46 protein-coding genes (1 of these 46 running past the window's edge) are annotated in these 57,671 nt (G+C 70.6%); 33 read left to right on the top strand and 13 right to left on the bottom strand.

Annotated elements, in window-relative coordinates:
* Window positions 1-150, bottom strand: partial view of an FGGY-family carbohydrate kinase gene (locus tag ACFWVC_RS07660; protein WP_384280089.1) — the 5' end (the start) only. Its footprint begins 1,368 nt before the window's first position; only the first 150 of its 1,518 coding nucleotides appear in the window; it begins with the start codon at window positions 148-150; its stop codon lies off the left edge, out of view.
* A gap of 294 nt (window positions 151-444) precedes the next feature.
* Between ACFWVC_RS07660 and ACFWVC_RS07655 the strand changes: the two genes are divergently transcribed.
* A complete protein-coding gene (locus tag ACFWVC_RS07655) occupies window positions 445-3,270 on the top strand; it encodes an AAA family ATPase (protein WP_384280087.1) in 2,826 nt (941 codons plus the stop codon).
* Window positions 3,271-3,414: 144 nt separating this feature from the next.
* Window positions 3,415-4,383 (top strand): AraC family transcriptional regulator, encoded by a 969-nt coding sequence (locus ACFWVC_RS07650; RefSeq protein ID WP_384280085.1) that lies wholly within the window; start codon window positions 3,415-3,417, stop codon window positions 4,381-4,383.
* Here ACFWVC_RS07650 and ACFWVC_RS07645 read toward each other — a convergent pair.
* Window positions 4,367-4,888, bottom strand: a complete 522-nt coding sequence (locus tag ACFWVC_RS07645; RefSeq protein WP_384280083.1) for a universal stress protein — start codon at window positions 4,886-4,888, stop codon at window positions 4,367-4,369. The genes ACFWVC_RS07650 and ACFWVC_RS07645 overlap by 17 nt on opposite strands.
* A gap of 161 nt (window positions 4,889-5,049) precedes the next feature.
* Between ACFWVC_RS07645 and ACFWVC_RS07640 the strand changes: the two genes are divergently transcribed.
* The 11 genes from ACFWVC_RS07640 to ACFWVC_RS07590 all read left to right on the top strand — a co-directional run bounded on the left by ACFWVC_RS07640 (window position 5,050) and on the right by ACFWVC_RS07590 (window position 15,030).
* Window positions 5,050-5,490, top strand: a complete 441-nt coding sequence (locus ACFWVC_RS07640) for a MarR family winged helix-turn-helix transcriptional regulator (RefSeq protein WP_384280080.1) — start codon at window positions 5,050-5,052, stop codon at window positions 5,488-5,490.
* A 126-nt stretch (window positions 5,491-5,616) separates the two neighbouring features.
* Window positions 5,617-7,293: an MFS transporter gene (locus tag ACFWVC_RS07635; RefSeq protein ID WP_384280131.1), complete on the top strand. Its 1,677-nt coding sequence runs from the start codon at window positions 5,617-5,619 to the stop codon at window positions 7,291-7,293.
* Between the two features lie 58 nt (window positions 7,294-7,351).
* Window positions 7,352-7,936, top strand: coding sequence for an isochorismatase family protein (locus ACFWVC_RS07630; protein WP_384280076.1), 585 nt, complete (start codon window positions 7,352-7,354; stop codon window positions 7,934-7,936).
* A complete protein-coding gene (locus ACFWVC_RS07625) occupies window positions 7,933-8,505 on the top strand; it encodes a YbhB/YbcL family Raf kinase inhibitor-like protein (RefSeq protein ID WP_384280072.1) in 573 nt (190 codons plus the stop codon). The genes ACFWVC_RS07630 and ACFWVC_RS07625 overlap by 4 nt, the downstream gene beginning before the upstream one ends.
* Window positions 8,506-8,666: 161 nt before the next feature.
* On the top strand, window positions 8,667-8,942 hold the full coding sequence (locus tag ACFWVC_RS07620) for a hypothetical protein (protein ID WP_384280069.1): 276 nt from the start codon (window positions 8,667-8,669) through the stop codon (window positions 8,940-8,942).
* Between the two features lie 389 nt (window positions 8,943-9,331).
* Window positions 9,332-10,060, top strand: a complete 729-nt coding sequence (locus ACFWVC_RS07615; RefSeq protein ID WP_384280067.1) for a DUF1684 domain-containing protein — start codon at window positions 9,332-9,334, stop codon at window positions 10,058-10,060.
* Window positions 10,061-10,105: 45 nt separating this feature from the next.
* The gene (locus ACFWVC_RS07610) at window positions 10,106-11,632 is read left to right on the top strand and encodes an ABC transporter substrate-binding protein (protein WP_384280064.1); all 1,527 of its coding nucleotides are present in this window, start codon (window positions 10,106-10,108) and stop codon (window positions 11,630-11,632) included.
* Window positions 11,632-12,597: an ABC transporter permease gene (locus ACFWVC_RS07605; protein ID WP_384280060.1), complete on the top strand. Its 966-nt coding sequence runs from the start codon at window positions 11,632-11,634 to the stop codon at window positions 12,595-12,597. The genes ACFWVC_RS07610 and ACFWVC_RS07605 overlap by 1 nt, the downstream gene beginning before the upstream one ends.
* The gene (locus ACFWVC_RS07600) at window positions 12,594-13,472 is read left to right on the top strand and encodes an ABC transporter permease (RefSeq protein ID WP_384280057.1); all 879 of its coding nucleotides are present in this window, start codon (window positions 12,594-12,596) and stop codon (window positions 13,470-13,472) included. Before ACFWVC_RS07605 ends, ACFWVC_RS07600 begins: the two co-directional genes overlap by 4 nt.
* A complete protein-coding gene (locus ACFWVC_RS07595) occupies window positions 13,469-14,269 on the top strand; it encodes an ATP-binding cassette domain-containing protein (protein WP_384280053.1) in 801 nt (266 codons plus the stop codon). Before ACFWVC_RS07600 ends, ACFWVC_RS07595 begins: the two co-directional genes overlap by 4 nt.
* On the top strand, window positions 14,266-15,030 hold the full coding sequence (locus ACFWVC_RS07590) for an ABC transporter ATP-binding protein (RefSeq protein WP_384280050.1): 765 nt from the start codon (window positions 14,266-14,268) through the stop codon (window positions 15,028-15,030). Before ACFWVC_RS07595 ends, ACFWVC_RS07590 begins: the two co-directional genes overlap by 4 nt.
* Window positions 15,031-15,271: 241 nt before the next feature.
* Here the strand turns inward: ACFWVC_RS07590 and ACFWVC_RS07585 are convergent, their stop codons facing one another.
* Window positions 15,272-15,673 (bottom strand): tautomerase family protein, encoded by a 402-nt coding sequence (locus tag ACFWVC_RS07585; RefSeq protein WP_384280046.1) that lies wholly within the window; start codon window positions 15,671-15,673, stop codon window positions 15,272-15,274.
* A gap of 44 nt (window positions 15,674-15,717) precedes the next feature.
* The gene (locus ACFWVC_RS07580) at window positions 15,718-16,542 is read right to left on the bottom strand and encodes an enoyl-CoA hydratase/isomerase family protein (protein WP_384280041.1); all 825 of its coding nucleotides are present in this window, start codon (window positions 16,540-16,542) and stop codon (window positions 15,718-15,720) included.
* A 161-nt stretch (window positions 16,543-16,703) separates the two neighbouring features.
* Here ACFWVC_RS07580 and ACFWVC_RS07575 point away from each other — a divergent pair, with 161 nt between their 5' ends.
* The 3 genes from ACFWVC_RS07575 to ACFWVC_RS07565 all read left to right on the top strand — a co-directional run bounded on the left by ACFWVC_RS07575 (window position 16,704) and on the right by ACFWVC_RS07565 (window position 19,354).
* A complete protein-coding gene (locus ACFWVC_RS07575; protein WP_384280037.1) occupies window positions 16,704-17,606 on the top strand; it encodes an alpha/beta hydrolase in 903 nt (300 codons plus the stop codon).
* 130 nt (window positions 17,607-17,736) lie between these two features.
* Entirely contained in the window at window positions 17,737-18,732 is a 996-nt protein-coding gene (locus tag ACFWVC_RS07570) for a pyridoxal-phosphate dependent enzyme (RefSeq protein WP_384280033.1), read from the top strand.
* Window positions 18,733-18,859: 127 nt separating this feature from the next.
* Window positions 18,860-19,354, top strand: a complete 495-nt coding sequence (locus ACFWVC_RS07565) for a hypothetical protein (RefSeq protein WP_384280029.1) — start codon at window positions 18,860-18,862, stop codon at window positions 19,352-19,354.
* A 235-nt stretch (window positions 19,355-19,589) separates the two neighbouring features.
* On the opposite strand, the gene ACFWVC_RS07560 is transcribed toward ACFWVC_RS07565, so the two are convergent.
* The 3 genes from ACFWVC_RS07560 to ACFWVC_RS07550 form a co-directional block, all read right to left on the bottom strand.
* Window positions 19,590-20,072 carry a hypothetical protein gene (locus ACFWVC_RS07560; protein WP_384280027.1) on the bottom strand — a complete coding sequence of 161 codons (483 nt, stop codon included), beginning with the start codon at window positions 20,070-20,072 and terminating at the stop codon, window positions 19,590-19,592.
* 220 nt (window positions 20,073-20,292) lie between these two features.
* Window positions 20,293-24,006 carry a S8 family serine peptidase gene (locus tag ACFWVC_RS07555; RefSeq protein ID WP_384280024.1) on the bottom strand — a complete coding sequence of 1,238 codons (3,714 nt, stop codon included), beginning with the start codon at window positions 24,004-24,006 and terminating at the stop codon, window positions 20,293-20,295.
* Window positions 24,007-24,477: 471 nt separating this feature from the next.
* A complete protein-coding gene (locus tag ACFWVC_RS07550) occupies window positions 24,478-24,852 on the bottom strand; it encodes a DUF488 domain-containing protein (protein ID WP_384280020.1) in 375 nt (124 codons plus the stop codon).
* 181 nt (window positions 24,853-25,033) lie between these two features.
* On the opposite strand from ACFWVC_RS07550, the gene ACFWVC_RS07545 reads away from it, so the two are divergent.
* The 13 genes from ACFWVC_RS07545 to ACFWVC_RS07485 all read left to right on the top strand — a co-directional run bounded on the left by ACFWVC_RS07545 (window position 25,034) and on the right by ACFWVC_RS07485 (window position 39,207).
* On the top strand, window positions 25,034-25,228 hold the full coding sequence (locus tag ACFWVC_RS07545; RefSeq protein WP_384280016.1) for a hypothetical protein: 195 nt from the start codon (window positions 25,034-25,036) through the stop codon (window positions 25,226-25,228).
* A gap of 232 nt (window positions 25,229-25,460) precedes the next feature.
* The gene (locus ACFWVC_RS07540; protein ID WP_384280012.1) at window positions 25,461-27,416 is read left to right on the top strand and encodes a SpoIIE family protein phosphatase; all 1,956 of its coding nucleotides are present in this window, start codon (window positions 25,461-25,463) and stop codon (window positions 27,414-27,416) included.
* Window positions 27,417-27,569: 153 nt separating this feature from the next.
* Window positions 27,570-28,223, top strand: coding sequence for a hypothetical protein (locus ACFWVC_RS07535; protein WP_384280007.1), 654 nt, complete (start codon window positions 27,570-27,572; stop codon window positions 28,221-28,223).
* 224 nt (window positions 28,224-28,447) lie between these two features.
* On the top strand, window positions 28,448-29,809 hold the full coding sequence (locus tag ACFWVC_RS07530) for an FAD-dependent oxidoreductase (RefSeq protein WP_384280004.1): 1,362 nt from the start codon (window positions 28,448-28,450) through the stop codon (window positions 29,807-29,809).
* A 96-nt stretch (window positions 29,810-29,905) separates the two neighbouring features.
* Window positions 29,906-30,397 (top strand): hypothetical protein, encoded by a 492-nt coding sequence (locus tag ACFWVC_RS07525; protein WP_384280001.1) that lies wholly within the window; start codon window positions 29,906-29,908, stop codon window positions 30,395-30,397.
* Between the two features lie 176 nt (window positions 30,398-30,573).
* On the top strand, window positions 30,574-31,143 hold the full coding sequence (locus ACFWVC_RS07520; protein WP_384279996.1) for a hypothetical protein: 570 nt from the start codon (window positions 30,574-30,576) through the stop codon (window positions 31,141-31,143).
* A gap of 302 nt (window positions 31,144-31,445) precedes the next feature.
* Window positions 31,446-32,627, top strand: coding sequence for an alanine racemase (gene alr / locus ACFWVC_RS07515; protein WP_384279992.1), 1,182 nt, complete (start codon window positions 31,446-31,448; stop codon window positions 32,625-32,627).
* On the top strand, window positions 32,624-33,652 hold the full coding sequence (locus ACFWVC_RS07510) for a D-alanine--D-alanine ligase (protein WP_384279987.1): 1,029 nt from the start codon (window positions 32,624-32,626) through the stop codon (window positions 33,650-33,652). The genes alr and ACFWVC_RS07510 overlap by 4 nt, the downstream gene beginning before the upstream one ends.
* Before the next feature lie 68 nt (window positions 33,653-33,720).
* On the top strand, window positions 33,721-33,957 hold the full coding sequence (locus ACFWVC_RS07505) for a hypothetical protein (RefSeq protein ID WP_384279979.1): 237 nt from the start codon (window positions 33,721-33,723) through the stop codon (window positions 33,955-33,957).
* Window positions 33,958-34,034: 77 nt separating this feature from the next.
* The gene (locus tag ACFWVC_RS07500) at window positions 34,035-35,183 is read left to right on the top strand and encodes a sensor histidine kinase (protein WP_384279974.1); all 1,149 of its coding nucleotides are present in this window, start codon (window positions 34,035-34,037) and stop codon (window positions 35,181-35,183) included.
* Window positions 35,180-35,824, top strand: coding sequence for a response regulator (locus ACFWVC_RS07495; protein ID WP_384279969.1), 645 nt, complete (start codon window positions 35,180-35,182; stop codon window positions 35,822-35,824). The genes ACFWVC_RS07500 and ACFWVC_RS07495 overlap by 4 nt, the downstream gene beginning before the upstream one ends.
* Before the next feature lie 350 nt (window positions 35,825-36,174).
* Window positions 36,175-38,463 carry an LLM class flavin-dependent oxidoreductase gene (locus ACFWVC_RS07490; protein WP_384279965.1) on the top strand — a complete coding sequence of 763 codons (2,289 nt, stop codon included), beginning with the start codon at window positions 36,175-36,177 and terminating at the stop codon, window positions 38,461-38,463.
* A gap of 84 nt (window positions 38,464-38,547) precedes the next feature.
* Window positions 38,548-39,207, top strand: coding sequence for a class I SAM-dependent DNA methyltransferase (locus ACFWVC_RS07485; protein ID WP_384280129.1), 660 nt, complete (start codon window positions 38,548-38,550; stop codon window positions 39,205-39,207).
* 15 nt (window positions 39,208-39,222) lie between these two features.
* Here the strand turns inward: ACFWVC_RS07485 and ACFWVC_RS07480 are convergent, their stop codons facing one another.
* A complete protein-coding gene (locus ACFWVC_RS07480) occupies window positions 39,223-41,655 on the bottom strand; it encodes a SpoIIE family protein phosphatase (protein WP_384279961.1) in 2,433 nt (810 codons plus the stop codon).
* 415 nt (window positions 41,656-42,070) lie between these two features.
* On the opposite strand from ACFWVC_RS07480, the gene ACFWVC_RS07475 reads away from it, so the two are divergent.
* Window positions 42,071-42,658 (top strand): hypothetical protein, encoded by a 588-nt coding sequence (locus ACFWVC_RS07475; protein ID WP_384279959.1) that lies wholly within the window; start codon window positions 42,071-42,073, stop codon window positions 42,656-42,658.
* Window positions 42,659-42,902: 244 nt separating this feature from the next.
* Window positions 42,903-43,703 (top strand): SDR family NAD(P)-dependent oxidoreductase, encoded by an 801-nt coding sequence (locus ACFWVC_RS07470; RefSeq protein WP_384279955.1) that lies wholly within the window; start codon window positions 42,903-42,905, stop codon window positions 43,701-43,703.
* A 74-nt stretch (window positions 43,704-43,777) separates the two neighbouring features.
* On the opposite strand, the gene ACFWVC_RS07465 is transcribed toward ACFWVC_RS07470, so the two are convergent.
* On the bottom strand, window positions 43,778-44,863 hold the full coding sequence (locus ACFWVC_RS07465) for a TDT family transporter (RefSeq protein ID WP_384279953.1): 1,086 nt from the start codon (window positions 44,861-44,863) through the stop codon (window positions 43,778-43,780).
* Window positions 44,864-45,365: 502 nt separating this feature from the next.
* Between ACFWVC_RS07465 and ACFWVC_RS07460 the strand changes: the two genes are divergently transcribed.
* Window positions 45,366-48,125: a multifunctional oxoglutarate decarboxylase/oxoglutarate dehydrogenase thiamine pyrophosphate-binding subunit/dihydrolipoyllysine-residue succinyltransferase subunit gene (locus ACFWVC_RS07460; RefSeq protein ID WP_384279950.1), complete on the top strand. Its 2,760-nt coding sequence runs from the start codon at window positions 45,366-45,368 to the stop codon at window positions 48,123-48,125.
* Between the two features lie 159 nt (window positions 48,126-48,284).
* Here the strand turns inward: ACFWVC_RS07460 and ACFWVC_RS07455 are convergent, their stop codons facing one another.
* The 4 genes from ACFWVC_RS07455 to ACFWVC_RS07440 all read right to left on the bottom strand — a co-directional run bounded on the left by ACFWVC_RS07455 (window position 48,285) and on the right by ACFWVC_RS07440 (window position 54,046).
* Window positions 48,285-48,803, bottom strand: a complete 519-nt coding sequence (locus ACFWVC_RS07455; protein ID WP_384279946.1) for a hypothetical protein — start codon at window positions 48,801-48,803, stop codon at window positions 48,285-48,287.
* A gap of 60 nt (window positions 48,804-48,863) precedes the next feature.
* Entirely contained in the window at window positions 48,864-50,327 is a 1,464-nt protein-coding gene (locus ACFWVC_RS07450) for an MFS transporter (protein WP_384279942.1), read from the bottom strand.
* Window positions 50,328-50,609: 282 nt separating this feature from the next.
* A complete protein-coding gene (locus ACFWVC_RS07445; protein WP_384279937.1) occupies window positions 50,610-51,605 on the bottom strand; it encodes a GlxA family transcriptional regulator in 996 nt (331 codons plus the stop codon).
* 464 nt (window positions 51,606-52,069) lie between these two features.
* Window positions 52,070-54,046, bottom strand: coding sequence for a discoidin domain-containing protein (locus tag ACFWVC_RS07440; protein WP_384279933.1), 1,977 nt, complete (start codon window positions 54,044-54,046; stop codon window positions 52,070-52,072).
* 334 nt (window positions 54,047-54,380) lie between these two features.
* Here ACFWVC_RS07440 and ACFWVC_RS07435 point away from each other — a divergent pair, with 334 nt between their 5' ends.
* A complete protein-coding gene (locus tag ACFWVC_RS07435) occupies window positions 54,381-57,512 on the top strand; it encodes a LamG-like jellyroll fold domain-containing protein (RefSeq protein WP_384279930.1) in 3,132 nt (1,043 codons plus the stop codon).
* Window positions 57,513-57,671: the final 159 nt, after the last annotated feature.

The raw sequence follows: 57,671 nt of genomic DNA, 5'->3' as shown, positions 1-57,671 counted from the left end.
CATCTCGACATGTCCCGGTTCCGGACGGGAAACGGTGTGGGTGCGCACCGCGGTCGCGATCACCTCACCGGAGGCGTCGACCAGGACGCCCTTGCTGCTGGACGTGCCGATGTCGACACCGAGAAAGGTCCTGCCCGCATCTCCCCGCACAGGTGCACCGTAACGCCGGGAGCACCGCCCCCTGTGCCGACGCGCGCGCGTCAACCGGCCGCCCTGCGGCGGGATCCGGCGGGATCCGGCCGGCCGACGGGATCCGCGGCACCTCCGGCCGGTCGTGCGCCTGACGCCGCAAGTACCGTCCCTGCCTGGGCGTTCCGCCGCACCCGGTCGCCGTGGCCGCCGCGGACGCCGGGTTATGGTGGGCCTCGCCAGCAACGGGGAGAGCAGGCACCGGAGGGCCCATTGTCATCAGTTCGGTCAGGGCTGCTCGGCCGGGAGCAGACCTTGGATGCCATCGGCACCCTCATCGAGCGGTTACGCGGAGAGCTGGCGACCGATACCTCGGGCCCCGAAGCCGGGGCGAGTGAACGCACCCTGCTCCTGCTGGGCGAGCCGGGCATCGGCAAGACCTCGCTCCTGGAGGTCGCGGCCAAGCAGCTCAAGGGCCAGGGTGGGCAGGCACGTTGGGTGGTGGGCCGCCCCGAGGAGGCCGGTCTCGCCTTCAGCGGCCTCGCCACGCTCCTGCACCCGTGGCGCGACATCTCGGCCTCCCTCGACGCCGAGGACCGGGCACTCCTCGAAACCGCCCTGCGCGGGGAGGGCGCACCGGCAGGCGGCACCCTCGCTCTGGCCGGAGCCCTGCTGCGGGTCCTGTCCCAATGGGCGGACGCGGGACCGGTCCTGGTGGTCGTCGACGACCTCCAGTGGCTCGACCAGTCGACCCAGGACCTGCTGAGCCTGTGCGCCCGTCGCCTCCAGGGCGAGCCTGTGGGCTTCCTCCTCGCTTCCCGCCCCGATGGGCTGCCGCCCGGCTGGACGCGTCAGAGCACACTCCACCGGCTGGAAGACCTCGACGACGTCCACGCGGCACACCTGCTCGACTCTCTCGCGGTGCCGCCGCAGGGCCGGACCCGCCGGCAGGTGATGCGGCAGGCCGGTGGCAACCCGCTCGCCCTGGTCGAGCTCGCACGCGCGGCGGCCACCCGCTCGCCGGACGAGGAACGAAGCGGCCTGGAACTCCCCCTCACCGAGCGCCTGGAGCAGATCTTCGCCGCGGACCTCGATGCCCTGCCACCGGCCACACGACGCCTCCTGCTGCTCGCCGCCATCGCCGACCTGCCGGACATGGGGGCCCTGGCAGAGGTACTCGGCGACGTCCTCCTGCCCCACCCTCACGATCCGGCCGGCGACGATCCAGCAGGGGCGGCCCCGCCCGTCCGAAGCGGAGCCGACGCCGACCGCCGGGCACAGGGAACACGGGCCGCGGAGGAGGCCTGGGCCCTCGCGGAGAAAGCCGGACTGCTCGCCCTGCGCCAGGGAGTGATCCAGTTCAGGCACCCCCTGGTCCGCTCGGCCGTCCTGTCCGCCGCCCCGTTCGATCAGCGGTCCCAGGCACACCGGCTGATCGCGTCCGTACCCGCCCTCGACGAGGACCGCCGGGCCTGGCACCGTGCCGCCGCCACCGTCACCGCGGACCAGGACGTCGCCGACGCGCTCGAAGGCACCGCGGAACGCGCGCGCCGCCGAGGCGGTTACGCGGCAGCGGCCATGACTCTGGAACGGGCCGCCCAGCTCAGCCCCCTTGCCGACGACCGTGTCCGCCGCCTCAACGCCGCCGCCGTGTTCGCGAGTTTCGCCGGCCATCCGCGCTGGGTGGCCGAACTCACCTCCGCCGTCGCCGCCGAAGCGGGCACCGCCGACGCCCGTGCCGAGGCCGACCTGTACGCCGGCTGGGCCCTGGCCCTGACCAGCCGTCACGAAGAGGCGATGAACCGCCTGATGGCAGCGGCGGACGGCTGGGCAGCAACCCGTCCCGATAGGGCCTTGGACGCGCTCGGCACCGCGTCCACGGTTGCCTACACCAGTGGTGAGGCACGCTTCCGCGAAGCCATCCTGCGGCGCTATCGGGCACTTCCGTCCCATGGCGCCGACTGCAACACGGCGTGGATCCTCGCCGGCTGCGACCCGCTGGGTTCGCGCGCCGAAGCGCTCGCCCACCTCCGGCACGCGGTCGCCGCCCGGGACGACAAGCCGATCATGGCCTGGGCCCTCCTCGGCGCCGCCGCCTGGTCGCTGGACGAGACCGACACGGCCGTACGGCTGCTGGGCACCATGCTCGAGATGTACCGCCAGGCTCCCACCGCGGGGGCGAACGCCACCGTCGCCTCCGCTCACGCCCTGGCCTTGTTCGAGGCCGGCCGCTGGCCCGCGTCGCTCGCGGGAGTGGGCGAGGCGGATCGTGCCGCCGCCGCCGGCGGGCTGGAGCTGGCCACGACCAGCACGAACATCCTGGCCGCCGCGCTTGCCGCGGTTCGCGGCGACAGCCGGCGCGCCACGCGGACCCTCGCCGATGTCACCCGTGACTTCGATCTGCGAGGGACGCGCACCTTCGCGATGCGCGCCCGCCAGACGCACGCACTGGCATCGCTCGCGGAAGGGGATCATCGGGCGGCGTATTTCCACCTCAGCCGGCTCTTCCACCGCGACGGCAGCCCCTTGCACTTCCACAGCTCCTTCCATGGGCTCGCGGACCTGGCGGCCTGCGCCGTGCGTGTCGACCGCGCCGACGAGGCGCGGGCCACACTCGAGGCGGCCATGGACCAGTTGCCCGCCACGACGTCGCCGAGACTGCACCTGATCCTGTGCAGAGCCCAGGGCCTGCTCTCCGGCGACGCCGCCCGCTCCGAAGAACTGCTCCGTGAGGCGGCGTTCACCCCGGGCAGCGATCAGTGGCCCTTCGAACGCGCCCTCGCCCTCGCCGACCTGGGAGAGTGGCTGCGCCGCCGTCAACGGCCGGCTGACGCACGAGCTCCCCTGGGGGAGGCACTGGACGTCTTCCGGACCCTGGGGGCGGCCCCCTGGGTCACACGCACCGTCGCGGAGCTGCGGGCCACCGGCGTGGACCCCGGTCAGGAGCTCCGCCCGGACCCGACCATGGAACTCACCCCCCAGCAGCTGGCCATCGTGGAACTCGCCGCCCAGGGGCTGTCGAACAAGGAGATCGCCGCCCGGCTGTTCCTGTCGCCCCGCACCGTGGGCTTCCACCTCAACCGTGCGTTCCCCAAGCTCGGTGTCACCTCGCGCTTCCAACTGCGGGACGTCTTCGCCTGATCCATCGGCCGACGGCCGCGGCAGGCGGGTCAGGTCGTGTGACAGAAGCGGCCGAGGACGACCTCGCCGCAGACTGAGCACGTTCCGTCCGCCCAAGGCAGGGATCAGCCGGCCGCCGGCGTACGGATGAGCGGAGGATCGCGCGTGCACCACTGGACCCCGGCCGACCCCACATCCCCGGTGGAAGCCGGGAACGACGCGTTCCCCGGTACGCACGCCACGAGCCGCGTCCCCGCGATGGACCGCACCGCCTCGTGGACGGGACGCCCCGACCGCCGGCGGGCGCAGACGTACGGCATCGCTCTGTGCACCGGTGGCCGGGAGGCGGTGACGACCCGGGATGCCCGGCGCGTCAAGGCCGATCCCCGCGGAACCTACGAACTCCTCGTCCCCCTGGCCGGGACCGCCCGGGTGGAGCAGGGTTCGTCGTCGGGCGAGATCCGGCCCGGTGACGTGGCCCTGTACGACGTCGACCGTCCCCTGACCTTCGTGCACACCGCGGATTTCCGGTCGATCGCCGTGATCGTGCCGGGCAGGGGGCCCGCGGGCCGCAGCCTGGCCGCGGCACGCGTGCCGCAGGTGCTCAGCGGGGCCGGGGGCCTCGGCCGGGTGATCCGCACGATGGTGACCACGCTGCACGAGGAGCGTGGGCAACTCTCGGAGACGATGTTCGACCTCGCCTGCGAGCGGCTGCTCGACCTCGTGTGCCTGGCAGCGGAGAGTACCGGCGACGCGACGCCGGCCGGACAGAGGGTCTCGGTGGAGGCGGAGATCCTCCGGTACGTCCGCCGCCACGTATGCGACGACGACCTCGACATCGCCCGCATAGCGCGGGCCCTCGGCTGGTCGCCGCGCCGTATCCAGCAGGTGCTGCAGGCGGCCGGCACGACCGCTCGCGGCCTCATCCGCCGAGAGCGCCTGCTGCTCGCCCGGACACGGCTGGCCGCCGCGAGCTGGGCCGGGCATTCGATCACGCAGATCGCCTATTCCTGTGGATTCGGCAGTCACGCGTCGTTCAGCACCGCCTTCCGGCAGGAGTTCGGCATGACGCCCCGGCAGGCCAGGTACGGCGTCCTCCCCGCTCCCACCTCGCCGGTCAGGGAACGACGATGACCGGCTGCTGAGCGCGGCGCGCCAGCCTGTGGGAGATCGAGCGGAAGAGCCTGCCGCCGGCTCCGCGCGACCGGCCCACGATGATGACGTTCGCCCTGTACCTGCGGCCGGCCCTCTCCAGCTCGTCCGCCACGACACCGCTACGCCGGACGAGGATCCAGTGCAGTCCTGACAGGTGCGCCTCGTGGGCGAGTTGGCTCATCAGCGCGTGCGTGCCGCCGTACCGGCCCGGTGCGACGAGCGGCGGCTCGAAGCCGAAGAACGACGCGACCGCGTTCTGTCTCGCGACGTGGACGATGATGAGCGCGGCACCGGTACGGCGCGCCATCCCCGCCGCGTAGGACAGCGCCCTTCTGCTGGGCGCGGAGCCGCTGTATCCGACGAGCACACCGTACTTGTCGACGGTCGTGTGAACGCTCTCGAAGCCGAAGGCCGGCTCTCCGGCGGTGGACGACCGCGAATAGGGGCTGTCGCCGAAAGGTTCGGGAGAGCCATGGCCTGCCATGAGGAACCTTTCCGGGGAGAGCGGCACGGGCGGCGTGGATGCCGACCTGCGCGCGGGCCGAGTTGTATCACCGTCCTCAGGCATGACCGGCGACTCCCGTGAAATGTGACAACGGCCCGAGGTGAATTCACTAAGGTGGATTGATAAGGTAGCCTTAGCATATGAACGACGACCTGGACCCCGGTGGAGTCGCGTCAGCCCTGCTGGCGAGTCTCAGCGTGCTGCTGCGACGGGTACGCCAAGTACCCGTCGACGGCGGGCTCACGATGCCGGAGCGGACCGCTCTGTCCCACCTGGAACGCTCGGGCCCCACCACGTCCTCGGCGCTGGCCCGGGAAGTGCAGATCACCGCACAGGCCATGGGGGCCACGCTCAGCGCGCTGCAAGCCCGTGGCCTGGTCGAGCGCCGTCCGGATCCGAAGGACGGCAGGCGCGTGGTGCTGACGGTGACCGAGTCCGGTCTTCAGGCGCTGAAGGACAAGCGCAACGCGCGGACCGAACTCATCGCCCGGGCCCTGACCAGCGGCGCGTTCACTCCGGCCGAACGGGAGCAACTCGCGGCGGCGGCCGCGCTGCTGGACCGGCTGGCCCGGAACATCTGACGCCGACGGAACCGACCAAGAGGAAGCACGTTGCCGACCGACCTTCCCGAGGCGCACGCCGCCCGCCGACCGGCCGGCGACCGGTACAAGTGGACGGCGCTGACGAACACGACGGCAGCCGTCTTCATGTCCGCGCTGGACGGCTCGATCGTGCTGATCGCGCTGCCGGCCATCTTCCGCGGCGTGCACCTCGACCCGCTGGCGCCGGGCAACATCGCCTACCTGCTGTGGATGATCATGGGGTACCGGCTGGTCCAGGCCGTCCTGGTGGTCACGGTGGGCCGCCTGGGGGACATGTACGGCCGGGTCCGGATCTACAACTCCGGGTTCGCGGTCTTCTCCTTCGCCTCGATCCTGCTGTCCTTCGACCCCTTCGACGGCGGCCACGGAGCGATGTGGCTGATCGCCTGGCGAGTGGTGCAGGCCGTCGGCGGCTCGATGCTGACGGCGAACTCGGCGGCGATCCTGACCGACGCCTTCCCCAAGGAGCAACGCGGCTTCGCCCTGGGCATCAACCAGGTCGCCGGCCTGGCCGGGATGTTCATCGGCCTGGTCGCCGGTGGCCTGCTGTCGGCCTGGGACTGGCGGGCGGTGTTCTGGGTGAACGTGCCCGTCGGCGTGTTCTTCACGGTGTGGGCCTACCGCACCCTGCGCGACACCGGCAGGCGCGGCGGCGGCCGGATCGACTGGTGGGGCAACATCACCTTCGGGGTAGGCCTCAGCGCGACCCTGATCGCGGTCACCTTCGGCCTCCAGCCCTACGACGGACACACCATGGGCTGGACCAACCCACTGGCCGACGGGCTGATAGCCGGCGGACTGGTCCTCCTGGCAGCCTTCGTCGCCATCGAGAACCGCGTCTCCGCACCGATGATCCGGCTGGGGCTCTTCCGCCAACGGGCCTTCACGTTCGGCAATCTGGCGGGCCTGGCCATCTCGATCGGCCGCGGCGGGATGCAGTTCGTGCTGATCATCTGGCTGCAGGGCATCTGGCTTCCGCTGCACGGCTACGACTACAGCGACACGCCGCTGTGGGCGGGCATCTTCATGCTGCCGCTGACCGCCGGATTCCTCGCCGCGGGCCCCGTCTCCGGCTATCTGTCCGACCGGCTCGGCTCCCGGGGCCTGGCCACCGGCGGCGCGCTGCTGTTCGGCGCCAGCTTCCTGGGTCTGATGCTGCTGCCCATCGACTTCAGCTACTGGATCTTCGCCCTGCTGATCGCGGTCAACGGGATCGCCAACGGCATGTTCGCCTCCCCCAACTCCTCCTCGATCATGGGGAGCGTGCCCGCGGACCTGCGCGGAGTCGCCTCCGGCATGCGCGCCACCTTCCAGAACTCCGGCACCGCCGTCTCGATCGGCGTGTTCTTCTCCCTCATGATCGCCGGGCTGGCCGGCAGCCTCCCGCACACCCTCACCGCCGGGTTGCAGGCGCAGGGCGTACCGGCTCACGTCGCCACCCAGGTCGGCAACCTGCCGCCGGTGTCGTCCCTGTTCGCCGCCCAACTGGGCGTCAACCCGATCCAGCACCTGCTCCAGCCCAGCGGTTCGCTGGCCCACCTGACCGCGGCGCAGCAACAGAGCCTGACCGGACGCGAGTTCTTCCCAAGCCTGATCGCCGGCCCCTTCCACTCCGGCCTGGTGATCGTGTTCGCCTTCGGCGCCGTCCTCGCCCTTCTCGCCGCGATCGCCTCCCTCCTCCGCGGCGCCGGCCCCGCCGCCAGGACCCCCGGACCGCGAAGGGCCACCGGCGACGCCCTCACCCCTGTCACCGACGGCCTGACCGGGACGCCGCGCGACTGAGTCCGCCACGCTCCCGGCCCCGCCGACCAGCCGATCTCTCACAGGAGAAACAGCGCGCATGACACTGACAACCATCGATCCCCGGCCCGCGCTGGTCGTGATCGACCTCCAGAAGGGCATCGTCTCCGCCCTCGGCGATCCCGCGGTCACCGACGTCGTCAAGCACGCGACCCGGCTGGCCACGGCCTTCCGCCGGCACAGCCTGCCCGTGGTCCTGGTCAACGTCACCGGACGCGCGCCGGGACGCACCGAGAGCGGACAGGCCGGGGGCGGACGGCCCGGGAGCGGGACGGCCGCGCTGCCCACCGGCTGGGCCGACCTCGTCGACGAACTCGACGTCCAGCCGGCCGATCACCTGATCACCAAGCGGCGGCGCAGCGCGTTCCACGACACCGGACTCGACACCCTCCTGCGGGATCTGGGCGTCACCCAGATCGTGCTCGCCGGGATCTCGACCGGTTCGGGTGTCGAGTCGACCGCACGCTCGGGCTCCGACCACGGCTACCACGTCGTCCTGGCCACCGACGCCATGACCGACCCCGACGCCGAGGCCCACCGCCACAGCGTCGAGCGCGTCTTCCCCAAGATCGGCGAAACCGCCACGACCGCCGAGGTCATCGACAAGGTGGAGGCCACACGATGACCCTGCTCGGCCGGCTCCTGTACAACCGCAGGGCGGGCGACACCCACACCGCCTGGAACCTGCCCAACCTGCGCGGCCCCGAGCTGCCGGCTCTCACCAGCCGGCACTTCGGCGACGGCGACTCCATGCCGCTGGAGCACTGCGCGAAGCACATCGGCGGCGACGACCTGTCGCCGCACCTGGCCTGGACCCCGCTCCCGCCCGGCACCGCGCAGCTCCTGCTGGTCGTCGAGGACATCGACGTCCCCATGGCCAAGCCCGCCGTGCACTGCGTGGCCCTGATCGACCCGGCGGCCGGACACCTGGAGCCCGGTGCCCTGGCCGGGCGGCGGCCCGGCCCCGGAGTGCGTGTGCTGCGTTCCACGATCGGACGGGGCTACCACGGTCCCGCGCCCATCAAGGGCCACGGGCCGCACCGCTACGTCTTCCAGTTGTTCGCCCTCGCGACCTCCGTGGACGGCGCCCCCGGCACCACGCCGGTGGACCGGGCGCGGCCGCGCGTCCTCCTGCCCGCCATCACCGCCCCCGTCCTCGGCCGCGCCCGGCTGATCGGCGTCTTCGAACGCTGACCCCGGGCCCGGGGCTGTGCGTTCTCCGCCCCGGCAGGGAACCGCACAGCCGCCGGTCGCCAAAGAGCCGTCAGCTTCCCGTCAAATGGACATGCATGGAGCGGTCGTGTTCTCCCCCGGCCCATAGCGTCGCTGTGTCCGGGCGAAGTGGAGGTGGGGCAGTGCGCGGGTTCGCGGGAGCGTCCTTGGTGGCGGTCCTGGCCGTCGGCGTGATGGTCGGGCTCGGCTGCTGCCTGATGGTGATCCCCGCACGGACGACCCGCTTCCTCAACGAGGCGTTCGTCGTCGTCCCCGTGGTCGGCGGCAGGCACTACTGGCTGAAGCGGGCGATCGCGACGGTGGCCGGCGCGACTCTGATCCTGTACGGCGTGTACTTCGGCGACCATGTCCTCATGGGCGGTCGGCTTCTGTGGGGTCACGTCAACACGAGCAACTGAACCGCGCGGCCGGCGTGGCGAAGGTCACGCTGAGCAGTCGGCCGGCGGCCACCGTGGTGGTCATGGCGACGCCGCGACACCGCCGGCCGGCTTGCGCACCCCGGATCATCGTCTCGAATATTGGACACCAGCCGGCGCGGTCACCCGTAACCGGAAAGTCCACCGCAAGTCCTCATCACCACACGTCACAGGCTTGCAAGCGCAACTCTTCGAAAGCCGTCCAGGCCGCAGCCGGACTTCCCTTCGGGCGCACTTTGTCTCACCATATGGGACCTCGTTGACTTTGGATCTCGGCCTGACGGATAAAGAACACCCTCAGGCCATTTCTTCGCGCAGCGTGACCATCGCGGCGTGAACGCCGGCGATCCCTCTACGCGAATGAGTCCAACGTGTCCCACCCCACCGCCATCGGGCCCGCGTCCGTCCCCGTCGGGCTGTGGCACGCATGGCGCGCCGAGCGCCACCGCGGCCTCACCTCACCGACCGGGAACCTCGCCCTCGTCGAGACCCGCTGGCTCCCGGCGGGTGAACACCCCGACGCGGAGCAGGCAGGCGCCGGGCAGCCGGAAACCGTGACCGTCACCGCGCTCCAGCGCACCGACATCGTCACCGGCGAGCCCGAGCACGGCCTGCGCTTCTGGGACGCCGACTCACCCGCCATCCGGCACTTCGACCGGGTCGACGCCTTCGCCTACGATCCGGCCTGGGTGCTGCACGCGACCTACACTCCCGCGCCCGGTGCCCGCCGGATCCCCTTCGAGCACCTTCGGGACAACGGCGGCACGCGGGACCTCGTCGTCCCCGGGGACATCACCCTCACCGTCGACGGCCGCGACTACACCCTCAGTGCCTTCGACGACGACGGCACACTGCTGCTGGTCTTCGGTGACCCCACCAACGGGGCCGCCACCTACGGCGCCGGCCGCTTCCTCTTCGTGCAGCGCACCGAGGACGAGAGCCGCGTCCTGCTCGACTTCAACCGCGCCTTCGTACCGCCCTGCGGATTCTCCGATCAGTACAACTGTCCGATGCCGCCGCGGCAGAACCGCTTCCACCTGCCCGTCGAGGCCGGCGAGAAGCTCCCCGTCTTCCGCGACGGCTTCCTCGCTCAGTACTGAACTCCCGCAGTCTCCGCGTCACCGAAGCACGAAAGCGCCTTCACCATGAACCTCAAGAAGACCTCCCTGTACGGCACCGCGACGGCCGCCACGCTCGCCCTGACCCTGACGGCCTGCGGTGGCTCCGGCTCCGGCTCCGGTGGAAGCAACGCCGGCGGCACGTACGACAAGAACGCGACCGTCAACATCGGCTCGCTCTACGAGCCGCAGAACCTCGACAACACCGCCGGGGGCGGCCAGGGCGTGACCGAGGCCCTCAACGGCAACGTCTACGAGGGCCTCTTCAAGCTCTCCGACGACGGCAAGGTGCAAAGCCTCCTCGCCCAGGACTACAAGGTCAGCGGCGACGGGCTCACCTACACCTTCACCCTGCGCAGCGGCGTGAAGTTCCACAGCGGCAAGGAACTCAGCAGCCAGGACGTCAAGTACAGCCTGGAGAAGGTCATCGCCGACGACTCCCAGTCGGCGCGGAAGAGCAACCTCGCGGTCATCAAGGACATCGCCACCCCCGACGCGCGGACGGTCAAGGTCACGCTGTCGCAGAAGTCGATCTCCTTCATCTACAACCTCTCCTACGTCTGGATCATCAACTCCCAGGCACAGAACCTGAAGACGACGGAGGACGGCACCGGCCCGTACAAGCTGGACAAGTGGACCCGCGGCTCGGCCCTGAGCCTGGACCGCTTCCCGGGCTACTGGGGCCACGCCGCCGCCAACGAGAAGGCCGTCTTCCACTACTACAAGGACGCGACGGCCCTCAACAACGCGCTGCTGACCAACGCCGTCGACGTGGTCACCAGCGAGCAGTCGCCGGACGCCCTGGACCAGTTCAAGAGCAACCAGAACTACAAGGTCAGCGACGGCAACTCCACCACCAAGCTGCTGCTCGCCTTCAACGACAAGGCCAAGCCCTTCACGGACGTCAAGGTGCGCCAGGCCGTGTCCTCCGCCATCGACGACAAGAAGCTGCTGGAGTCGATCTGGGGCGGCTACGGCAAGCTCATCGGCTCGATGGTGCCGCCCACCGACCCCTGGTACGAGGACCTCACCAAGGTCAACGCCTACGACCCGGCACGCGCCAAGCAGCTGCTCTCCGAGGCCGGGTACGCCAAGGGCTTCGCCTTCACCCTCGACACCCCGAACTACGACCCGCACCCCACCGCCGCCACGTTCATCAAGTCCGAACTGGCCAAGGTCGGCATCACCGTCAACATCAACACGATCACCCCGGACGAGTGGTACACGAAGGTCTACAAGAACCACGACTTCACGGCGACGCTCCAGGAGCACGTCAACGACCGCGACCTCGTCTGGTACGGAAACCCCGACTTCTACTGGGGCTACGACAACAAGCAGGTCACGCAGTGGGTCCAGCAGGCCGAGGAGGCCGCCACCACCGATGAGCAGACCGCGCTGCTGAAGAAGGTCAACGAGAAGACCGCCGAGGACGCGGCAAGCGACTGGCTGTACCTGTACCCGCAGATCGTCGTCGCGAGCAGCAAGCTGTCGGGCTACCCGCTCAACGGCCTCAACTCGCAGTTCTACGTCTACGACATCAAGAAGAAGGGCTGATGGCGCGCTACCTCCTGCGCCGACTGGTCTTCCTGCTGGTGTCGTTGGCCCTGGCGAGCGTGGTCCTGTTCGCGCTGCTCCGGCTGCTCCCCGGCGACCCGGCCAACGCGCTCACCGCGGTCGGCGCCAGTCCGGAGCAGATCGCCGCGGCACGGCACTCCATCGGGTCCGACAGGCCGCTGCCCGAGCAGTTCACCCACTGGCTCGGGCAACTGGCCCGGGGCGACCTCGGCACGTCGTTCGTCAGCTCGCTGCCCGTCGGACCCGAGGTCGCGTCCCGGCTGAACGTCACCGTCCCGCTGACCCTGGCCTCCTTCGTGCTCGCCGTTCTCGTCGCCGTCCCCGCGGGGTTCGTCGCCGCGCACAAGCGGCACACCTGGTACGGCGCCCTGCTCAGCGGTGTGTCGCAACTGGGCATCGCGATACCGGTGTTCTGGCTCGGCATGATCCTCATCGCCGTGTTCGCGCTGAACGCGGGCTGGCTGCCGTCGGGCGGCTTCCCGCCGGACGGCTGGTCCGAGCCGGCCGAGGCGGTCCGCTCCCTCGTGCTGCCGGTCGTGACCATCGCCCTGGTGATGAGCGCGTCCCTGATCCGCTACGTGCGCTCCGCGGCCCTCGACGTCCTGGGCAGCGACTACCTGCGGACCGCCCGCGCCCTGGGTTCCTCCTTCGGCCGGGCGATGTGGCGGCACGGCCTGCGCAACGCCTCGGTACCGGTGATCTCCGTCCTCGGCATCGAACTCGCCACGACCCTGCTCGGCGCGGTGGTCGTCGAGTCGGTGTACGCGCTGCCGGGCCTCGGATCGATGCTCGCCACCGGCATCTCCCAGCACGACTACCCGGTCATCCAGGGCGTGCTGTTCGTGTCCACGCTCGCCGTGCTGCTCATCGGCTTCGTCGCGGACCTGGTCCAGCGGATCATCGACCCGCGGCTGCGCGGACGGCTGTCGGGAGGAACCCGATGACCGCGCCCGGCGTGCTCGAACCGGCCCGGCCCAAGGAGGCGGCGCGAGCCCGGCGCCGGTTCCGGGGCTCCCCCACACTCGTCGTCGGCTGTGCGCTGGCCGGCCTGATCGTGCTGCTCGCGCTGGTCTCCCTCTTCTGGCTGCCCTACCCCGCCGACGACACCTCCGGCGGACGGCTGGCGGGACCCGGCGGAGGGCATCTGCTGGGCACCGACAAGCTCGGCCGCGACCTGTTCACCCAGGTGATGGCGGGGTCGCGCATCGCCGTCCAGGCGGGGCTGGGGTCGGTGCTCATCGCCGCCGCCCTCGGGGTCACCCTCGGCATGCTCGCCGCGTTCGCGCAGGGCTGGCTCGACGACACGCTCTCGGCGTTCCTCGACATCCTGATCGCCTTCCCGACACTGCTGCTCGCGATGCTCATCGTCGCGGCACGCTCGGCGACCCTCGGCTCCGCGGTCCTCGCGATCGGCCTGGCGCAGAGCGCCGTCGTCGCCCGGCTGGTCCGCATCCTGGTCAAACGGGTGCTGGCGCAGGACTACATCACCGCCGCGCGCACGTCCGGCACGTCCTGGCCCCGCACGGTGCTCGGCCACGTCCTGCCGAACATCTGGCCCACCCTCGTGGTGAACCTGGCCCTGCAGTTCGGCCTCGCCGTCCTGGCCGAGGCGGGCCTGTCCTACCTCGGCCTGGGCGCCCCGCCGCCCAACGCCTCGTGGGGCCGCATGCTCCAGGAGGCGCAGGCCACCTTCACCACCGCCCCCGCCGGGGCACTCGCCCCCGGCATCCTGCTCGTCCTGCTCGTGATCGGCGTCAATCTGATCGCCGACGGACTGCGGGACACCCTCGACCCCGCGACCCGCCGGAGGCGCACATGAGCCTCCTCGACGTACGCGGCCTGACCGTCCGGACCGCCGACGGCCGGGTGCTGATCGACGACCTCTCCTTCACCGTGGGGAGCGGTGAACGCCTCGGTCTCATCGGCGAGTCCGGCTCCGGCAAGTCGCTCAGCACACTCGCCGTCCTCGGGCTCCTGCCCGACGGCATGACCGCCACCGGCAGCATCGAACTGGCCGGCACCCAGATCGTCGGCGCCCCCGAAAGGCAGCTCACCCCGGTACGCGGCCGCGACGCGGCCATCGTCTTCCAGGAACCGCTCACCGCGCTCGACCCGCTGATGCGCGTGGGCCGGCAGATCGCCGAACCGCTGGCCCGGCGCACCGGCCTCAAGGGTGCCGCGCTGCGCGACGCCGTGCGCGACGCGCTGACACAAGTACGCCTGCCGGAGCCGGAACGGGTCACCCGGGCGTTCCCGCACGAGATCTCCGGCGGACAACGGCAACGCGTCGCCCTGGCCATGGCCCTGGCCTGCGACCCCGCTCTGCTGATCGCGGACGAGCCCACGACCGCGCTGGACGTGTCCGTGCAGGCGGAGATGCTGGACCTCATCGACGCCCTGGTACGGGAGCGGAGGATGGCCGTGCTCTTCGTCAGCCACGACCTCGCCGTCGTGGCCCGGGTGACCGACCGCGCCATGGTGATGAAGGACGGCCGCGCCGTCGAGGAGGGCCCGGTCCACGACCTGATCCGCTCCCCTCGCCAGGAGTACACCAGGGCCCTCGTGGCCAGCGCGCGGCAGCTGGAGTCCGCTTTGGACCTGAGGAGCGCACCGTGACGCCCGTACTGGAACTGAGGGACGTGACCCTGCGCCACCGGGGGAACAGCGCCGACGCGGTGCGGGACGTCTCCCTCTCGGTCGAGGCGGGGCAAAGCCTCGCCCTCGTGGGTGAGTCCGGGGCGGGCAAGACGACGCTGCTGCGCCTGCTGCTGGGGCTGTCCCGCCCCACCGCCGGAGGTGTCCACTTCGACGGCGCCGGCCTCTCACTCCGCGACCGCGGGCAGATGCGCCGTTTCCGGCGCAGCGTGCAGTGCGTCTTCCAGGACCCCTACTCCTCGCTCGACCCGCGCCGGCGCGTGGGAGCCATCGTGGCGGAGCCGCTGCGCTCCCTGGGCATCGACAGCCGGTCCACCGCCATGCCGAAGGCGGCCGCCGCCCTGGAACGCGTCGGCCTGCCCGCCGACGCGTTGCAGCGCTATCCGCACGAGTTCTCCGGAGGGCAGCGCCAGCGGATCGCCATCGCGCGGGCCGTGGTGTGCCACCCGCGGGTGCTGCTCGCCGACGAACCCGTCAGCGCGCTCGACGTCACCACCCGGGTCAAGGTCGTGGACCTGCTCGCGGAGCTCAAGCAGGAACAGGGGCTCACCCTCGTGATGGTCTCCCACGACCTGTCGGTCGTGGCGTCCCTGTGCGAGCGCACCGCCGTACTGGAACGCGGCCGCGTCGTCGAACAGGGCGACACCGGCCAGGTGCTGGGCCGCCCCGCACACGCCTACACGCGCCGCCTCATCGACAGCGTCCCGCGACTGCCCGCCTGAATCCGGCGGAGCCCGGCGGCGGCAAAGGAAGCACCCCGCTCCCGACCACGACGACGGAGCGGGGTGCTGTTGTCCCGGCACTGCCGGAACACATCCGGGATCCGGTCGAATCCGTACACCCACTTCAAAGGACGCAACCGTCGGACCCTGACGCACCAAGCATCGCCGGTCTCCGGCGGCGAACGGAATCATCGGTTCGCTCATATCCGTGTGACCGCGGCGGTCACGCCGGCCGGGGAGTTCACCAGCGAGGTGCGACGTCGGCGAGCTGGAGTTCGCCCCTGCCGAACGAGAAGTTCTCGTTCGGGACCGGGATCAGTGCGATGAAGATGTCGTCGGGTGAGACATGAAGCGCCTCGACGACCAGTCTGTTGATGGCCGCGGCGACCGCCCGCTTGTCTTCGAGGGGCCGGTGTGCGCCCAGCATGAGGGTGATGATCATGGCATCGCCGCTGCGCCGCATGTCCATGAACGTCGGATCCAGGAACAACTCGTTCTCACCGTGTTCCCCGATCATGATGAACCGGTCGCCCTCGGGGATTCCGAGCGCCTGCACCAGTGACTGGTTGAGCGCGTCGGCCAGTGCTCGCTTCTGTTCCGGCGAGTAGCGGCCCGCGGGGATGTGGGCATGGAAGACGGGCATGACAGCCCCTTTCAGTAGTGCGGTGTCAAGGTGGCGTCGACGTCTCAGAGCTCGCCGAGCGCCGCGCCGAGGTCGAGTTCGGTTCGGGAGCGTTCCTGCAGGCCACGCTGCATGAGGGCGCCGATCCGGGCGCCGCTGGACGGGTCGCGTGCCAGGATCTGGAACAGGCTGGAGTCGACCTGGACGTCCTCCTTGAGCGGGAGGGCGGCGGCGTTGATACGGCGCTTGGCGAGCCGCACCGCGGCCTCCGGGAATCCCGCGACGCGTGCGGCGAGGCGCCCGACGTAGGGGATCAACTCCTCGTCCGGCAGTGCCTTGTTGACCAGGCCTATCCGCTCGGCCTCGCGTCCGTCGAGGTCGTCGGATCCGAGGATCACCTGCATGGCCTGGCCTCGTCCGGCGAGCCGGACGAGCTGCTGAATGGCGCCCGCGCCGGGGACGAGGCCGGTGCCCACTTCGAGCTGGCCGATCACGGCGCGTTCCAGGGACGCGAACCGCATGTCGCACGCGTAGAGCAGCTCCGCCCCCGCGCCGCGCGCCCTGCCCTCCAGGACCGCGACGGTGACGGGGCGGGCCTCGCTGAGGCGCCGGTACAGCGCCCCGAGGCTGATGTCGTCCGGGCCACCGGACGTCGCCGCCACCGTGGTGTACTCGGCGATCCGCCGAACGTCCACATGCGGGATGAAGAAGTCGGGATCGGCACTGCGGAAGACCACGACCCGTACGTCGCCGTCGGCCTGCGTGTCGTCGAGCAGTGCGATCAGATCCCCGACGAACCGCTCGTCGATCAGGTTGAGGGGCGGGTTGTCGATCGTGGCCCACAGGACACCGCCGTTCAGTTCCGTCCTTATCGTCTCGTATTTCCGCATCAGCCGGACTCCTCAGTGAATGTCTGTTGCAATTTGCAAGCGATACGTTCTACCCTGACACCGGCGCTTGTGTTTTGCAAGTAACTTCATCAGGGCGTTCGACGGCCTCGGGCCCGCCGCCATCCATCCCGCAAGGTCATCACCTCGTAAGGAGATTCCTCATGGTTCAGCGCACCGACGAGCACATTCACCTCCCCGACGGAACCGTGCTGCACGCATGGCTGTACCTGCCGGACGGCACCGGACCCCACCCCGCCATCACCATGTCGCACGGCTTCGGAGGCACCAAGTACCACGGGATCGAGCCCATCGCCCGCGAGCTGGCGGAAGCCGGGTTCGCGGTGTCACTCCACGACCACCGCGGTTTCGGCGACAGCGGCGGCGAACCGCGCCACGACATCGACCCCTACCAGCAGATCGAGGACTGGCGACGCGTCATCTCCCACCTGCAGACCCTCGACACCGTCGACGCCGGCCGCATCGGCCTCTGGGGCTCCAGCTACTCCGGCGGGCACGCCCTCGTCCTGGCCGCCACCGACCGGCGCATCAAGGCCGTCTACTCCCAGGTCCCCACGGTCAGCGGCTCCGAGACCGGCCGGCGGCGCGTTCCGCCGCACCTGACACGCCGGCTCGAGGAGTCCTTCGCCGCCGACCAACTCGCCCAGGCCCAGGGCGAACCGCCGGCCACTCAGGCATTCGTCAGCGACGACCAGTCCACGACTGCGTCCTACCGCGCCACCGACGCCATCGACTTCTACCTGGGACACAGCGCGCCCGAGGGACTGTGGGAGAACCGCGTCACCGTCCAGTCCAACCGGCGCTTCCGGTCCTACGACCCCGGCCACTGGATCGACCAGATCTCCCCCACCCCCCTGATGATGCTGGTGGGCACGCACGACACCGTCGCCCCCACCGACCTGGCCCTGCGGGCCTACGAACGCGCCCTGGAGCCCAAGGAACTCGTCCTCGTACCCGGCGGCCACTTCGACCCGTACCTCGCCGGATTCGAGGCGAGCACCAGTGCCGCCATCCGCTTCTTCCGCACCCACCTCCACGCGCGGTAGCGCGGCCGGGGTGCCGTGCGGGGGGGCGTGCCGGGTGCGCTTCCGGCAAGAGCACCGGCGGGCACCCCACGGGGGCGTCTCCGGACCACCGCGGTGGCAAGATGACTCGCAGCAGCCGCGAGAGACGAGGATGGCGATGAGCTCGGAAAGTCAGCCTGCGCGGCGGGTCGCCCTCGGGACGTGGCCCACTCCACTGGAACCGATGCCGCGACTGGCCCTCGCACTCGGTCTGGGCGCTGACGACCTGTGGGTGAAACGAGACGACCTCACCGGGCTGGGCGGCGGTGGGAACAAGGTGCGCAAGCTCGAGTGGACCTGCGGAGAAGCACTCGCCGACGGCGCGAGCGTCCTGGTCACCATGGGGGCCCCGCAAAGCAACCACGCACGCCTGACCGCCGCCGCGGGGGCGCGGCTGGGACTTGAGGTCGTCCTCGTGCTGTCCGGGGCACCCGGATCCTCGACGTCCGGCAACCTCGCGCTCGACAGTCTCTTCGGCGCCACGGTCGTCTGGGCCGGCGATGCCGACGATCAGGAACTCGCCTCCGTCGCCGGGGACGTGGTCGAACGGCTGCGGCGACAGGGCGCTGTGCCGTCGCTGATCCCCTTCGGGGGTTCGAGCGTTTCCGGCGCCCGCGGATACGAAGTGTGCGGGCGGGAACTCCTCGCGCAAGCACCCGATCTGGCGACGGTCGTCGTCGCGGTCGGCTCCGGAGGCACGATGGCGGGCCTACTCGGTCCGCTGGGCACGTCACGCGTGTTGGGAGTCCATTGCGGAGCCGTCACCGATCCCGGACGTGCGGTGGCCGACCTGGCCTCCGGCCTGTCCGGCGGCGACTGTCCGCCCGAAGCACTGCGGCTCAGGCTTGACCAGGTCGGCACGGGGTACGCGGCACTGACCGAGGCGACCTTGGCGGCTCTCACGCTGACCGCCCGCACCGAGGGCATCGTGCTGGACCCGATCTACACCGGGCGCGCGATGGCGGGCCTCCTCGCGGCGATCGAGGAAGGCGAGGTGCGCCCCGGACAGCGCACGGTCTTCCTGCACTCGGGGGGAATGGCCGGCCTCTTCGGTCATGGGGCGACGCTTGCGAAGCTGGAGGAGACACTGTCGGTCTCGACACCGTAGGTCGCACCTGTGCACGCGCCGGCCGCCCGCGGGCCGTGGGCCGTGGGCGGGCATGACAAGGCACTCTCCGTTTGTTGACGTCTCCGAAGGGTTCACACCGCATCGAAGCGAACCAACGGGAGACACCATGCCTGTCTGCGGGGAATGCAAGCACCCCGTACACGCCGCGCAGGCCGACACGGGGCCGGGCGACGCCGCCCTCACGCGCCTCGACTGCCACGACAGCTGCGGCACCTGCCGGTTCGAGACGGTCCAGACGGCACCGACGCACGCCCGGGTGGTCCTGATCACGCCGCACGGCGTCTCCACGGTCGAGTTCGCCGTAGTGCCCTCGGTCAGCCTGCGATGCACCGCGGACGAGGGGACCGCGGCCCTGGCACTGGGCTCGTGGCTGTCCACGACGGATCACGCCAGATACGACGAGCTGGAGATCGCGCTGCTGCAGTTCGCCTACAACCCCGGTCAGGAATCCTTCGCCGCCGACGAGATCCTGGCCCTTCGCACCTTCCTCGCCGAGCAGCAAGGCACCGCACGCTGGAACGACTCCCTGACCACCCTGCTCGCCAGGCTCAAGGCCACCGAGGCAACGCTGCGCCACACCGCCGACCGGACACCCGACTGACGCCATCCGAGGCCGCGGCCCTCGTCGGCTGCACCGCCGTGGTCGTCGAATCACCCGTCAGCGCTGAGGTCAGAGTCCCCGGCGACGCACACCCCATCGCCCTCTCGAAGCCCGGTCTGCAGCCGTGTGACGGGCTCATCGAGGTCACCACGTTCGGAACCCGGTTGACCACCCACCAGTAGGGTTCCGTGCTCCCGGCGGATGTCACGGGGCGCGGAGCGTCCCAGTGGTGGGTTCAACTGCCCTTCGCCGTCTCGACGGCATGCCGCAGGTGCTCCCGGAACGAGGCCCCGGCGGGGTCGTCGCCGAGGGCGAGGTGGATCGATCCGGCCTCCGGCTGGTCCGACCAGCGGGCGAACAGCGACACCCCACTGTCGATCGCCAGTCGCGGATCGACTTCGGCGACCGTCATCTCGGCCAGTCGCCCGGAAAGCGCTGTGACACCGCCGGTGTTCGCGTCGGAGACCGCGACCAGGAGATGCCGGGGCAGCAACACGGCCGCTGCCAGCGTTTCGGGCAGTGCCTTTCCGCCGAGCAGGCGCGCGAAGCCGGTTCGGCGTCGGGGCACGCTGCGGGTCTCCACGCAGCACACGACGGTTGCCGCGACGTCACCGAGCAGCCGGCTCTCGGCCTCGGCGAGAACCGCCGTCCGCAACCGGGCATCCAGATGCCCGACCGCGCACTCGCGGCTGGACCGGTCGTACAACTGCTCCGCCATGGGCGCATCGTAGCCGCGCCACAACTCCCGATCCGCCACAACGCCTTGGCCTCCCTGTGCACGTGGACGCCGCGGCCCGGTTGTCCCAGGCCGCGCCGGAAGCCTGAGATCCCGTACGCCGGAGGCCGGGGTCTTCGGCCGCCGGGAGGCGGGCCGCGATCCGGACGAGCGGCCGGTGCCCGACGCCGTCACCGGCGTGGGCGCCGACCGCTCGCGAGGGTCACTTGAGGCCGAAGGCCCGGGTGACGGTCTGCGTGATGCCGCCGCCGTTGCGCTGCTCGGCGGTGACACGGATCGACACGTAGGCGGCCCGGGCCGGCGCGTGGAGCAGCGCCTGCCAGGTGCCCTTGTCCTCCTTCAGGGCCTGCGTCCGCCACGATGCCCCGTCGTCGTAGGACACCTCGAGCTCGACCGAGGAGACAGCGTCCCTTGCGGCGTCACTGCCGACGACGACGGGCTGCACGGAGAGGGCCGACGTGCGCTCCGCCCGCCCCGCGAGGTCCAGGTCCGTGCCGTAGTCGAGTTGGGCCAGTGGGATGGCCTGATCTTCCGCGGTGCCGGAGAGGAACCTCCACTCGGTGTGCGTGGTGGTGGAATAGGGGGTGAACTCGGCGTTCCCTTGCGTGTCGGCGACGAGCCGGTAGGGGAGCTTTTGCGCTGCAAGGCCGCCCACCCCGAAATCGGGCCGTGGCCCGTTCTGCGTCAGCAGTGTGTCTCCCTGGTAGAGCGCGAAGCTCCGCGACATCATGCCGGTGTCGCCGCTGTGCGCGGACCCTCCGTCGCCGAAGCCCGCGATCATTCCGCCCATGGCGTCGCCGACGCGGTGCGGGACCTCGAAACTCACCATCCGCGGCCGGATGACGGGGCCGAACCAGTGCTCACTGTGCACACTGCGCGGCCGGAAGCCCACGATGTCGGTGAAGGTCGACCAGCCGTCGACGACCGCGTACTGCTGCCACTTGACGCCGTTCCCGGCGGAGACCCAGTCGGTGCGGTGCCCGGGGGCGGCCGGTTCCTTCGGGAACGAGGGAACCCGCACCGACCCGAACACCGCGTAGGGGTATGCGGCCGGCCAGTACTCGTATGACGGGCTGTCCTCCCGGCTCTCGACGACCTGCTTGCCGGCGGGCGGGGCGAAGTCGTTCTCGATGCGGGCGAGGCTGCCGGGGTCGGTTGCGGCAGAGGGGTCGTCCGGGACGCCTCCCTGGTGGTAATCGGCCAGGTCGTACAGGTACTTCGGCGCGGGATGGGCCTCGACCGCCAGTGCTGTCCGGCTCTTTCCCGCGGCCCTGATCTTCTTGATCAGCGCTTCGCCCTCGTCCATGGTGAGCGAGGCCACCGGGATCCGCCCGGTCGTCGTGCCGTCCGGGGCGCCGTACCAGTCGCTCTTGCGGCCGTCGCCGTCGTTGACCACCAGGAGCATCGCCGCGCCCGCGGTGCGGGCCGCGGCCGCCTGGTTCGTGGGGGCCACGGCGGCGCTGCTGCGGACGACCACGGCCTTGCCGCGGGCGGTCAGGCCGGCGTACTCGGCGGGCGTGCCGCCGCCGGCGAAGACCGCGTCCACGTGTACGGTGCCGTCCCGGAACCGAGGGGATCCCGGCTGCAGCAGCAGTGTGTCGTCGAGACGGCGTCCGCCGTAGGTGATCTTCAGTGGGGTCTGCTTGGCCCGGATCCGGGTGGTGAAGACGAAACTGCCCTTCTTCACCTTGCCCTTGGTCGGCAGGGCCCACAGGCTGTCGTAGGCGGCGGATGGCATGAGGATCTCGTGCAGAGCCTGCCGGTCGTCGGGCGTGGGCTTGCCTGAGGTGAAGGAGCGGAACAGGTCGATCCTGCTGGTGGTGACGACCGTGGGCTTGGGTGTCGCCACCTTGACCTGGCGTATGCGCGAGGCGTCGAGCTCGACGGTCCGGTCGGCCGTCAGGTCCAGCTCGGGAACGGTCAGTACCGCGTATCCGAGGGAGTGCGGGCCGTGGCGGCCTTCCACGTCGAGCGTGGAGACGACGGTGTACGAGCCGGGGGCCCAGCGGCTGGTGAGCGTGCCGTCCGGGACCCACATGACGGTGGTCCTGCCGTCGGCGCCGGTGATCTCGACCTCGCCGCTGACGGGCTTGCCGGCCCGGTCCTTCAGGTGGACGGTCAGTCCGTACTTCTCGGACTCGACGGACAGCCCCAGGGCCGTGTGCACGGCACCGGCCGCGGAACGGGCGGTGACCTGGGCGGCGTACTGGCCGGGAGCCAGGCCCTTCGGGTCCGCCACGAGACCGACCGCCGCGGATCCGCGCGCCGGGACCGTGACGTGGTCGACGGCCGGGACGAACACGCCGGCGGGAGAGTCGCCGCGGTCCACCGAGAGCCGCAACGTGATCGGGCGGTCGGTGGTGTTGGTGTAGGTGATCTTTCGCTCGACCGGCTTCGGCTGCTTGCCGGACGACCAGGGGACGAGTCCCGCGTCCACCGACCCGGTCGCGACGACCTGGTCCCGCAGATACGCCGCGGCCACGTCCAGCCGCCCGGAACCGGCCTGGTACGGACTGTAGGCGGGGGTCGGGGCGCTGGTGCTCATCAGCGCGTCCTTGATCTGCCGCCCGGTCCACGCCGGGTGCTTCCGGGCCAGGAGGACCGCAGCCCCCGCTGCATGGGGCGCCGCCATGGAAGTGCCGCTGTCGGAGCGGTAGTAGCCCTCGCCCCCGTCGTTCATGTACTGCGAGCGCGCCGCCAGTACGTCCACACCGGGAGCGGTCAGGTCGGGCTTGAGGGCATCGTCGCCGAGGCGTGGCCCGGCGCTGGAGAAGTCGGCGAGGTGGTCGGATCCGTCCACCGCGCCCACGGTGAGGGCGGCGTCCGCGGTTCCCGGCGCGCTCACACTGTAGGGACTGTTCCCACTGTTGCCCGCGGCGATGACGAAGAGCGCGCCCGTCTCTGCACTGAGCCGGTTGACCGCCTGGCTCAGCGGATCGTCCTGGGTGTGCCACGCCGGCGTGCCCAGACTCATGTTGATCACCTTGGCGTGCTCGGTCCGCACCGCCCACTCCATGCCCGCGATGATCCCCGATATCGCGCCCGAGCCGCTGTCGCCGAGCACCTTGCCGACCAGCAGATCCGCGCCAGGGGCGACGCCCCGCTCCTTGCCGTCGGACGCGGCGCCGGTCCCGGCGACGGTGGAGGCCGTGTGGGTCCCATGGCCGTTCCGGTCGACGACGTCCTCGCCCGGGACGAAACTGCGGGACGCCACGATGCGGCCGGCCAGGTCCGGATGGGTGGCGTCCACCCCGGAGTCCAGGACCGCGACCCGCACGCCGGCGCCGGTACCCCCGGCGGCCCAGGCCGCGGGAGCGCCGATCTGCGCCGTGCTGTCGGCCAGGGCCGCCTTCGCCTTGCCGTCCAGCCACACCTGGTCCACCCCTGCGGCGAACGACGTCGCGGCATCGTCGTCCGGGCTGCCACCGGCCCTCGCCGCCGACCGCCGGCCGTCCTGGCCACCGGTACCGCCGGTCAGGGCGGACCAGAAGGCGGCGGCCTCCGACCGGCGGGCGCGAACGGCCTCCCCACGGACTGAGGGAAGGCCCAACGTGGTCTGCGCCCCCGGCAGCCCGGCGCCGGGCGACGACACGGACGCCCCCTTGGAGGCACCGGACTTGAGACCGGACTTGAGAGCGGACGAGCCTTCGGTGTGAGTAATGATCAAAGGGAGCGCACTGGTGTGCGCGTCGTCATAGCCCTGGGCCACCAGCTGGGTGACGTTGAAGAGTTGCTTGTCGAGCCGGCCGGTCGCGATGTAGGCCATGGCCTCGTCGGGATACACAAAGGTGTCACCGCCCTCGGTGGCCACCCGCACCGCCCCCGTGGCCCCAGGGGCACGCTCGACGTCCAGCAAGGGAGCTTGCCGAGCGATGTTCTGAGTGAACGTCACCTTGTCGCCCGTGATCAACGTCACCGTGACCGGAGCACGCTGAGGAGCAACGCTTCCAGCCGGGGTCGCCGCGACCGGGGAGGGAGGAGCGGCACCGTGAGCCGCCGCAGGGGAAATCAGGGTGGCAACGAGAACTGCGGCAACTGACGCTGCGGATCTTCGGGCGAGTGGGGCTCGCACATTACCTCCAGAGTCGACGATGGGTCGCATCCGACCATCCCCGGGGAGGAAATGTAAAGGGCTTGAACTAATAGGTCCCCGCCTGTAGCGTGCGGCTCCATTCAGCTTGCACCGGGCAGGCTGACGACCGGACAACTCCCGCCAGAACAGCACCTGTCCACGCAGAACCCGGCTCGGCCGGGCACGGGACCGCGCCCGCGGGATCCCCCTGTCACCCGTCAACGCGAGTCGAATTCGGCATTCGACGAAAAATCGAATCTTTCACACGCACGAAACAGCGGAGTGACTTCTTCTCCGCATTGACCGGAGAAGCTGCTAACGGCTCGCGGTGCCCGCGCTGTCCAGCCACTCGGCGAGTACGGCGGCCTCGCTGTGGTCGAGGTCCTTGGTCGCGGTGAGCAAGGTGACCGTGCCGTGGGCGGCGAGCTCCCGCAGGTGCTCCACGGCCGGCCGGTGGTCGGCGTCGTCCAGTTCACCGATGTAGCGGTCCCGGAACTCCGCGAAGCGCTCCTCGTCGTGGTGGTACCAGTGGCGCAGGTCGGTCGACGGCGCCACGTCGCGGAGCCATTCGTCCAGGTGGGCTCGCTCCTTGCTCATTCCGCGGGGCCAGAGCCGGTCCACGAGCACGCGCTTGCCGTCCCGCGACGAGATGTCCTCGTAGATCCTTCGGTAACCGAACCGTCCGGCCATGGCGGCCGTCACCTCTCCCGATAGACCTGCCCGGCGTCCGGCCCGGAGACATCCACGCCGGGAGGGGGCGCGTGTTGATCACTCTATCGGCGGTGTGCCGCCCCGGCGCGGCGACCGTGAGCTCGCCGTTCGGCTTGTTCACGTTGCAGTACGTCACGTACATGCTCGTGGTGTCGCCGGGGTGACGGCCCGGGTCGACGCCCGCAAGTCCGCCGGTATCGCCGGCGCCGCCATCCTGGACGACGTCAAACTGGCGATACCCAGCCCTGTGACCCGCGTCGCCGAAACCCACCCGGCCGATGACACCGAAGCGGTCGCGCAGCTCAGGGAGGTGCTCGGCGCCCTCGTCGCCGCCGTCGCGGTCCCCGCGTCCTGAGCCACGGATCCCCGGATCCCCGGCACGCTCCGTACGGAGGCGTTCCGGTTCCGGGTGGCGGGCAGGGACGGCCCTCCACCCGGCGTGACCAGTCGCCGGAAACATATCGAAAAGAGCAGGTCAGGCACGATTTATGACCATTGACCCTCAAGTGTCGATAATCGTGCCAAATGGTTAGATTTGACTATTGGGTCATGAGAGTGATCTCCCGGCGATCGCGAGGGAGCATCAGGTGGACGCCTCGGACGAACTCCTCCGAATGGCCGAGCCGTCGGCTCTGGTGCACCCGGGGGGCATCGTCCGCTCCGTGAACCAGGCGCTGGCCACGGCGCTCCACAAGCCGGCGGAAGAGTGTGCAGGCCGATATCTGGCGGATCTGGTGCCCGCAAGCCAGCGGAGCGTCGTCGAGCGCATAGTGACCCACGCGAGCAATCAGAGGGTGGCCATGCAGGTGCTCGAGCTTCCCAGGCCGGGGAGGGCTTCCATCGTCACCCTCGTCCAGGCGCAGCCGGTCACCACTCCCGTAGGCGAACAGCTGGTGTGGGTGCACTCGCTGAACGTGCACAACGACCTCGGCAGCCTGTTGATCCCGTTCCGGCTGTCGGCAAGGTCCGCAGGCCTTGGTCTGTGCGTGTATCACCCGCAGGTGGAGGAGCTCGAGTGGCTGGGAGGCGCGTCCAGCGTGGGCGCACTGTTCCCGGAGGCCCCGGTGTCTCTGCCCTGGGTGGTCCGGCACGTCCACCCCGACGACCGGAATTCCCTGCGGCGGCTTCTGGGCTCGGACGCCGTCGAGGGCCCCTGGACCGGCTTGCGATTCCGGTCCGACCACGGGCCCTTGCACCACCTGGCCTGCAAGACGCGGCGGATCCAGTTGGGGTACGACGGCCCTGAGCAGGTCTTCGGCATCATCCGCGACGACACCAAGTACCAGGCCCGCCGAAAGAAGATGCTGGCCGCCCTGGGGGCCGAGCGGCGCCGCGCCGACGACATCGCCGCATTCTCCTCCGCACTCATCACCACGGGTACCGAGCAGGAGTTGCGGCAGGTCGTCCTGACACGTCTCGCCGCGACCTTCGGCGGTACCGGTGCGGCGCTCGCACTCGTCGACAACGGGCGGATCCGCGTCTCCACCGACGGCGGACTCTCCACGCCGCAGGCCGACGTCCTGCGTTGCGTGTCGCTGGACGACCAGCTCCCGCTGCCTGATGCGATCCGCACGGGTGAGCCGCAGTTCATGCCCAGTCGTGAGGACTACCTCCGCCGTTGGCCGTACGGGGCCGCGCTGCCGCCCTGGCCCGGCCCCGACGTCGCCATGTCGATCACTCCCCTCGGCCCCGGCGGCGACCGGCCGCTCGGGGCTTGGCTGGTGACCTACGACAGCGGGCACCGCTCCTCCCCGGACGAGCGGGCCTTCATGCTCACCCTGGCCGAGCTCACGGGCCAGGCGCTGGGGCGCATCAGATCGCAGCAGGCCCACATCGAGCTGGCCACGGCAATCCAGCAGCACATGCTTCCGACACTGCCCGAGCGACTCCCGGGCTTGCAGGTCGCCGCCCGCTACCGGCCCTGCGGTGTCGGTCTCGAGATCGGCGGAGACTGGTACGACGGCTTCCTCATGCCCGACGGTGAGGTGGCACTGGAGATCGGCGACGCCCAAGGGCACGACGTGGACGCGGCCGCCTTCATGGGACAGGTACGGGGCGCCATGCGCGCGTTCGCCGCCCATGAGCCGAACCCCGGCACCGTGCTGAAGCACACCAATCAGCTGCTCGTCGAGATGGACGCACCGCGGTTCGCCAGCTGCACGATGCTGCACCTCGATCCACGCAACGGCCGGCTCACCGGCGCCAGCGCCGGTCATGTGCCCCTGATGTGCGCACACGACGACGGAAGCCACGACGTCCGCCGGCTGCCCGGCGGTCCGGTCCTGGGTATCCTCCCCGACGCCGAGTACCCGCAGGAGACCTTCACGCTCGACAAGGACAGCGCGTTGGTCATGGTCACCGACGGCGTCGTCGAAGCGCCGGACCTCTCGCTGGAAGCCGGACTGGAGCAGACCGGAACACTGGCCGCCCAAGCCCTCCACGACGGGCTGAACGCCGAGGAGACCGCGGACCGGGTCCTCGACGCCGCGATCGCGATGAACCACCTCGACGATCTCGCCGTGCTGGTCGTCCGGCGCACGTGACGGCAGTCACCCGTGCGGTGGCCGCACGGACACCTCACTGAGGTGGGCCGACCCCCCTGATCGATGCGCTCCCCGCCCTGTCACACTGGCCGCCACCAGGCCTTATGGGGCCGCCGCAGCATGCATGGAGTCGCGTTGAGATCCGCAGTGTCAGTGGCCGTCGCGTGCGTCGCCGCCTTGCTCACCGCCTGCACCGCCTGCACCGCGCAAGAGCAGCCGCCGCCGCACGCGGCGGGCACCCGGACATCGTCGTCGTCGCCGTCGCCGTCGCATACGGCCCCCCGGTGCGACGGGGACAGCTATGTGTGGCGACCGGTCGTACAGCGACGGCTCCTGGTGGCGATATCGGACGCGAAGGAAATCCGGATTCCGGCACATGGCTCGGCAAGTCCCCCCGAGCCGAGGCTGATCCGGCCGCTGACCGCCGAGATCTCACCCACGGCCGTCGAGGCGGGGGTGGATCCTGCCGACGCCCTGGCGGCGCTGGAGGACCAGTCGCAGGAGTCCCTGGAGCCGATCGGTACCCGATTCGTCCTCGATGACGATGCCGGCACGGGGAAAATGATCAACGAGTCGGACACCACGGAGCGGGGCCGGTTCGTCGAGGCGGAGGGGGTCCGACTCGTGACGGCGCGGTTCTCCGTCACGTGCGCGGGCGGCACGGTCCGCGGGACGATCACGACCTGGGGGAAGGGCCCCATCGGCGTCAGTGTCCGGTGCGGGATCAAGGAACATCTGCCGGAACTCAGCCGGGAAGCGGAGCGCAGGGCCTGCGCCGCACAGCTTGCCGTCCCCTCCGCGGAATGACCTGGATCACCTTACGGCGCCAGGTCCGATTTTCATCCGGCCGCCGAGTGCATGGGCCATACGTCATGGGCCATGCACCGGAAGTGCCAATCGGCCGGGCACAAAGTCGTAGGACCATCAGCCGGTTCCAAGACGCGGGGAGTGGTCGGATACAGTCGGTGCCGCCGCGGAAAAGCAGTTACCGGCTCGTTCCGCGGTGTCGCCATCCGGGAGGAATTGGTTCCATGTCACGTCCCATCCGTATAGCCATCGTCGGAGCCGGCCCTGCCGGGATATACGCGGCGGACGCGCTGCTGAAATCCGAGTCCGCACGGGAACCGGGTGTGTCCATCGACCTGTTCGAGCGCATGCCCGCACCGTTCGGTCTCATCCGCTACGGCGTGGCCCCGGACCACCCCCGGATCAAGAACATCGTCGAGGCTCTGCACAAGGTTCTCGACAAGCCGCAACTGCGGCTGTTCGGCAACGTCGACTACCCCGGTGACATCAACCTGGACGATCTGCGCGCGTTCTACGACGCGGTCGTCTTCTCGACCGGCGCGCGCTCCGACCGGGCGCTGGACATTCCCGGGATCGATCTCCATGCCTCCTACGGTGCCGCGGACTTCGTCTCCTGGTACGACGGGCATCCCGATGGCCCGCGCGACTGGCCGCTGACGGCGGAGAAGGTGGCCGTCCTCGGCGTCGGCAACGTCGCTCTGGACGTTGCCCGCATCCTCGCCAAGACGGCGGACGAGCTGCTGCCGACCGAGATCCCGCCGAACGTCCACGACGGCCTGAAGCAGAACAAGGCGCTGGAGATCCACGTGTTCGGCCGCCGCGGCCCGGCGCAGGCCAAGTTCACCCCCCTGGAGCTGCGGGAGCTCGATCACTCCCCCAACATCGAGGTCATCGTCGCCCCCGAGGACATCGACTACGACGAGGGCTCGATCGCCACCCGGCGCGCCAACAAGCAGGCGGACATGGTCGCGAAGACCTTGGAGAACTGGGCCATCCGCGACACTGGCGACCGCCCCCACAAGCTGTTCCTGCACTTCTTCGAGTCCCCGGTGGAAATCCTGGGCGACCACGGCCGCGTCGCCGGCATACGGACGGAGCGGACCGAGCTCGACGGCACCGGCAACGCCCGTGGCACCGGACACTTCACGGACTGGGACGTGCAGAGCGTGTACCGGGCGGTGGGGTACTACTCGGACGAGCTCCCGAAGCTCCCCTTCGACGTGGTCTCGGGGACGGTCCCTAATGCGGCGGGCCGCGTGCTCGACGGCGAAGAGCCCATGACCTCGGTCTACGTGACAGGGTGGATCAAGCGGGGGCCGGTGGGCCTGATCGGCCACACCAAGGGCGATGCCAACGAGACGGTCGCCTGCCTCCTGGAGGACCACGCGGCGGGCCGGCTGCCGGCTCCGCCCGTCCCGGATCCCGACGCCGTCGTGGACCTCCTCGAGCAGCGCGGTATCCGGTACACCACGCGCGAGGGCTGGCACCGCCTGGACGCCCACGAGCGGACTCTGGGCCTGCCGGAGGGGCGTGAGCGCATCAAGGTCGTCGACCGGGATGCCATGCTCGACGCTTCCGGGGCCTGAAATCCCCGAGGCCCGAAAGTCCTAGTGCCATTTCCCGATTCGCGTTGCGGCGGGAGACCGATTTCCGCCGCTCTCGTAGGCAATAGTGTCAGCCATATGAGCGAGCATGCGGGAAAGGTCTCCCACCAGCGCGCGATCGACGTTGTCCGGGGCTATGCCCACCACGACGCCATCGCGGTGCGGGACGCGCTGGCCGGTCTGAGCCCGGACGGCTGGACAGAGGTGTATTCCGTCCTCAATGGCCTGCTGCGCTCCACCATCGGCATCACGGAGTTGACCGGCAGGCAGTGGAATCCCGGTCGATTCGTCCGGCTCGCCGACGAAGTCGCCGCCGCGGCCCCGCTCCATCTCGAATTCGCCATCGCCGAGGCGACGCGGGCGTGGGCCGGCGGGGGCGGGTGGGCATTGCGCGCGTTCTCGGGCGGAGACCTCTCGGAAGCCGTGCACATGACGGCGGTGTTCATCGCCGTTCTGGGCCTGGCGTTGTGGGGCGAATCCGGATTCCTCCAGGTGGTCGAGACTCTCGACGAGTCCGTCACCGCGGTCATGAACGGCCGGCCTTTCGGGATCCCGGACAGCCGGCCGTAGCGTCCGGACATCAGACTCTCGCCGGCTTCGTCGTCGATGCCAACTGCCCGCGAAGCCGGCGAGACCCCCTTCACTTCCTCCTCGCCTCCTCCTTCCCTCCTCGGAAACGGAGTGCCTCGCATGTCCAGCGCCGCGCTCACCCTCATCGCCGCCGGCACCTTCCCCGGGGACGCGTCGTGAACTTCCGGACCCCCCTGTCCGCCCTGGTCCCCGGAACCTCGGGCCGGCTCCTCACCGCACTCGTCGATCAGCACACCGCCGACCCCGGCCGGCCGCTCACTCCCGACGAACTGTCCAAGGACGCCGCGGTGACGACGACCCAGCTGGAGACGGCGCTCTTCCGCCTCGGTCTCCTCGGCCTCATCGCCCCCAGGCGCAGGGGGGAGCCCGTACGTCTCGTCGCGAGCCACATCGTCTGGGGCGCCCTGCGTCAGCTGACCGATCTGCACAGCCGTGTCGTCGACACGGTCCGCGAACACGTGCGCGCCCACCTCCACCCGGCCCCGGAACACCTCTCGCTGAGCGGCGCCGTCATCGAGGGAACGGCAACGCATGCCGCGGACGTACTGGAGCTGATCATCGTCCGCCCCAGCGCCGGCCCGGTCGACTGGGAGGATGGCGTCAACGTCCTCCTGACGCAGTTGTCGCTTGCTCTCGGCAACGTCGTCGTCCACCGCGCAGCCCGCGACATCCAGGAGGCGGAAGCCATGGGCGGAGAGAGCGCGGTGCGCATCATCCCGTCGTGACGACGGGCGAGTGACCCGGTCGCTCCCACCCAAGGCCTATGTCCGCACTCGGCCGAAAGTCGTAGTGCCGCAGGACAGGTCCGACTTCTGCCCGAAGCCGGTGCGGGCACGGGCTTCATAGCCTTCCGGTCATGAACCCCATCTCGTGGACCGGGCTCGCGGGCGTCGTTACCCGGCCTGCCGGAACACCCCCGGTCGCGCGAGGCACCGCGGGCTCGGACCCGGCACTCCGGACGGCCCGGGGCCCTCGCTGCCCCCTGGGCACCGGCCCGGTCGTGCGACCCCATGAAAGGCACCACCGCATGCACTGCGCACCACCGATCGCTTCCGGCGTCCGCGCCGCCGAGCCGCTCCGGCGGCCCGGGCGGGGAGACCGTCCGGAGCTGACGCTCGACCTTGCGGCGATCGCCGCGAACACCCGGTTCCTCGCCGCGCGGGCCACCCGTCTGATGGCGGTGGTCAAGGCCGACGGTTTTGGGCACGGCGCCGCCGAGGCCGCGGCGGCCTCGCTCGGAGCGGGCGCGACGTCGCTCGGCGTCGCGTCGGTGGAGGAGGCGCTGTTCCTGCGGGGTGCCGGATTCCGGGTGCCGGTTCTCAGCTGGCTCAACCCGGTGGACGCCGCGTTCGACGAGGCACTGCGGGCCGGTGTCTCACTGGCCGTTCCCGGACGCGAGCACCTGGCCGCCGTGGTGCGTGCCGCCTCCCGGACGCGCCGCCCGGCGCGGCTCCATCTGCAGCTGGACACCGGGATGGGCCGTGACGGCGCCGAGCCCGGGGCGTGGCCGGAGCTGTGCCGGCGGGCGCGGGAGGCGGAAGAGAACGGCCTGGTGCGGGTCGTGGGCGTGATGAGCCACCTCGGCTGCGCGGACACCCCCGGTGACCCGTGCACCGACCGCGCCCTCGCCCTGTTCCGGGCCGCGGTCTCCACCGCGGCGCAGGCCGGGCTGCGTCCCCGGTGGCGGCATCTGGCCGCGACGTCGGCGACCCTCACCGACACTCGGACCCGCTTCGACCTCGCCCGGGTCGGCGCCGGGCTCTTCGGCATCGACCCGACCGGGACGACCCGGCTGCGCCCCGCCCTCACACTGACCGCGCCGGTGGTGTCGGTCCGCGCGGTGCCGGCCGGTGCCGGCGCGGGTTACGGACACACCTGGACCGCGGCACGGCGCACGCATCTGGCCCTGCTGCCGCTCGGGTACGCCGACGGCCTCCCCCGCGCCGCGTCCGGCCGGGCGGAGGTCCTCCTCGGTGGGCGCCGCTGCCGCGTCGCCGGCCGGATCTCCATGGACCAGGTCATCATCGACACCGGTGACCGGCCGGCCATGTCCGGCGAGATCGCCACCGTCTTCGGGCCCGGCGACCGCGGGGAGCCCACGGTCGGGGAATGGGCCGACTGGTCCGGCACCCTGGAGCACGAGATCGTGACCGGTCTGGGCACGCGCCTGCGCCGTACCGTGCACCACCGCCAGGCGGTGGCCGCATGACGCGCACCACGCCCAAGCAGCCCGGCCGCGTCCGTGTCGCCGTGATCGGCGGCGGCCGCAACTGCGAGCACGAGGTCTCCCTGGCGTCCGCCGCGTCGGTGCGTTCGGCGCTCGACCCGGCCGTCTACGACGTCCTCGCCCTCACCATCGGCCGGGACGGACTGTGGCAGGACGCCGGCGGACGGCCGCTGGCGGGCACCGCAGCGCAGAGCCTGTCCGCCGCCCTGGGACTGCTGGCCGGCTGCGACGTGGCCTTCCCCGCCGTCCACGGCCCGTACGGCGAGGACGGCACGCTGGCCGCGCTGCTGGACCTGGCGGACGTGCCGTATGTCGGCGCCGGGGTCCGGGGCGGCGCGCTGGCCATGGACAAGTGGGCGACCAAGCTGGTGGCCGAGGCGGTCGGCGTCGCCGTGGCCCCCGGTTGCCTGGTCACGGCGGACGACGCGGACCAGGTGGTCTTCGACGGCCCGGTCGTGGTGAAGCCCGTCGCCGCCGGATCCAGCCACGGCGTCTCCCTCGTCATGCGGGCCCCGGACCTGGCACCTGCACTCGCCGATGCCCTCCGGCTCGACGACCGGGTCCTGGTCGAGGAGTTGGTCGTCGGGCGCGAGGTGGACCTCGCCGTGCTGCGGCGGGCGGACGGCAGCCTGACGGTGGGGCCGCCGCTGGAGATCGTGCTGGACGACGGACGCCTCTTCGACACCGAGCAGAAGTACGACGGAGGGGCCCGGTTCCTGCTCCCCGCCCCGCTCTCCGCCGACGAGCACGACCAACTGGTCGAGGCGTCCCTGGCCCTGTTTACCGCACTGAGCTGCCGCGGGGTCGCGCGGTGCGACTTCTTCCTCACCGCCGACGGTCCCGTCCTGAACGAGGTCAACACCATGCCGGGCATGACCGCGCAGTCCCAGGTCCCGAAGATGTTCGCGCAGCAGGGGCTGAGCTATCCCGCGCTGCTGGACGAACTCGTGCGCGGCGCCCTGCGCCCGGCTCCCCGCACCACGGCCACCGAGCGGAGCTTCGCATGAGCGCGCCGGTCAGTGCCGCCCTTCCCGGCCCCGGCCGGCCACCCGCCCACCACCACAGGAGGCACCCCGTGTCCCTTTCCCTGCACCGGCTGCTGCGCTCGGCCCGGGTCTACACGCTGACCGCCCTCGAAGTGGCCGTGCTCGGCGCGGGCACGGACCTCATGACCACGGACCCGGACCCTGCCCGAACCGGGAACCCGGACCGGGGCCCGCTGGCGGACCCGGCCGGGGCCGGGCGCCATCGGGCGGTTCCCGCGGTGAGCGGAGTGAGCGGTGTCTCAGGAGCGTCCGAGGCGCTTCGGTGACACTGGAGAGGACCGCGGAGGGCCGACCGCTCGTCCGGGCAGCCGGAGCCGGGAACGACCGTAGGGAAGACGAAGGCGTGGACAACAGCACGAACCGCTTCTTGGAGCGGCTGGTGCGCGGTGTGGTGGGGCTGGCGGGCCTTGGCGTCCTGCTGGGCCTGGGGATCGTGGACCTGCATCTGGGCCTGGCCCGTCCGTCCGTCATCCTGCTGGCGGCTGCCGTCGCCACGGTCACCTGGCGGCTGTCCGGCCGGGCGCTGGGCACCTGCGCGCTGGCCCTGGGCGCGGTCGTGCTGGTGGCGACGATGAACCCCGTCTCCAGCGTCCACGAAGCCCTGCCGTTCGGGCTCACCGTCGCCGCCGTCACCCTGCTGGTCATCGGTCTGACCGCCTGGCGGGCGGAGCCCGTCCGCGCCGCGCTCGCGGTCCCGCTGCTCCTGGCGGGCATGGTCCTGCAACCCCTGCAGTACTCCACCGCGAGGATCACCCCCGTCGTGTCCCTCGCCCTGGCGCTGGCCGGTGTCATCGCCTGCGCCACGGGCCTGTGGGCACGCATGCTCCAGACGGGCCGCCGGCGCCAGGCGATCGCCGAGCAGCTGGCGCAGCGCACGAGCATCGCGTCCGACCTGCACGACTACGTCGCGCACCACGTCACCGGCATCGTGGTGCTCGCCCAGGCCGCCCAGAGCGTCGCCGCCAAGCAGCCGCAGGCGGTGCTCCCCGCCCTGGAGCGCATCGAGGCGGCCGGGGACGAGGCGATGACCGCCATCCGCCGCATGGTCGCCCTGCTGCACGAACCGGGCTCGCAGGCCCGGCTGACGCCGATGGGCACGATCGACGACATCGCCGCCCTCGCCGACCACTTCACCACCGGCGACGACGTGAAGGTGCGGCTGAGGATCGCCGGAAACTTCGACGACGTGCCGATCGACGTCCAGTCGGCCGTGCACCGGGTGGTGATGGAGGCCCTGACCAACGTCCGCAGGCACGCCGAGGACGTGCGGGCCCTCGACATCCTGGTGGGCCGCGAAACCCGGCCCGACGCGGTGACGGTCGAGGTCTCCAACGACGGCCGCGGCCGCGTCGGTCTTTCGTCGGGGGGCGGCTACGGCCTCGCCGGTCTGCGCGAGCGCGCCGCGGCACTCGGCGGCTCGCTCACCGCCGGTTCCAGGAGCCCGGAGGGCTGGACCGTCTGGGCCCGTTTCCCGGCAGGAGGCGCACGATGACCATCCGCGTACTGCTCGCGGACGACCAGGCCATGGTCCGCACCGGGTTCTCCCTGATCCTCGGCGCCGAGGACGACATCGAGGTGGTGGGCGAGGCGAAGGACGGCGTCCAGGCCCTGGAGCTGAGCCGGCAGCTCAACCCGGACGTCGTCCTCATGGACATCCGCATGCCGCGGATGGACGGGCTGCAGGCGCTGCGCGAACTGAACCGGGCCGGCGCCGCCGCCCCCAAGATCGTGGTCGTCACGACCTTCGACGACGACGCCTACGTCTACGAGGCGCTGCACAGCGGTGCCTGTGGCTTCCTCCTCAAGGACTCGGGTCCGGTGCTGCTCACCGAGGCTGTGCGGGCGGCCCACTCCGGCGAGGCCCTGGTGAGCCCGGCGATCACGGTCCGGCTGCTGAGGGGCGTCCAGCCGCCGCGGACCACGTCCCCGGCCACGTCGGACCTGTCCTCCCGTGAGACCGAGGTGGTCCGGCTGGTGGCCGACGGCATGACCAACGCGGAGATCGCGGCCGCGCTCTTCGTGTCCCTCGGCACGGTCAAGACCCACCTGGGGAACATCCAGACCAAACTCGCCGCCCGCAACCGGGTGGAGATCGCGCTGTGGGCGTGGCGCTCCGGTCTGGTGGACGGATAGTTTCCCTCATCGCGCCTGTCGAATTCCGGAGGGATTCGATGGCGATTTTCGCGCGAATTCGAATGACGGATTGCGGACGACCGGCTCGCGGGCACAGGATTGATCCTGGCAAACCCAGGGGCCGATGTACATCGGGAAAAGGGCCTAATACTCCAGCCGTAGGCCCGGTCAGACCGGTCTGACCGGTCACCATTGTCGCAGCGGGATCAGAAATAGACCCTGGTCGATTTCCGTGGTAGAAATCCGATCGGACCGCGGTCCATTTTTCCCCTATGACCACCGGCTTTCTGCCGCATTGCACCGACCAGCGCGCGATCCGGCCCTGCGCCGTGCCCGCCGATAGGCCGGACATGCCACCAGACAACGGCCGACACCTGGAGACCTTCATGCCCGACTACGGCCGCGACCTGCAGTTCGGCTCCTTCGTCACACCGCTCAACCGCGACCCGGAGGCGGTGGTCGACCTCGCCCTGCTCGCCGAACGGGTCGGCCTCGATCTCGTCTCGTACCAGGACCATCCGTACCAGAACGGCTTTCTGGACACCTGGACCCTGATGTCCTGGGTGGCAGCCCGGACGACCTCGATCCGTCTGGCCACCAATGTGGCCAACCTGCCGCTGCGGCCGCCGGCGGTCCTGGCCCGCGCCGCCGCCAGCCTCGACCTGCTCTCCGGCGGACGCGTCGAACTCGGCCTGGGAGCGGGCGGTTTCCGGGACGCGATTGTGGCGATGGGCGGCCCGGACCGCACGATCGGCGAGAGCGTCAGCGCACTGAGCGAGGCGATCGACGTCATACGCGGCATATGGGATGAAAACGAACGCGCGGCGCTGCGCATCAAGGGCACGTACTACACGGTCGACGGCGCGAAGCGGGGGCCCGCCCCGGCTCATGAGATGGGCATCTGGCTCGGCGCGTACAAGCCGCGCATGCTCCGTCTGACCGGCGCCAAGGCGGACGGCTGGATTCCCACGATCAACTACGTCAGCTCGCCGGACATGGGCGAGAGCAACAAGATCATCGACGACGCGGCGGCTGAGAACGGGCGCGACCCGCGTGAGATCCGCCGGGTGCTCAACATCTTCGGCGGCATCGGGCGGGGTGCAGAACCGTGGCAGGGCCCGGCGGACGACTGGATCGAGCGCATTCTCCCGCTGGTCCTGGAGCACGGCTTCGACACGATCGTCCTCGGCTCCGACAACCCGTCCGACATCGCCGTCTTCGGCGAGGAGATCGCACCCGCCGTGCGCGAGGCCGTCGCCGCCGAGCGGGCCTCGGCCGGTACCCGCACCGGCCCGGTACGATCCGCGGCCGCCCTCGCCAAGCGGATTCCGGGCATCGGCTACGAGGCCCTGCCCGCCTCGCTGGCCGCGCGGGCGGTGGAACCCGGCGACCGCGCCTACGCGAGCGTGCGCTCCACCTACTTCACCGCGGGCGCACCCGGTCTGGTGCTGCGGCCCTCGAACGCGGCCGAGACGGCCGACGCACTCGCCTACGCCCGGACGCAGGACGTGCCGTTCGCCGTCCGCAGCGGCGGCCACGGCATCAGTGGGAGGTCCACCAACGACGGCGGCATCGTCATCCACCTGGGGGCGATGAAGAGCGTCGAGGTGATCGACCGGGAGCGGCGTCTGGTCCGGATCGGGGCCGGAGCCCGCTGGGGCGAGGTCGCGCAGAAGCTCGCCCCGGCACAACTGGCCATCAGCTCCGGTGACTTCGGAGACGTGGGCGTCGGCGGACTGGCGACGGCCGGCGGTGTGGGCTTCCTGTCCCGTTCGTACGGACTGACCATCGACCACGTCAAGGGCGCCGAAGTGGTGCTGGCCGACGGGCGGGTCGTGCGCGCGGACGCGGACACCAACCCCGACCTTTTCTGGGCGCTGCGGGGAGCCGGCGCCAGTATGGGCATCGTCACGTCCTTCGACATCGAGGCCGTCGAACTCGGCGACGTGATCTACGCGCGGTTCGCCCACGAGGTCGGAGACCTCGGCGCCTTCCTGCGGGCGTGGGGCGACCTCACGGAGAACAGCCCTCGCGAGTTGACGCCGTTTCTCGTCGTGGCGGCCCAGGGCGGCCGGAGGATCGCCCATACCACCATCCTGTGGGCCGACGACGACACCGGCCGCGCGACCAAGGCGCTGGAAGCCTTCCTGAATCTGGCGCCGGTCCTCGACCAGCAGGCCGCCATCACCCCGTACGCGGCGTTCATGGCCCCGCAGAACAACCCGCACGACGGGCACGCGGGCCCGAACTTCCGCTCCGCACTCGTGGAACACCTGGACGACCGCACCACCGGCGTCATCAGCCGGATGTTCGACGAAGGCGAGACGGGCTACTTCCAAATACGCAGCGTGGGCGGGGCGGTCAACGACACTCCGGCCGATGCCACGGCCTACGCCCACCGGACGCAGAACTTCTCCCTGGCCGTGGTCCCCCGCGGCAGCGCCGCCGACTTCCGGCGCTGGGACGACATCGACTTCGACGGCCTGTACCTGAGTTTCGAGAGCCACGCCCAGGATTCCGCGCTGACCAAGGCCTTCCCGCCCGCCACGCTGGAGCGGCTGCGCCGGATCAAGGCGGAATACGACCCGAACAACGTCTTCCGCGGCAACTTCACCATCCTGCCGGCCACGCAGGCGTGACCCGCGGCCCGCGGCCCGCGGCCGACCGGAAACCGGAAACCGGACGGGGACCGCGTTGGGTAGCCTGCGGTCGTGGCAGATGGACTGAACGCCGACGGCTGGCTGGAAGACACGCGGACGTCTTATGACACCGTCGCCGAGAGCTATGCGCAGTTGACCAGGCACCTCCTCGACGAGACGCCCGAGGAGCGGGCGGTCCTCGCCTTGTTCGCCGAAAAGGTGCGTGCCCAAGGCGGCGGGCCCGTCGCGGACGTGGGATGCGGGACGGGGAGGGTCACGGCTCACCTGCGTCAACTGGGCCTGGACGCCTTCGGGATCGATCTGTCGCCCGGGATGATCGAGGTGGCGCGACGCGACCACCCCGGCCTCCGGTTCGAGCTCGGCTCCATGACGGACCTCGGCTTCGCCGACGCCTCGATGACCGGGCTGATCGCCTGGTACTCGCTGATCCACGTCCCCGACGACGAGATCGGCTCGGTCTTCGCGCACTTCCGGCGAGTGATCCGGCCCGGTGGGCCGCTGCTGCTCGGCTTCCACGTCGGTGACGAGTCGCGGTTGAAGACCGAGGGCTACGGCGGCCACCCGATGAAGGTCCATGTCCATCGCCGGCAGCACGGCCGGCTGATCGCGTGGCTCGACGACGCCGGCTTCGCCGTCGAGGACCACAAAACCCTCACATCGGCCGAGAGCAGGCTCGGGGGGATCATTCTCGCGCGCCGCCGGACCGCCACCGGGCATCCCTGACAGCCAGTCAGATTCTCAGGACGCGACCGGATCCAGCACTTGCTCGGCCCAGATGGTCTTGCCGACGGGAAGGTACCGGGTTCCCCAGCGATGGGAGCATTGGGCGACCAGGAAGAGCCCGCGTCCGCCCTCGTCGGTGGTGGCCGCCCTGCGGATGTGGGGAAAGGTGCTTGCCGCATCGCTGACCTCGCAGATCAGCGTCCGGTCGAGCACCAGCCGGAGTCGTATCGGATCCTGGCCGTGACGAATGGCGTTGGTGATGAGCTCACTGACGATGAGTTCCATGTCGAAGGCCAGGTACTCCAGGCCCCACTGGTCGAGTTGCCGTCGCGCGAGTGAGCGCATGTTGCCCACCGCCCCCGCGACGGGGGGCACGGTCCACGTGGCCACCTTCTCCGGGTCCAGGGTGCGCGTCCGGGCCAGGAGAACCGCCAGACCGTTGTCCGACGTGAGGTGGGGAGCGATCATTTCGGCGATCGCGCCGCAGGTGTCGTCGAGCGGACGGCTCCGGCCGGCGATGACCGTGCCGAGCCGGGAGACCAGGGGGTCGGTGCTGTCGGTGCGGTGCAGGACGTCCTGGCTGCAGAGCACCAGGGTGCTGCCCTCGCCGAGTTCGATGTCGAGCGGCTCGAACACCGGATCCCCCAGACCGAGCGGATTGTTGACCGGCAGATCGGGAAACGTGACGCCCCCTGCCTCGCGGACGATGGCGGGCGGGGGATGGCCGGCACTGGCCATGACGCACCGTCGCGAGATGGGGTCGTAGACGGCGTACAGGCAGGTGGCACCCTTCAGCGCCTCCACCACGGGCGCGGACCCGGTGGCGTGTTCGCGCTCCAGGAGACGCGGCACCATCTCGTCGATCTGACCGAGCAACTCGTCGGGGGTGAGGTCCAGTTGCGCCAAGGTACGGATCGCGGAACAGACATGCCCCATGCACGCGGCCGCCTGGAACCCCTCACCGGGCACCGTGCCCACGACCAGGGCCACCCGGGCGCCCGACAGCGGGATCACGTCGAACCAGTCGCCGCTGGCTCCCGCGTGCACTCGGGACGGCCGGTAGTGGTGGGCCACCTCGACCGCGCTCTGGTCCGCGACGCTGCGGGGCAGCATGCTCGCGTGGAGGGTGAGGGCGGCCACGTGCTCGTTCGTGTAGCGGCGGGCGTTGTCCACGCAGACGGCGGCGCGCGCGACGACGTCCTGAGCGAGAACGAGATCATCCGCCTCGAAGGGGTTCTTGTGGCTCCGGTACAGATGCACGAAGCCCAAGGTCGCGCCCCTGGCGAGCACCGGGACGAGGATCAAGGAGCCGATCCCGTAATCGAGCATGCGCTGGATCCGCTCGTCGGCGGAATGCCGCCGCCATGCGGCATGCAGGTCGAGATCGGGAATCAGCCTCGGCTGCCCGTCGGTGAGGCTCTGCACATGCGGGGAGTCCGGGGGGTACCTGCGCGACTCCCCGACCTTCGCCAGCCCGTCGAAGACAGCCGGGTTCCCGGCCCCTCGGGCGACAAGACGCACCGCGACCGGACCGGTGCACGTCCGCTCCGGCTCCGGCTCCGCCCCGGCCATCACACTCTCCAAGAGGTCCACCACCGCGACGTCGGCGAATCGCGGGACCAGCATCTCCACGAGTTCCTCCGCCGTGCGCTGCACGTCGAGCGTCGTACCGATGCGGACCGCGGCCTCGCCGATGAGCGACAGACGCTCACGCGTCTGGTACCGGTCGGTGATGTCGATGATCAGGTCCGTCACGCCGAGGACGCGGCCGTCCGGGCCGGTCAGGACCACGGAGGACACGTTCCACACATGGTCCCGGTCAGGGTCGGCGGGTGTGCGCCCGTGGTGGACCGCATTGACGATCGGTTGCCCGGTCTCCAGCACTTTCCTGAGCCTGCGCTCGATCGCCGAGGCATCGAGCCCCGGCAGGAGTTCGGTGATGGTCCGGCCGAGGGCGTGTTCCTCGGGGAATCCGTGGACGGCTTCCAGAGCGGTGTTGACCCGCACGACACGCAGGTCCCGGTCGTAGACCGCTATGCCGATCGGCGCCTGCGTGAACAGCGCCTCCAAGAGCGCCTGCCCGTCCGCGGCCGCGCAGGGGCCCACGGGGACCGCGACGACCACGGAGCCCCCTGCCCCCTGGCCTCCGGGCTCCTGCAGTCGCGACATGTGGAGGACGACATCGGCGAATGGTCCCTCGCCTCGGGCCGGTACCGCACGGTGACCGTCAGGGACCACCCGCGTCGGCCCTTCGGCACCTCCGGAGCCGTGCGCGAACGCCTCCGGCCACAACTCGGCCGCCGGCCGCCCGACGACCTCGGACGATGTGTAGCCGAAGAGGTCCTCGGCTGCGGCGCTCCAAGCGGAGACCAGGCCGTGGCGATCGAGTACGAACCCCGCGATCTTCTCGTCGCCGGGCGGAAGGCGGCTCGCAGAAGAATTGCCCATTCTCAGTCCCGTCACGCGAGCGACGCCCGCGGTCCGGCGTCGACTGCAGATCGGCTGCCGTCGATGGTTCCGCGGCGAGGACCACCGACAGGTAGGTGTCACATTCAGCCTAATCAGACCGCTTGCGTCGCGCCTGGCTGCCACCGCGGGAACGGGGCTCCGCCCGCGGGCCGGCCGGCGCCACGGCGGCCCACCTGACTCGGCGGCGCACCTTCCACAAGGTTGACACGCGCCACAGTGTCAATCTCACCCCATCGCTTGCTTGCGTACGCACGCATCACGTTTACCCACACTTCGCAACACCGCGCGACGCTCGCCGGCACCGATGCCCTACAGTCTCACCACCGACCTCTAGGCCCCACCGTGCGAAATGGAGTCGGAGATTCCATCACACACCCTGGTACCGGAAGACCCCGTGTTCGCTTCCAAGTTCCGTACCGTCGAGGATCCGCTTCTGCATTCCCTGCACTACTGGTATCGACTGGAAATTCCGCTCGGCCAGATCCACGTGGTGGACGCCGCGTACTCGAGTTACGGAAGAATCCTGCGCTCGTTCCCGCCACGGCTCCGTCACCTGATCTGGGAGTGCCGCTCCAGTCACTCGGCAGACCCGCCCCTGCCCTACCTTCACCCCGTCGACATCAGCCAGGTGGACCTGGACGCCCTCGACCGTTGCTGCCGGATGCTGCGCAATGCGCACACGAGGGGCCCGGCGCATCCGCTGGGAGGGATTCTCGAGGAGATAGGGGGCGGAATCGACCTTGCGGACGGCTTCTCCCGCGTGCTCCGAGTCCTGAGGCTCACAGCGCCCCCAGCTCTGCTCGCGACTTCCTTGGGAGCGGCATCCCGCGGTGCGGAAAGCCCCGTCGCCCTCGACCGGACGACACGGCGGGAACATCTCCTCTATTGCACCGAGGTGATACGGGAATTGAGCGACGGAGACGAGTTTCAGCACCTTGCTCATCAGGCTCTCTACCGGGCAGTCGTCTCCGCGACGTATTAGACGCGAGCTGTGCCTCCGCCGCCTGCGCACTGCATGTCCAGCCAGCCAGGCGGCGCCAACACGTCATGCCCGAGCCGAAACCGGGCTCCCGCGGCAGGTCCGCTTGCGCCCGGTACGACGAGTTCCGCCAGGAGTTCTCTGGGCGTCGACAGCTCTCCTTACTGCAGACGCGAGTCCGCATGTCAGTGCCAGCGTCTATGGTGCCCGCTAGTTCGACGCGGACTTTGAACAAGGGGACCGGGACATGCTGTTGGAGAACAAGATCGCAGTCGTCTACGGCGCGGGCGGCGCGGTGGGGCGGACCGTGGCCCGGACCTTCGGCCGCGAGGGAGCACGAGTCTTCCTCACCGGGCGCAGGGTGGAGGGACTGCAGGAGCTGGCCGAAGAGATCGAGTCCGCCGGTGGCCGGGCGGACGTCGACCGGGTCGACGCGCTCGACCAAGAGGCAGTCGAACGACACGCTGCCAAAGTGATCCGGACGACAGGCCGGATCGACGTATCCGTCAACGCTGTCAGCATCCGCGGGGACCTGCAGGGCACACCACTGACCGGGATGTCCGTCGACGACTTCCTGACGCCGATCACCACCGCGGCCACCGCCAACTTCGTGACCGCGACGACCGCAGCCCGATACATGTCCGAACAGGGCTTTGGCGTGATCGTGACGTTCTCCACCGCGGCAGCCCACCTGTCCGGCCGCGACCAGGGCTTCCACGCGACCGGAGGCTTCGGCGTCGCCTGCGGCGCAGTGGAACTGCTCTCCCGGCACTTGGCGGGTGAGGTCGGGCCGCGCGGCGTACGTGTCGTCTGCCTGCGTCCGGACGGCATCCCGGAGGCATGGGTCTCGTGGGGCATGATCGATGACGCCGCACCCGATCCGGAGGGGAGCTCCACGGTGAAGGCCTACATGGAACGCGGTACCGCGCTCCGCCGGCTGCCGAAGCTGGCCGAAGTCGCCGAAACGGCAGCCTTCATGGCATCCGACCGGGCGGGCGCCATCACGGGGACCGTGGTCAACCTCAGCTGCGGGTCCGTGAACAACTGAATCCGGGCCGCCTGACGGTCACTGACGGTCCTCCGATCGCTGCCGAGTCGGCGGAGCGGCAAGCGGGCGATGGGTCACTGCCGGCCTCCCGGTCTCACCGCGTGGCCCGCGGCGTGGTGGAGGGAGCGCCAGGCCACCAGGGCCCAGGCGGCGACGAGCAGGGCGTAGAAGGCGACGGCGGTCCAGACGAACGGCTGGGAGCCGGTGCGGACGGCGAGGGTGCCGGTGCCGGTGACGCAGGCGCCGAGGGGGAAGATGAAGGACCACCACGTGGGCGCGAAGGGAAGTCCCGTCCGGACCTCACGTACCGTCAGCGCCGCGGCGAGCACCAGCCACAGCATGGAGAAGCCCCACACCCCGAGTCCGCCGAACAGCGCGCAGACGTCCGCGCCCCGCGCGTACGGTGCGGGCAGCGCGCTCGGGGCCGCCGTGGCCAGTGCGCCCAGCGCCGTCACCGACTGGCCCAGCGCTCCCACGCCGATCCACACCGTGGGCACCACCGCACCCGTGGGGGCCTCGTGGTGCACCAGGCGGCTGTACACCATGGCCAGCACGAGCAGGATCGCCACCAGGCCGAGCCCGAACATCGCGTAGCAGGCCAGCAGCAGTGCCAGCCGTGGCTGCCCGGCCGGTGCGTGCGGGACGAGCAGCGCCCCTGTCGCGGCCGACACCATCGGCGGCACCACCGGCATGAGCCAGCCGCCGAATGCCGCGTCCGGTGCGAAGCGGTGCCGGGTGACCATCAGGTAGGGCACGGTGCAGGCGGTGGCGAGGCCGAGTACGGTACCGGCCGACCACAGCGCCCAGTCCACGTCCAGCGCCGCCCGTGACCCGATGATCCGCTTGCCGAGCAGCAGCGTCCCGGCGCCCACGATCAGCAGTGCCATGGGCGGGGCGCCGAAGAACTGGGACAGGGTCGGATCGGTGGCGTGCAGCCGCAGCGCCCGCTGCCGGACGTATCCGGCGGCGAGTACGACGAGCAGCAGCGCGGCACCCGCCCAGACGACCGTGGCCGCGTCCCGAAGCCCGGGGAGGGCTCGCGGCAGGGTGACCGCCGCGTTGGCGACGATCCCGGTGCCCATGACGGCCGCGAACCAGGTGGGGCCGAGCAGCGGACGCCCGGCTCTTGGGGCCCGGGGCGACCGGGGGCGGGCGTGCACGGGACGTCTCGGGCCCGTGTCACCCGTCGTCGGCACGGCTGGGGCACTGCTCGGCTGGGGTGGCACGGCGTAGTACGCCTCTTTCCTCGTCGTGGGGTCACCGTCGGTGGCCGGCCGGGTGGGCGGGACCACGCACGACAGCTCGCGAGTCGTCGCGGCCGAGTCCGTCGGCCCGTCGGCTCACTGGCGCAAGGAGGCTATGGCGGTTTCCCATGCGCGGCGCATAACAGCGTGTGCCACGACAGCCTCACATCAGGACACGACGGGCGGTGCCGATCGGGGCACACGCCCCCGCGATGTCCGGATGTGCCGCTGTTCTGGCATGTCCGGGTCTCTCCTCCGGCTCCCGGGACGTCGTAGCGTCGATGGCGCGACACGGCGGATGGGTTCGCCTCAACGACGAGCAGTGGAACCGAGGTCCTTGGACGCCATGGGTGCGGCCGAGGAGACCTGCCGGGTCCACCATCCATCGCTCTGAGTGAGGAAAGAAGGCGACCACCCTATGGTGTCGCGATCACGCGCCGGGGAGCCGGTGCTCCACGGGCTGGAATTCGGACTCAACGAATGGCTCGTGGACGAACAGTACAAGCGCTATCTGGAGGACCCGGGCTCGGTCGACCAGACGTGGAGGGACTTCTTCGCCGTCCCGGCCACCGCGATCGGCCACCAGCCGCGCCCCGGAACCACGGCCGCGCATGACAGCGCGGCCGAGGCGGCGGTCAAGGCGGTGCGCGTCGCCGCGCTGATCGACGCGTACCGAGTGCGCGGACATTTGGTGGCCGACACCGACCCGCTCACGCCGGCGGGCACGGTCGCGCACCCGGAGCTCGACATCACGGCGTTCGGGCTGCGGGAGGAGGACCTGCGCACGGAGTTCGTCGTCGACGGGTTCGCCGGGCGGTCCACCATGGCCCTCGGCGACGTGCTGGACGTCCTGCGGAAGTCGTACTGCCGCACCGTCGGTACCGAGTACATGCACATCCAGACCTCCCGGGAACGCCGGTGGATCCAGGAGCGGGTCGAATCGCCGCAGCCGCGGCCGGACCGCGGCGAACAACTGCAGATCCTCTACCGGTTGGGCGCGGCGGAGGCCTTCGAGACGTTCCTGCAGACCAAGTACGTGGGCCAGAAGCGGTATTCGCTGGAAGGCGGCGAGTCGGCGATCGTGCTGCTGGACGCCCTGCTGCTCCGGTCCATCGGGCAGGGCGTGGGGGAAGCCGTCATCGGGATGGCGCACCGCGGCCGGCTCAATGTGCTGGCCAACATCATCGGCAAGTCCTACGCGGAGATCTTCCACGAGTTCGAGGACGCGGTGGACATCCGGTCGGTCCAGGGTTCCGGCGACGTGAAGTACCACCTCGGCGCGGAGGGGACCTATCGCGCCCTGGACGGCGGCACGATCGGTGTCTCCGTCGTGGCGAACCCGTCGCATCTGGAGATCGTGGGGCCGGTCGCGCAGGGAGTCGTGCGCGCCAAGCAGGAGCTGGCCGCAGACGGTACCGGGGAGGGTGGATCGTCCGTGCTGCCGGTCGTCGTGCACGGCGACGCCGCGTTCGCCGGTCAGGGCGTGGTCTCCGAGACGCTGAACATGTCACAGCTGCCGGGCTACCGCACCGGCGGCACGGTCCACGTCGTCATCAACAACCAGGTCGGTTTCACGACCTCGCCCGCCAGTGGTCGGTCGAGCACCTACGCCACCGATGTGGCGAGGACGATCGAGGCCCCGATACTCCACGTCAACGGGGACGACCCCGAGGCCGTCGTGAGGGTCGCCCGTCTGGCCTTCGACTACCGTCAGGCGTTCCACAAGGACGTGGTCGTGGATCTGATCTGCTACCGGCGCAACGGCCACAGCGAGGTCGACGACCCGTCCATCACCCAGCCGGCGATGTACGACCGCATCGACGCCCGGCCTTCCGTGCGCAAGCTGTACGCCGGGGCACTGGTCCGCCGAGGGGACGTCGACGAGCGGCAGGTGGACGGCGCGCTGCGCGACTACCAGGGCCACCTCGAACGGGCCTTCGCCGAGACCCGCGCGGCGTCACAGCCCGCCTCCCCGCCGCCGCGGCCCCTCACCCCCGCGAACGCCGGGGACGGGACCGCACCTCCGACGGCGACCGCCATCACGGAGGCGACCGCACGGCAGATCATCGCGTCCCAGACCGCTCTGCCGCAGGGTTTCACCGCGCACCCGCGCGTGCTGCCGCAGCTCCAGAGGCGTACCAAGATGCCGGACGCGGGAACGATCGACTGGGCCACCGCGGAAGCCCTGGCCCTCGGCTCCCTGCTGCTCGACGGGGTTCCGGTGCGGCTGGCCGGGCAGGACTCCCGCCGCGGCACCTTCGGCCAGCGCCATGCCGTGCTCACCGACCGGCACACCGGCGCGGAGCACACACCGCTGAACTCCCTCGGCGCGCAGGCGGCGGGTTTCACGCCCTACGACTCGATGCTGTCCGAACTGGCCGCGCTGGCCTTCGAGTACGGCTACTCAGTGGCCAGGCCCGGGACCCTGGTGCTGTGGGAGGCCCAGTTCGGCGACTTCGCCAACGGCGCCCAGACGGTCGTCGACGAGTACATCTCGTCGTCCGAACAGAAGTGGGGGCAGCGCTCCGGGGTGACGCTGCTGCTGCCGCACGGCCTGGAGGGGCAGGGGCCGGACCACTCGTCCGCCAGGATCGAGCGCTTCCTCCAGCTGTGCGCGCAGGGGAACATGACCGTCGCCATGCCCTCGCTGCCGGGCAACTACTTCCATCTGCTCAGGCAGCAGGCGCTCGACGAGCACAAAAGGCCACTGGTCGTCTTCACCCCCAAGTCGATGCTGCGCTCGAAGGCGGCGACCTCCCGTCTGCCGGAGTTCACGACCGGCGGATTCCGTGCGGTCATACCTGACGAGACGGCGGACACCGCCGGGATCCGGCGCGTGCTGGTGTGCTCGGGCAAGGTCTTCCACGACCTGGACGCGCACCGGCGGGATGCCGGCCTGTCGGACACCGCGATCGTCCGCCTGGAGCGCCTCTACCCGTTCCCGGCCGAGGAGTTGGGTGCGGAGCTCGCACGCTTCCCGGCCGGTGCCGAGGTGCGCTGGGTCCAGGAGGAGCCGGAGAACCAGGGGGCATGGTCCTTCGTGACGCCGCAACTGCACCGGGTGGCGGGACGTCCCGTCGCCTGCGTCAGCAGGCCGGAGGCCCCGGCCCCTGCCGTGGGTTCCGCCCGGCGTCACGCCGGCGAGCAGAAGGCTCTGGTGGCATCGGCGTACCGCTGACCGACCCGTTGTGCCGGACACCCCTCGGACCGCGTCCGAGGGGTGTCCGGTCGTGTGGGGGCTCGCACCTCGCACCTCTTCCGGCGGTCGGGCACACGCACCGAGGGGCGGTCTCGACGAGACCGCCCCTCGGTGCCGGGCGCGTGGGTGACCGGGTGGTCAGAGGTGGTGGACGGAGGTGCGCGAGACCACGGCCTGGGCGAACAGCCGCCGGTAGAAAGGGCCGAGGCCATCGGGGATGGTGAGGGACCGGAACGCCTCTCCCACGGACAGCAGACGGCGACGGGCGCTCTCGCCGCGCGGGTTCCACGGAGCCAGTCGTACCTCCGCCCGCCACAACGAGCGGATCAGCACAAGCCCTTCCTGCGGGCCCCGGACACAGACGTACCGGCTGAACCCGAGGAGCCGGCACTCCATCACCGTGACACAGGCCTCCTCACGGACCCCTCGGCGCATCGTGTCGCGACACCGTTGACGCGGCTCGTGAGCACCGCGCGGCAGGCGCCAGTGCTCTCCGTCCTCGCTGACCACGACGATCCGGTCGCCGACGACACATACGACTTCCGCACCGAACGGCGTACCCGGTGGTGGTTCAGGAGGCGGACAGTACGCGACGTGGCATTCCCGGCAGTGGACGGGTGCGGTGAGTTCGCCGCCGTATTCAGCGATGTCGTTCATGATTCCCTTCCACGGTCGGACGGGGCGGCGGGGACGGGTCCGTCAGCCGTCGCCGGCGGATCAGGCCACGCGTTGCCGGGGCCTGTCCGGCGCGGCCTGGACCTCGGCCGCCGTGCGGTGGATCCCGAGGAAGCCCAGCACCGCGCCGAAGGCCGTCAGACAGGCGGCGATGGCGAAACTGAGCGCGTAGCCGCGCACGGTGGCGGTCATCGGGTCGATGCCCGCGTGCCGCAGGACGGTGGCGTGGCTGGTGCCGACCGAGACCAGGGCGGCCAGGCCGAGCGCACTGCCGATCTGCATCGACGCGTTGTTCATGCTGGTCGCGATGCCCGCGTCCTCACCCGTGGCACCGTCCACCCCCGCGACGGTGGACCCGACCAGGACCAGTCCGCCTCCCAGGGGCACGAGAATCAGGCCGGGCAGCACATCGGCCGCATACGTGCCGTGTGGGCTCAGCCCGGCGAGGAACAGGTAGCCGGCCGTGGAGATCGCGAGTCCTCCCCCGTTGAGCATCCGCAGCCCGTACCGGCGGAGGAGGCGTGGTGCGATCACGGTGGCGCTGAACAGGATGACCAACCCGAACGGTACGAAGGCGAATCCGGTCGCCAGCGGGGAGAACCGCAGGGTGTGCTGCACGTACAGGCTCAGTGAGAAGAAGAAGGTCGCGAAGCCCACGTAGTAACAGATGCGGACCACGTTGGCGATGCTCCGATTGCGCGAGCGCAGGAACGCGAGCGGTACCAGGGGCGCGGACACCCGGGCCTCGACCATGACGAAACCGATCAGGAGGAGTACACCGATCCCCACGGAGCCGAGGACGGGGAACGAGAGCCACGCGTGGCCGGCCTTCTCCAACAGGCCGAACACCAACAGGAGCAGGCCCAGGGTGACGAGGACGGCGCCGAGAACGTCCGGCCGGCCGCGCCTGGCGGCGGCCCGGCTCTCGGAGACGAGCTTGGGGGTGGCGAGAAACGCGAAGGCGGCGACGGGCAGGTTGATGAAGAAGATCCACCGCCACGAGGCGATGTCGGTGAGGAGGCCCGACAGCACGACGCCCAGCGCCACGCCGACCCCGGCCAGGCCGCTCCAAATGGCCATCGCCCGCGCCCTTTCCTGGCGCTGGGTGAACATCAGGGTCACCAGGGACAGGGCTGCCGGGCTCACCAGTGCCGCACCGATGCCCTGCGCGAAGCGGCCGGCGATCAGTACCCCGGGCTGCTGGGCCACTCCGGCGCTCGCCGACGAGAGCGCGAAGACCGCCAGCCCGATGAGGAACAGCCGCCTGCGGCCGAGCAGATCACCCAGGCGCCCACCGAGCATCAGCAGCCCGCCGTACGTGACGGTGTAACCGTTGACGACCCACGCCAGGCCGGCGGTCGTGAAGCCGAGATCCCGCTGGATCGGAGGAAGCGCGACATTGACCACGGTCACGTCGAGCAGCAGCATCACCTGCACCAGGCAGATGACCGCGAGCGCACGCCACCTGCGCGGATCGGGTTCGGGAGTCGGACTGATCGAAGCCATCGTTGTCGCCTTCTGCTCGGCCGGGCCACCGACGACGCGCGCCTCGGACACCGCTGTACGAGGCAACGCTTCGGGCCGGTCCCGGTCCTTGGGGGTTTCCTCTCCGTTCAACCCCCGGGGAGCGGCGGGTACTGGCCGCAGATAGGGACAGCAATGGCGCACATTCGGCCCTCTGACGGGCGTCTCGCCCGACTGGCGTTGCGGCTCGAAGGGGCGCGGGGCCCCCTGCGCGGCGATGGTCTTCGCCGGGCGGACCGGCGCCGACGCCGGCTTGCCGTCGTGTCAGTCCTGCGTGCCCTGGCCGGTCGTCCGGAAGCGGGCCCGGTACGCACCGGGCGTCACACCCACGTGTCGCGCGAACGCCCTGCGGAGCGACTCGGGGGAGCCGAACCCCGTGCGCCGCGCCACGACCGCCATGGAGTCGTCGCTCCGCTCCAGCAGGCCCTGGGCGGCTTCCAGCCGGATCTGCTCCACGTACCGGGCCGGAGTGGTTCCCACCTCTTCGTAGAAGAGCCGGGTCACGTGGCGGACGCTGACGCCTGCCCGCTGGGCCATGGCCGACAGCGTGTGGTTGCCCCCGGGGTCCTGGGCCACCGCGTCCAGGACCCGGCGGAGCATGTCCTGTTGCGTGTGCGGGGCCTGGCACCGGGCGCTGAACTGGGACTGGCCGCCCGGTCGCTGCATGAAGACGACCATGTCCTTGGCGGCCTCCCGCGCGACATCCGCACCGTAGTGGTCCTCGACGACGGCCAGGGCGAGGTCGATACCGGCGGTGACACCCGCCGATGTCATCATCTGCCCGTCCCGGACGAAGATGGCGTCGGGTTCGACCCGCACGGACGGGAAGCGCAGGGCGAGTTGCCGTGAGTACCGCCAGTGCGTCGCGGCGCGACGGCCGTCCAGGAGACCGGCCGCCGCCAGGAGGAACGCCCCCGTGCACACCGACGCCGTGCAGCGGCTGTTCTCGTTCAGTCGCCGAATGGAGTCGAGGAAACCGTCGTTCTTGATCAGCGTCTCCCACTCCGGACCGCCCGGGATCACCAGAACGTCGCTGGGCTCCCGTACGTCCTCGACGGACAGGTCGGCACTGAGCCGGGTCCCGGCGGAGGTGACCACCTCCGCCCCGTCCTCGGAGACGATCCGCACCCGGTAGCGGCCGCCGAACTCGTTGGCGGTCGCGAACACCTCGATGGGACCGGTCACATCGAGCAGCCGCACGCCCGGAAAGACGAACACGGTCACGGTGAGCGGGCCCGCTCCAGGACGCTTGCGGTTCATCGGCTGCCTCCGGGCCGTGCGCGGTGTGGACACTGGTTCGGCAGGACGGCGGGCTGACGGCTTGGGGGCGGGTCCCAGGGTTCCGGCCGCGCCGGCGGGAAGCCGTACCGCAGGCGTCACCACGCCCGAAGTGCTGCTCGGCAGAGCTCCCGGGGCGAATCAGGAAGCGGATCACGGCCGGTGCCGGACCGCCGTAACCGGATTTTCCCACCGCAAGTGTACGCCTGTGAACAGCACCGATCCCATGCTGCCGAGCCGCCGCACGTACGCCTCGCGGCATGCCCGACCAGGCCGACAGCGGGATTGAATCGTTACAAGAATCCTGCTGCGGATGTCCGCGTGAGCGGGCACACACGCGGGACCACGTGGTCGTCCCGCAACCGCGCGCCGTAGCGGCTTCCGCTGCGTCAGCCTGCCCGGCCCGGGGACTGATGCTGTCCGTCCCCGGGCCGGGCGGTGGCCGGTCAGGCGCTGAAGATCTGGACCTGCGAGCACTGGCCGGCCGGCCAGCCGGTGTTGCCGGTGAAGTTCAGCCGGACGTAGCGGGTGGTGGCCGAGGCGGGCAGGGTGAGGGTCGCGGTGTTCCCCGTCGCCGGGTTGAAGGTGTAGGCGGCGGAGGACAGCAGGGTCGTGAAGATGTTGCCGTCGTTGCTGCCCAGCACCGACAGGGTCTGGGTGCGGCTGCCCCAGGCCGGGTTCGGCGGCAGGTTCAGCACCAGGCGGCGGATGCCGGCGGCGGCCTGGAGGTCCACCTGGAGCCACTGCGGGAAGGCGTTGTTCACGCTCTCCCAGTAGCTGTTGGGATCGCCGTCGGTGGCGTTGCCCGACCCGTAGACCTGGGTGTGGCTGCTCTCCGAGGTGGGCTTGTGCAGCGCCAGATCGGTGGTGCCCGAGCTGCCGTCGGTGGTGACGGAGACCTGGTTCGACGGCTGGGAGAGGTTCCCGGCCGCGTCGGTCGCCACCACGTCGAAGGTGTAGGCGGTGGACGGGCTCAGCCCCGTGACGGTGAAGGAGGTCCCGGTGGCGGACCCGACCTGGGTGCGCGTGGAGCCGCTGACCCGCGTGATCCGGTACCCGGTGACCCCGACGTTGTCGGTGGCGGCGTTCCAGGCCAGCGCGACGGTGGTGTCGCTGTGACCGGTGGCCCGCAGCGAACCCGGCGCGGAGGGCGGCGTGGTGTCGCCGCCACCGCCGGCCACCGGCGGGGTGGGCCGGACCGGAGTCAGGGCGATCTGGCCCTTGAGCATCCGGCCGCCGTCGCCGGTCAGCCGCAGGTAGTAGTCCGAGGAGCAGAAGGTGCCGTCCTCGTCGAGGGCGAGGAACCCGGAATCGGTGGGGACCGAGGCCTGGGTCTCGGCGGTCTTGGCGATCTGGTTGCCCTCGTTGTACTCGTCGAACATCGAGATGTAGATGCCCTGCACGCCGGCCCGGCACATGTTGTAGAACTGCCGCCACATGAAGTCGCCGTGTGCCCGCTGCCGCCCCGAGACATCGCCGGGCAGCACGCACGGCTGGTAGTCGATGCCGTGCGCGACGCAGTCCGCCTCGTCGCCGACGGTGTAGGTGTTGTAGGCGTTGTCGGACTCCGCCGCGTTGCCGATCGCGCCCACCATCCACGGCGAGATCATGTTGAAGGCGTGGTACACGTCCGTGTAGCCGGTCTTCGTGCCCGCGCCGCCGGTCCGCCACTCTCTCGGCACCCCGCCGATGACGTAACAGCCCTGCGCCTTGAACCAGTTGATGACATCCAGGCAGGCGCCGACCGAGAACGGGTGGTTGTCGTCGTTGAAGCCGAAGCCCCAGATGCACACCACCGGCCTGCCGTTCTGGCGGGCGTACGCGGGCGAGGCCGTGTGCGCCGACATCTTGGCGGTCCAGTCCGTCTTGATCTCGGACTGCATGTTCCACCAGTTGGAGACGTCGTACATGACGTAGAACTTCACGCCGTGCGACTCGGCGGCGCTGCGGACCTTCGCCGCCATCGCGTCGCGCGTGGCGCCCTCCCCGCCGTTGGGGTTGAACCGCTGCAGGGCCGCGGTGTCGATGGCGTTCTGCTGCATCCATGAGAAGTGCAGGTCCACGGTCTGCTGGTCGTACGAGGAGAACAGCGTGGCCGGCTGGCCGTTGCCCAGGTTCGCGTACGCCGTCGGATAGGCGTGCGCGTACTCGCGCATGTCGGGCCAGCAGCTGATGGCGGTGTTGGTCCGGGACGGCTGCCGGCCCCAGTCCTGGCTCCAGTGCCACCAGCCGTTGATCGGGGCGCTGTCGCCGGGACAGGCGAACCAGCCCTGGTAGCCCACGGTGATCTTGCCGACCACGTCGCCGGGCGGGCTGCCGGCCGCAGCGGCCGGCGAGGCCAGCCCCGTCTGTGCGACCCCGATCCCGCCCGCGGCGGTGGCCGCGATCGCGGCCTGCAGGAAGACCCTGCGTGTGACACCCATCTGGACTCCTCCGGTCGGCTGTCAACTCCCGCCACTCCGCGGCTGATCGGCCATGCGCGGCGACTGGAAGCCTGGCGCCGGGGAGCGTAACGACGCGATTACACATCCGCAATACATCGCGCACCGAACGAAATAATCGGCTGGAAACACGCAAGAAGCCACTCACTTGGGGCCGTTACGAGCTACCGGGGCCCGCGAGGGCCACGGCCGACCGCCCCCGGGCAACGCACTCGCTCTCTCAACTCCCGCTGTGAGAAGGGTTGACGACTCCTGTGAGTTCGTGAGCAACTTTGTGCGTTTACATCGTTGTAAGCACAGCGAAAGGACGCGTCCGATGCTCCCCTCGTTGTCCGTGAGTTCGGGTTTACCGCCGTCGTCCGGAGGCCGGGTCCTCGGTTTCCCCGCCTGGCTGGCGGCGAGTGTCACGGCGCTGCTTCTGATCGTGCTCAGCGGGGTCGCCGCGCCGGCTCGTGCGGCCGGTGCGCGGGAGCCGCAGTCCGCTCCGGCCCCTGGGCCGGCCGTGGGTGCCGGGACCCACTTCCTTGACGACGACGCGTATCTGGAGGGTTTCGCCGACCCTGACTGGTACCGGGCGAACGTGCCGTTCGTCGACCTGCCGGACCGCACGATGCAGAGCGTCTACTACTACCGGTGGCGCGTGTACAAGGAGCACCTGCGCTACACCAACCCCGCCGACGGCTGGATCTCCACCGAGTTCCTGGACTGCTGCGGCTACGCGGCCCCGTACCAGGCCATCAACGCGGCCGTCGGTCACCAGGTCACCGAGGGACGCTGGGTGCGCGACCAGAGTTACAACCGCGACTACATCGCCTTCTGGCTCACCGGTCCGGGCGCCGGGCCGAAGCCCGCCACCGACGCCGTGAACGCGGACACCACCGACTGGGCACACGAGTACAGCATGTGGCTGGCCACCGCCGCCTACCAACAGGCGCAGGTCACCGGCGACTTCACCCACCTCAAGACCCTGCTGCCGCAGCTGGTCCGCCAGTACCGCGGGTGGGACGGGCAGTTCGACGACGAGCTCGGGCTGTACTGGTCGGTCCCGGTCTGGGACGCCATGGAGTTGTCCGCCTCCTCCTACGAGTCCGGCGACCCCTATCACGGCGGCGCCGGCTACCGGCCCACCCTCAACTCCTACCAGTACGGCGACGCCAAGGCCATCGCCGAGATCGCCCGCCTCGCGGGAGACACCGCGCTGGCCCAGCAGTACACCGCCCGCGCCGCGCGGCTCAAGGCCGCGATGCACAAGTGGCTGTGGGACCCCGAGCGCGGCTTCTACTACGCCATGGCGCGCGACGGCAACCCCGGCCACAAGCTGTCCGGCACGCGAGAGGAGATCGGTTACGTCCCCTGGATGTTCGGCGCCGCCGAGCCGTCGGCCGCCGGGGCGTGGTCGCAACTGCTGGACCCCCAGGGCTTCGCCGCCCCCTACGGCCCCACGTCGGCAGAGCGCCGCAGCCCGTACTTCATGAAGGACGCCGGCAACTGCTGCCGCTGGAACGGGCCGAGCTGGCCGTTCGCCACCTCGCAGACCCTGACCGGTCTGGCCGAACTGCTCGACGACCAGCCGGCGCAGAAGGCGATCACCAAGGACGACTACGCGGCCGCGCTGGCCACCTACGCCAGGACGCAGACCAAGAACGGCAAGCCCTACGTGGCCGAGGCACACGCCCCCGACCAGGACGCCTGGATCTACGACGGCGCGAACCACAGCGAGGACTACAACCACTCGACCTTCAACGACCTCGTGCTCTCCGGACTCTTGGGCCTGCGGCCCCAGTCCGACGACACGCTGAAGGTGCGGCCCCTGGTCCCCGGCTCCTGGGACCACTTCGCCGCGGAGAACGTGCCCTACCACGGCCACAACGTCACGGTGCTGTGGGACCGCGACGGCACGCACTACCACCAGGGCACCGGCATGCGGCTGTACGTCGACGGCAGACTCGTACGGCACTTCCCGACGTTGCGCGACACCACCCTGACCGTGGGCCGTACGGTCCCCGGGCCCACCGACGGCCTCGTCAACGACGCCGCCAACCCGCTGCGCACGGGCTATCCCAAGCCCATCGCCTCCTACACCTCGCCCTACGACAACCCGTGGAACGCCCTGGACGGCAAGGTCTGGTACGACGAGGTCCCGCAGAACACCCGCTGGACCAACTACGCCTCCCCCAACGGCGGCGACTTCTACGGCGTCGACTTCGGCGCCGCCATCCCGGTCGGCGACATCCGCTGGTCCGGCTACGACGACGGCGGCGGCGTCCAGCCGGCCGCCGCCTACCGCGTGCAGTACTGGGCCGACGGCACCTGGCAGGACGTACCTGGCCAGGTCCACAGCCCCGCCCAGCCGGTGGGCAACGGCACGAACCGCGTCACGTTCCCGACCGTGACCACCAGCAAGGTCCGGCTGGTGTTCACCAACCCGCCCGGCGCCTTCGTCGGTGTGACCGAGTTCCAGTCGTGGGCCCCGTCCAGCGCCGACGCCGACGTCACCGTCGAGCCCGTCAACGCCTCCGGCCTGATCACGGTACGACCCTCGACGCCGGTCCAGGTCACGGTGCGCAACACAACCAACCGTGCGCTCGCCTCCCCCCAGGTCGGCCTCGCCCTGCCGCAGGGCTGGTCGGCCGAGCAGGTCAGGCACAGCGCCGCCGCGATCCGGCCGGGCAAATCCGCCACTTGGAGCTATCTCCTCACCCCGCCCGCCGGCGCCGAACCGGCAGGCACCGCCGCCCTGACCGCGACCGCCTCCTACCGCCACCCGGGCAAGGGGACCCGGTCGACCCACCGCCTGCAGAACCTGCGCATCGCCTACCCGGCCGGACAGCAGGACGCGGTCGGCACATGGAATCTCGACGAGGCGACCGGTGACACCGCCCACGACAGCTCCGGATCCCACGACGCCGGCCTGACCGGCTCGCCGGCCTGGGTGAGCGGCGTCTCCAGGAGCGCGGTGCGCTTCGACGGCGCCGGCCAGTACGCCCAGACAGCCGGACCCGTCGTGGACACCGCCGGCAACTTCACCGTCTCCTCCTGGGTACGGCTCGACAGGACCGGCACGTTCGCCACCGCCGTCAGTCAGGACGGCACCGTCAGCAGCGGCTTCTACCTGCAGTACTCCGCCGCCGACAAGCGCTTCGCCTTCTCCACCGGCCAGGGCCGCGCGCTCGCCGACGAGGAACCGCAGACCGGCCGCTGGTACCAACTGGTGGGCGTACACGACGGGGACGCGGGCACGTACACCCTCTACGTCGACGGGGTGCGGCAGTCCACCGTGTGGACCCAGCTCACCGGCGACACCGCGAACGGCCCGCTGGCCATCGGCCGCGCTCTCTCCGGCGGCCGCACCGCGGACGCCTGGCCGGGCACCATCGACCAGGTCCAGGTGTGGGACCGGGCCCTGACAACCGCCGAAGTGGCCCGCCGGTACCGCCCTTCGGTCTGACCCGTCCAACCCCCACACGCCCCCGCCGTCGCCGCCGTCGCCGCCGCCGCCGCCCCGGGCCCCCCCGCCCCCGGGGGGGCGGGCCCCGGCCGGCGGGCCGTTTCCCCCCCCACGGGCCCACCCGCGGTGGCCCGGAGGGGGTGTGGCGGGGGGGGGCCC

This window comes from Streptomyces sp. NPDC058691 (assembly GCF_042714775.1).
Classification (GTDB): Bacteria; Actinomycetota; Actinomycetes; order Streptomycetales; family Streptomycetaceae; genus Actinacidiphila.
The sequence above is the reverse complement of the archived record's forward strand: the minus strand, read 5'-3'. Positions and strand labels throughout refer to the sequence as shown.

Bases quoted from the DNA above. Each gene is read 5' to 3' on its own strand.
- ACFWVC_RS07645 (WP_384280083.1), bottom strand. From the start codon at position 4,888: ATGGCAGGCCATGGCTCTCCCGAACCTTTCGGCGACAGCCCCTATTCG.
- ACFWVC_RS07640 (WP_384280080.1), top strand. From the start codon at position 5,050: ATGAACGACGACCTGGACCCCGGTGGAGTCGCGTCAGCCCTGCTGGCG.
- ACFWVC_RS07635 (WP_384280131.1), top strand. From the start codon at position 5,617: ATGTCCGCGCTGGACGGCTCGATCGTGCTGATCGCGCTGCCGGCCATC.
- ACFWVC_RS07630 (WP_384280076.1), top strand. From the start codon at position 7,352: ATGACACTGACAACCATCGATCCCCGGCCCGCGCTGGTCGTGATCGAC.
- ACFWVC_RS07625 (WP_384280072.1), top strand. From the start codon at position 7,933: ATGACCCTGCTCGGCCGGCTCCTGTACAACCGCAGGGCGGGCGACACC.
- ACFWVC_RS07610 (WP_384280064.1), top strand. From the start codon at position 10,106: ATGAACCTCAAGAAGACCTCCCTGTACGGCACCGCGACGGCCGCCACG.
- ACFWVC_RS07605 (WP_384280060.1), top strand. From the start codon at position 11,632: ATGGCGCGCTACCTCCTGCGCCGACTGGTCTTCCTGCTGGTGTCGTTG.
- ACFWVC_RS07600 (WP_384280057.1), top strand. From the start codon at position 12,594: ATGACCGCGCCCGGCGTGCTCGAACCGGCCCGGCCCAAGGAGGCGGCG.
- ACFWVC_RS07595 (WP_384280053.1), top strand. From the start codon at position 13,469: ATGAGCCTCCTCGACGTACGCGGCCTGACCGTCCGGACCGCCGACGGC.
- ACFWVC_RS07585 (WP_384280046.1), bottom strand. From the start codon at position 15,673: ATGCCCGTCTTCCATGCCCACATCCCCGCGGGCCGCTACTCGCCGGAA.
- ACFWVC_RS07580 (WP_384280041.1), bottom strand. From the start codon at position 16,542: ATGCGGAAATACGAGACGATAAGGACGGAACTGAACGGCGGTGTCCTG.
- ACFWVC_RS07575 (WP_384280037.1), top strand. From the start codon at position 16,704: ATGGTTCAGCGCACCGACGAGCACATTCACCTCCCCGACGGAACCGTG.
- ACFWVC_RS07570 (WP_384280033.1), top strand. From the start codon at position 17,737: ATGGCGATGAGCTCGGAAAGTCAGCCTGCGCGGCGGGTCGCCCTCGGG.
- ACFWVC_RS07565 (WP_384280029.1), top strand. From the start codon at position 18,860: ATGCCTGTCTGCGGGGAATGCAAGCACCCCGTACACGCCGCGCAGGCC.
- ACFWVC_RS07560 (WP_384280027.1), bottom strand. From the start codon at position 20,072: ATGGCGGAGCAGTTGTACGACCGGTCCAGCCGCGAGTGCGCGGTCGGG.
- ACFWVC_RS07550 (WP_384280020.1), bottom strand. From the start codon at position 24,852: ATGGCCGGACGGTTCGGTTACCGAAGGATCTACGAGGACATCTCGTCG.
- ACFWVC_RS07530 (WP_384280004.1), top strand. From the start codon at position 28,448: ATGTCACGTCCCATCCGTATAGCCATCGTCGGAGCCGGCCCTGCCGGG.
- ACFWVC_RS07525 (WP_384280001.1), top strand. From the start codon at position 29,906: ATGAGCGAGCATGCGGGAAAGGTCTCCCACCAGCGCGCGATCGACGTT.
- alr (WP_384279992.1), top strand. From the start codon at position 31,446: ATGCACTGCGCACCACCGATCGCTTCCGGCGTCCGCGCCGCCGAGCCG.
- ACFWVC_RS07510 (WP_384279987.1), top strand. From the start codon at position 32,624: ATGACGCGCACCACGCCCAAGCAGCCCGGCCGCGTCCGTGTCGCCGTG.
- ACFWVC_RS07495 (WP_384279969.1), top strand. From the start codon at position 35,180: ATGACCATCCGCGTACTGCTCGCGGACGACCAGGCCATGGTCCGCACC.
- ACFWVC_RS07490 (WP_384279965.1), top strand. From the start codon at position 36,175: ATGCCACCAGACAACGGCCGACACCTGGAGACCTTCATGCCCGACTAC.
- ACFWVC_RS07480 (WP_384279961.1), bottom strand. From the start codon at position 41,655: ATGGGCAATTCTTCTGCGAGCCGCCTTCCGCCCGGCGACGAGAAGATC.
- ACFWVC_RS07470 (WP_384279955.1), top strand. From the start codon at position 42,903: ATGCTGTTGGAGAACAAGATCGCAGTCGTCTACGGCGCGGGCGGCGCG.
- ACFWVC_RS07460 (WP_384279950.1), top strand. From the start codon at position 45,366: ATGGTGTCGCGATCACGCGCCGGGGAGCCGGTGCTCCACGGGCTGGAA.
- ACFWVC_RS07455 (WP_384279946.1), bottom strand. From the start codon at position 48,803: ATGAACGACATCGCTGAATACGGCGGCGAACTCACCGCACCCGTCCAC.
- ACFWVC_RS07450 (WP_384279942.1), bottom strand. From the start codon at position 50,327: ATGGCTTCGATCAGTCCGACTCCCGAACCCGATCCGCGCAGGTGGCGT.
- ACFWVC_RS07445 (WP_384279937.1), bottom strand. From the start codon at position 51,605: ATGAACCGCAAGCGTCCTGGAGCGGGCCCGCTCACCGTGACCGTGTTC.
- ACFWVC_RS07440 (WP_384279933.1), bottom strand. From the start codon at position 54,046: ATGGGTGTCACACGCAGGGTCTTCCTGCAGGCCGCGATCGCGGCCACC.
- ACFWVC_RS07435 (WP_384279930.1), top strand. From the start codon at position 54,381: ATGCTCCCCTCGTTGTCCGTGAGTTCGGGTTTACCGCCGTCGTCCGGA.